The organism is Faecalibacterium sp. Marseille-Q4896, assembly GCF_017377615.1.
Taxonomy (GTDB): domain Bacteria; phylum Bacillota; class Clostridia; order Oscillospirales; family Ruminococcaceae; genus Faecalibacterium; species Faecalibacterium taiwanense.
This window is the reverse complement of the sequence record NZ_JAFREG010000011.1, coordinates 1-57,031: the sequence shown is the minus strand read 5'-3', so window position 1 is coordinate 57,031 and position 57,031 is coordinate 1. Positions and strand designations below refer to the sequence as shown.

General features: G+C 57.6%; 52 protein-coding genes, 1 tRNA gene and 2 other annotated features (1 of these 55 cut by a window edge). Of the genes, 24 read left to right on the top strand and 29 right to left on the bottom strand.

From position 1 onward, the window contains the following. From J3348_RS13110 to J3348_RS14420, 3 genes are all read right to left on the bottom strand, one after another. A protein-coding gene (locus J3348_RS13110; protein WP_242702998.1) for a twin-arginine translocation signal domain-containing protein crosses the window boundary here: on the bottom strand, positions 1 to 383 show its 5' portion. The gene continues 199 nt to the left of window position 1, outside the view; the window shows 383 of its 582 coding nt (coding positions 1-383); its start codon is at positions 381 to 383; the stop codon falls past the left edge of the window. A gap of 198 nt (positions 384 to 581) precedes the next feature. Further along, entirely contained in the window at positions 582 to 1,163 is a 582-nt protein-coding gene (locus tag J3348_RS13105) for a twin-arginine translocation signal domain-containing protein (RefSeq protein WP_207699134.1), read from the bottom strand. 242 nt (positions 1,164 to 1,405) lie between these two features. Continuing rightward, positions 1,406 to 1,531 carry a hypothetical protein gene (locus J3348_RS14420; protein WP_263287027.1) on the bottom strand — a complete coding sequence of 42 codons (126 nt, stop codon included), beginning with the start codon at positions 1,529 to 1,531 and terminating at the stop codon, positions 1,406 to 1,408. Between the two features lie 179 nt (positions 1,532 to 1,710). On the opposite strand from J3348_RS14420, the gene J3348_RS13100 reads away from it, so the two are divergent. The 5 genes from J3348_RS13100 to J3348_RS13080 all read left to right on the top strand — a co-directional run bounded on the left by J3348_RS13100 (position 1,711) and on the right by J3348_RS13080 (position 5,325). Further along, entirely contained in the window at positions 1,711 to 2,286 is a 576-nt protein-coding gene (locus J3348_RS13100) for a nitroreductase family protein (protein WP_207699133.1), read from the top strand. Between the two features lie 196 nt (positions 2,287 to 2,482). Next, a complete protein-coding gene (locus J3348_RS13095) occupies positions 2,483 to 3,322 on the top strand; it encodes an amino acid ABC transporter substrate-binding protein (protein WP_207699132.1) in 840 nt (279 codons plus the stop codon). A 112-nt stretch (positions 3,323 to 3,434) separates the two neighbouring features. Next, the gene (locus J3348_RS13090; protein ID WP_207699131.1) at positions 3,435 to 4,199 is read left to right on the top strand and encodes an amino acid ABC transporter permease; all 765 of its coding nucleotides are present in this window, start codon (positions 3,435 to 3,437) and stop codon (positions 4,197 to 4,199) included. After that, entirely contained in the window at positions 4,189 to 4,953 is a 765-nt protein-coding gene (locus J3348_RS13085; RefSeq protein ID WP_097773991.1) for an amino acid ABC transporter ATP-binding protein, read from the top strand. Before J3348_RS13090 ends, J3348_RS13085 begins: the two co-directional genes overlap by 11 nt. A 234-nt stretch (positions 4,954 to 5,187) precedes the next feature. Next, the gene (locus tag J3348_RS13080; protein ID WP_005946525.1) at positions 5,188 to 5,325 is read left to right on the top strand and encodes a hypothetical protein; all 138 of its coding nucleotides are present in this window, start codon (positions 5,188 to 5,190) and stop codon (positions 5,323 to 5,325) included. Positions 5,326 to 5,460: 135 nt separating this feature from the next. On the opposite strand, the gene dnaK is transcribed toward J3348_RS13080, so the two are convergent. The 3 genes from dnaK to J3348_RS13065 all read right to left on the bottom strand — a co-directional run bounded on the left by dnaK (position 5,461) and on the right by J3348_RS13065 (position 9,586). Further along, positions 5,461 to 7,278 (bottom strand): molecular chaperone DnaK, encoded by a 1,818-nt coding sequence (dnaK, locus tag J3348_RS13075; protein WP_207699130.1) that lies wholly within the window; start codon positions 7,276 to 7,278, stop codon positions 5,461 to 5,463. Positions 7,279 to 7,369: 91 nt separating this feature from the next. Then, entirely contained in the window at positions 7,370 to 8,470 is a 1,101-nt protein-coding gene (locus tag J3348_RS13070) for an SseB family protein (protein ID WP_207699129.1), read from the bottom strand. Positions 8,471 to 8,635: 165 nt separating this feature from the next. Beyond that, entirely contained in the window at positions 8,636 to 9,586 is a 951-nt protein-coding gene (locus J3348_RS13065) for a glycosyltransferase family 2 protein (protein ID WP_154261095.1), read from the bottom strand. Between the two features lie 207 nt (positions 9,587 to 9,793). Between J3348_RS13065 and J3348_RS13060 the strand changes: the two genes are divergently transcribed. Both J3348_RS13060 and J3348_RS13055 read left to right on the top strand, forming a co-directional pair. Then, positions 9,794 to 11,533, top strand: coding sequence for an ABC transporter ATP-binding protein (locus J3348_RS13060; RefSeq protein ID WP_347565389.1), 1,740 nt, complete (start codon positions 9,794 to 9,796; stop codon positions 11,531 to 11,533). Further along, a complete protein-coding gene (locus J3348_RS13055) occupies positions 11,530 to 13,305 on the top strand; it encodes an ABC transporter ATP-binding protein (protein WP_120081395.1) in 1,776 nt (591 codons plus the stop codon). Before J3348_RS13060 ends, J3348_RS13055 begins: the two co-directional genes overlap by 4 nt. Positions 13,306 to 13,362: 57 nt before the next feature. On the opposite strand, the gene J3348_RS13050 is transcribed toward J3348_RS13055, so the two are convergent. Together J3348_RS13050 and J3348_RS13045 are read right to left on the bottom strand one after the other, a co-directional pair. Then, positions 13,363 to 14,316 (bottom strand): hypothetical protein, encoded by a 954-nt coding sequence (locus J3348_RS13050; protein WP_005946538.1) that lies wholly within the window; start codon positions 14,314 to 14,316, stop codon positions 13,363 to 13,365. Between the two features lie 14 nt (positions 14,317 to 14,330). Beyond that, the gene (locus J3348_RS13045; protein ID WP_207699128.1) at positions 14,331 to 14,705 is read right to left on the bottom strand and encodes a DUF3592 domain-containing protein; all 375 of its coding nucleotides are present in this window, start codon (positions 14,703 to 14,705) and stop codon (positions 14,331 to 14,333) included. A gap of 230 nt (positions 14,706 to 14,935) precedes the next feature. Between J3348_RS13045 and J3348_RS13040 the strand changes: the two genes are divergently transcribed. From J3348_RS13040 to J3348_RS13025, 4 genes are all read left to right on the top strand, one after another. Further along, positions 14,936 to 15,022, top strand: a tRNA-Leu gene (locus J3348_RS13040). Positions 15,023 to 15,506: 484 nt separating this feature from the next. Next, positions 15,507 to 15,725: a DUF6061 family protein gene (locus tag J3348_RS13035; protein ID WP_097774013.1), complete on the top strand. Its 219-nt coding sequence runs from the start codon at positions 15,507 to 15,509 to the stop codon at positions 15,723 to 15,725. A 19-nt stretch (positions 15,726 to 15,744) separates the two neighbouring features. Then, complete coding sequence (locus J3348_RS13030; RefSeq protein WP_097774014.1) at positions 15,745 to 15,966, top strand: family 1 glycosylhydrolase; 222 nt, start codon at positions 15,745 to 15,747, stop codon at positions 15,964 to 15,966. Between the two features lie 55 nt (positions 15,967 to 16,021). Continuing rightward, positions 16,022 to 17,170 (top strand): M20/M25/M40 family metallo-hydrolase, encoded by a 1,149-nt coding sequence (locus J3348_RS13025; RefSeq protein WP_207699127.1) that lies wholly within the window; start codon positions 16,022 to 16,024, stop codon positions 17,168 to 17,170. Positions 17,171 to 17,443: 273 nt separating this feature from the next. On the opposite strand, the gene J3348_RS13020 is transcribed toward J3348_RS13025, so the two are convergent. Together J3348_RS13020 and J3348_RS13015 are read right to left on the bottom strand one after the other, a co-directional pair. Then, positions 17,444 to 19,879 (bottom strand): glycosyl transferase, encoded by a 2,436-nt coding sequence (locus J3348_RS13020; protein ID WP_207699126.1) that lies wholly within the window; start codon positions 19,877 to 19,879, stop codon positions 17,444 to 17,446. Positions 19,880 to 19,895: 16 nt separating this feature from the next. Continuing rightward, complete coding sequence (locus J3348_RS13015) at positions 19,896 to 20,084, bottom strand: hypothetical protein (RefSeq protein ID WP_097780934.1); 189 nt, start codon at positions 20,082 to 20,084, stop codon at positions 19,896 to 19,898. Positions 20,085 to 20,398: 314 nt separating this feature from the next. Here J3348_RS13015 and J3348_RS13010 point away from each other — a divergent pair, with 314 nt between their 5' ends. The 4 genes from J3348_RS13010 to J3348_RS12995 all read left to right on the top strand — a co-directional run bounded on the left by J3348_RS13010 (position 20,399) and on the right by J3348_RS12995 (position 24,871). After that, positions 20,399 to 21,406, top strand: coding sequence for a LacI family DNA-binding transcriptional regulator (locus J3348_RS13010; RefSeq protein ID WP_207699125.1), 1,008 nt, complete (start codon positions 20,399 to 20,401; stop codon positions 21,404 to 21,406). Positions 21,407 to 21,491: 85 nt separating this feature from the next. Next, entirely contained in the window at positions 21,492 to 22,928 is a 1,437-nt protein-coding gene (locus J3348_RS13005) for a twin-arginine translocation signal domain-containing protein (RefSeq protein WP_005942293.1), read from the top strand. 102 nt (positions 22,929 to 23,030) lie between these two features. After that, positions 23,031 to 24,002 carry a sugar ABC transporter permease gene (locus J3348_RS13000; protein ID WP_005942291.1) on the top strand — a complete coding sequence of 324 codons (972 nt, stop codon included), beginning with the start codon at positions 23,031 to 23,033 and terminating at the stop codon, positions 24,000 to 24,002. A gap of 2 nt (positions 24,003 to 24,004) precedes the next feature. Beyond that, the gene (locus J3348_RS12995) at positions 24,005 to 24,871 is read left to right on the top strand and encodes a carbohydrate ABC transporter permease (RefSeq protein WP_044953743.1); all 867 of its coding nucleotides are present in this window, start codon (positions 24,005 to 24,007) and stop codon (positions 24,869 to 24,871) included. Between the two features lie 145 nt (positions 24,872 to 25,016). Here J3348_RS12995 and J3348_RS12990 read toward each other — a convergent pair whose 3' ends face one another. Next, complete coding sequence (locus J3348_RS12990; RefSeq protein WP_120081370.1) at positions 25,017 to 26,306, bottom strand: O-acetylhomoserine aminocarboxypropyltransferase/cysteine synthase family protein; 1,290 nt, start codon at positions 26,304 to 26,306, stop codon at positions 25,017 to 25,019. Positions 26,307 to 26,417: 111 nt separating this feature from the next. Beyond that, positions 26,418 to 26,549 (bottom strand): hypothetical protein, encoded by a 132-nt coding sequence (locus J3348_RS14415; protein ID WP_005942280.1) that lies wholly within the window; start codon positions 26,547 to 26,549, stop codon positions 26,418 to 26,420. Positions 26,550 to 26,941: 392 nt separating this feature from the next. Between J3348_RS14415 and J3348_RS12985 the strand changes: the two genes are divergently transcribed. After that, positions 26,942 to 27,673, top strand: a complete 732-nt coding sequence (locus J3348_RS12985) for a biosynthetic peptidoglycan transglycosylase (protein WP_242702997.1) — start codon at positions 26,942 to 26,944, stop codon at positions 27,671 to 27,673. 184 nt (positions 27,674 to 27,857) lie between these two features. Here the strand turns inward: J3348_RS12985 and J3348_RS12980 are convergent, their stop codons facing one another. The 4 genes from J3348_RS12980 to ftsH form a co-directional block, all read right to left on the bottom strand. Continuing rightward, a complete protein-coding gene (locus tag J3348_RS12980; protein ID WP_347565387.1) occupies positions 27,858 to 31,130 on the bottom strand; it encodes an FtsX-like permease family protein in 3,273 nt (1,090 codons plus the stop codon). Next, a complete protein-coding gene (locus tag J3348_RS12975) occupies positions 31,127 to 31,831 on the bottom strand; it encodes an ABC transporter ATP-binding protein (RefSeq protein ID WP_005942271.1) in 705 nt (234 codons plus the stop codon). Before J3348_RS12975 ends, J3348_RS12980 begins: the two co-directional genes overlap by 4 nt. Positions 31,832 to 32,004: 173 nt before the next feature. Continuing rightward, a complete protein-coding gene (locus J3348_RS12970; RefSeq protein WP_044953740.1) occupies positions 32,005 to 32,640 on the bottom strand; it encodes a hypothetical protein in 636 nt (211 codons plus the stop codon). Positions 32,641 to 32,811: 171 nt separating this feature from the next. Then, on the bottom strand, positions 32,812 to 34,650 hold the full coding sequence (gene ftsH / locus J3348_RS12965; protein WP_207699123.1) for an ATP-dependent zinc metalloprotease FtsH: 1,839 nt from the start codon (positions 34,648 to 34,650) through the stop codon (positions 32,812 to 32,814). A gap of 287 nt (positions 34,651 to 34,937) precedes the next feature. Beyond that, positions 34,938 to 35,205: a binding site (T-box leader), on the top strand. A 250-nt stretch (positions 35,206 to 35,455) separates the two neighbouring features. Here ftsH and J3348_RS12960 point away from each other — a divergent pair. The 4 genes from J3348_RS12960 to leuB all read left to right on the top strand — a co-directional run bounded on the left by J3348_RS12960 (position 35,456) and on the right by leuB (position 40,274). Further along, a complete protein-coding gene (locus J3348_RS12960; RefSeq protein WP_207699122.1) occupies positions 35,456 to 37,108 on the top strand; it encodes a 2-isopropylmalate synthase in 1,653 nt (550 codons plus the stop codon). Positions 37,109 to 37,271: 163 nt separating this feature from the next. After that, positions 37,272 to 38,531: a 3-isopropylmalate dehydratase large subunit gene (gene leuC, locus J3348_RS12955; protein WP_207699121.1), complete on the top strand. Its 1,260-nt coding sequence runs from the start codon at positions 37,272 to 37,274 to the stop codon at positions 38,529 to 38,531. A gap of 18 nt (positions 38,532 to 38,549) precedes the next feature. After that, entirely contained in the window at positions 38,550 to 39,038 is a 489-nt protein-coding gene (gene leuD, locus J3348_RS12950) for a 3-isopropylmalate dehydratase small subunit (protein WP_097774026.1), read from the top strand. A 162-nt stretch (positions 39,039 to 39,200) separates the two neighbouring features. Further along, the gene (leuB, locus tag J3348_RS12945; RefSeq protein WP_120081366.1) at positions 39,201 to 40,274 is read left to right on the top strand and encodes a 3-isopropylmalate dehydrogenase; all 1,074 of its coding nucleotides are present in this window, start codon (positions 39,201 to 39,203) and stop codon (positions 40,272 to 40,274) included. A gap of 103 nt (positions 40,275 to 40,377) precedes the next feature. On the opposite strand, the gene upp is transcribed toward leuB, so the two are convergent. From upp to J3348_RS12915, 6 genes are all read right to left on the bottom strand, one after another. Then, a complete protein-coding gene (upp, locus tag J3348_RS12940) occupies positions 40,378 to 41,004 on the bottom strand; it encodes a uracil phosphoribosyltransferase (protein ID WP_097774028.1) in 627 nt (208 codons plus the stop codon). 118 nt (positions 41,005 to 41,122) lie between these two features. Then, a complete protein-coding gene (locus J3348_RS12935; protein ID WP_207699120.1) occupies positions 41,123 to 41,350 on the bottom strand; it encodes a hypothetical protein in 228 nt (75 codons plus the stop codon). Between the two features lie 19 nt (positions 41,351 to 41,369). Beyond that, complete coding sequence (gene rpiB / locus J3348_RS12930) at positions 41,370 to 41,816, bottom strand: ribose 5-phosphate isomerase B (RefSeq protein WP_005942243.1); 447 nt, start codon at positions 41,814 to 41,816, stop codon at positions 41,370 to 41,372. A 33-nt stretch (positions 41,817 to 41,849) separates the two neighbouring features. Beyond that, complete coding sequence (tsaB, locus tag J3348_RS12925) at positions 41,850 to 42,578, bottom strand: tRNA (adenosine(37)-N6)-threonylcarbamoyltransferase complex dimerization subunit type 1 TsaB (RefSeq protein ID WP_097776711.1); 729 nt, start codon at positions 42,576 to 42,578, stop codon at positions 41,850 to 41,852. Then, entirely contained in the window at positions 42,575 to 43,000 is a 426-nt protein-coding gene (tsaE, locus tag J3348_RS12920) for a tRNA (adenosine(37)-N6)-threonylcarbamoyltransferase complex ATPase subunit type 1 TsaE (protein WP_005942237.1), read from the bottom strand. Before tsaE ends, tsaB begins: the two co-directional genes overlap by 4 nt. A 98-nt stretch (positions 43,001 to 43,098) precedes the next feature. Continuing rightward, positions 43,099 to 44,274, bottom strand: a complete 1,176-nt coding sequence (locus tag J3348_RS12915; protein ID WP_242702996.1) for a hypothetical protein — start codon at positions 44,272 to 44,274, stop codon at positions 43,099 to 43,101. A gap of 296 nt (positions 44,275 to 44,570) precedes the next feature. On the opposite strand from J3348_RS12915, the gene J3348_RS12910 reads away from it, so the two are divergent. Continuing rightward, positions 44,571 to 45,788: an FtsW/RodA/SpoVE family cell cycle protein gene (locus tag J3348_RS12910; RefSeq protein WP_242702995.1), complete on the top strand. Its 1,218-nt coding sequence runs from the start codon at positions 44,571 to 44,573 to the stop codon at positions 45,786 to 45,788. A 280-nt stretch (positions 45,789 to 46,068) separates the two neighbouring features. Next, on the top strand, positions 46,069 to 46,749 hold the full coding sequence (locus J3348_RS12905; protein WP_207699143.1) for a sugar transferase: 681 nt from the start codon (positions 46,069 to 46,071) through the stop codon (positions 46,747 to 46,749). A gap of 121 nt (positions 46,750 to 46,870) precedes the next feature. On the opposite strand, the gene ilvD is transcribed toward J3348_RS12905, so the two are convergent. The 4 genes from ilvD to ilvB all read right to left on the bottom strand — a co-directional run bounded on the left by ilvD (position 46,871) and on the right by ilvB (position 52,241). Further along, complete coding sequence (ilvD, locus tag J3348_RS12900; protein ID WP_154260842.1) at positions 46,871 to 48,529, bottom strand: dihydroxy-acid dehydratase; 1,659 nt, start codon at positions 48,527 to 48,529, stop codon at positions 46,871 to 46,873. Positions 48,530 to 48,732: 203 nt separating this feature from the next. Then, positions 48,733 to 49,752, bottom strand: coding sequence for a ketol-acid reductoisomerase (gene ilvC, locus J3348_RS12895; RefSeq protein ID WP_005942218.1), 1,020 nt, complete (start codon positions 49,750 to 49,752; stop codon positions 48,733 to 48,735). Positions 49,753 to 49,988: 236 nt separating this feature from the next. Beyond that, a complete protein-coding gene (gene ilvN / locus J3348_RS12890; protein ID WP_005942213.1) occupies positions 49,989 to 50,561 on the bottom strand; it encodes an acetolactate synthase small subunit in 573 nt (190 codons plus the stop codon). A 15-nt stretch (positions 50,562 to 50,576) separates the two neighbouring features. Further along, entirely contained in the window at positions 50,577 to 52,241 is a 1,665-nt protein-coding gene (gene ilvB, locus J3348_RS12885; protein ID WP_207699118.1) for a biosynthetic-type acetolactate synthase large subunit, read from the bottom strand. A gap of 93 nt (positions 52,242 to 52,334) precedes the next feature. After that, positions 52,335 to 52,593, bottom strand: a binding site (T-box leader). A gap of 169 nt (positions 52,594 to 52,762) precedes the next feature. Here ilvB and J3348_RS12880 point away from each other — a divergent pair. Next, positions 52,763 to 53,980, top strand: a complete 1,218-nt coding sequence (locus tag J3348_RS12880; protein ID WP_207699117.1) for an ATP-binding protein — start codon at positions 52,763 to 52,765, stop codon at positions 53,978 to 53,980. Positions 53,981 to 54,172: 192 nt separating this feature from the next. Further along, positions 54,173 to 54,973 carry an SDR family oxidoreductase gene (locus J3348_RS12875; protein ID WP_207699116.1) on the top strand — a complete coding sequence of 267 codons (801 nt, stop codon included), beginning with the start codon at positions 54,173 to 54,175 and terminating at the stop codon, positions 54,971 to 54,973. A 76-nt stretch (positions 54,974 to 55,049) separates the two neighbouring features. Here J3348_RS12875 and J3348_RS12870 read toward each other — a convergent pair whose 3' ends face one another. The 3 genes from J3348_RS12870 to J3348_RS12860 all read right to left on the bottom strand — a co-directional run. Then, positions 55,050 to 55,424 carry a RidA family protein gene (locus tag J3348_RS12870; RefSeq protein ID WP_097774035.1) on the bottom strand — a complete coding sequence of 125 codons (375 nt, stop codon included), beginning with the start codon at positions 55,422 to 55,424 and terminating at the stop codon, positions 55,050 to 55,052. Between the two features lie 29 nt (positions 55,425 to 55,453). Beyond that, positions 55,454 to 56,659: a threonine ammonia-lyase gene (gene ilvA / locus J3348_RS12865; protein WP_005942203.1), complete on the bottom strand. Its 1,206-nt coding sequence runs from the start codon at positions 56,657 to 56,659 to the stop codon at positions 55,454 to 55,456. 73 nt (positions 56,660 to 56,732) lie between these two features. Beyond that, the coding region (locus J3348_RS12860) for a hypothetical protein (protein WP_207699115.1) at positions 56,733 to 57,031 on the bottom strand (299 nt) is incomplete at its 5' end.

Sequence of the window (57,031 nt, the reverse complement as noted above, 5' to 3'; positions counted from 1 at the left end):
GTGCCTTCGTAATACCTGATCATAACCTGCTTCGTAGGCTTTGCAGATGCCTTTTTCTGCAGATTGACAGTAACTGTGCCATCCTTTTCAATATCGTAGTTCTTCTTTGCGCAATCGTAGTCAGCAGCTACATTGGCAGGAATGTTTGCCTTGATGGTTTCGTAGGTGACATAGGTAGCCAGACCATTGACAGAGATCTCGACAGGCTCACCATTGACCGGCTGAACCCCGATCATGTAGTAGATATGCACAGTCTTATCCGGCACACCCGGGGTCGGCTTGTCAGGCACGTTGGAGCAGCCAGCCAGAACACCGGCAGCAGCAACAGCCAGAGTAGCGACACCTGCGCCCTTCAGGAACTGACGACGAGAGATATTAGACATAATAATCAACCTCACAATCTTTTTGCATGCCCCGATCACTTTTTTGTGGAGCCTGCCTTTCCTATATAGTACCCCCCCTGTAATATTTTGTCAAGTAAAATTTCAACAAAAAAACAACACCAATAGGGCGGAGGCCTTGTTGGCCGCCACCCTGTTGGTGTTATTTGAGTTTTTTCAAAAAACTTCTGTGCCAGGAAATCAGAGCTTGGTCACAATGAAGACAGTCCCGAAGGGACGAACCTTCAACAGCTCTTCCTCCGTGCCGTAGTCGGTGCTCAGCTTGTAGCCGTCCGGCAGCTGAATATCAGCAGCGCTGACGCCAGTTGCATCGACTGCAACCTCAGCCTTAGCCTCAATGAAGTTGTTCGGCAGCTCCAGCAGTTTGACATCGATGGTCTTCTTGGTCGGAGTCACAGTCACATCAGTCACGAAGACGATGATGTACTCACCCTTGCTGTCGTCCTTGCGGACTTCAACAACAGCGTTCTCGTTCTCCAGATGGTAATCTTCGGGAAGCAGCTTCTTATCGATGTCAGCAACCTTCACAGAGTTCTCGGTCTTCAGAACATCAATCTTGGCAGTCTCACCCACAACGTTGGTCTTACCATCGCCTTCATCCTTCATAAAGATAACCAGCACAGGACGAGTGGTCACACCGGGGACATCGGGGACATCGGGGACATCATTGCCAGAGCAGCCAGCCAGCACACCGGCAGCAGCAACAGCCAGAGCAGCCACACCTGCGCCCTTGAGGAACTTACGACGAGAAATGTTAGACATAAGAATCAACCTCACAATCTTTTTGCATGCCCCCATCACTTTTTTGTGGAGCCTGCTTTTCCTATATAATACCCCCCCCCGTAACAGTTTGTCAAGTGGTTTTTGGCATCTTTTTCCGCCGGATGCAGAAAAACAGGAGCGACCAAGAGAAAATCGTAAGTTCCGTCAAGCCCGGCAAAAAGGGCCGCTGTACAGCATCCCGTACAGCGGCCCTTTTTGTTCTCCGTTATTTTCATTCATTCTCAACATGTCTTGTTTTCATCTTCTGTCTGCTCATGTTCCCCTCTTGCCGCCCGCATCAGCCCGGCAAACAAAAAACCCAAATTGACCCCCAGAATAAAACCCACGATGCCTGCCGCCAATACCATTGCGCCGTCTCCTTTCTTCTACCATATTTTACCATATATCATTTGTCGGATGCAATTGCAGCCCGTCGCAAAAGGCAAGATCACTGCCCAACGTGCAAGCTTTTTTGCGCCGGAGCGTTGCAAGACTCTGCCGCATCTGCTATACTTTTGACAACACTTATATAAAGGAGGTGCTCTTTATGTCTGTTATGGATACTCTTGTCAGCCGCCGCACCTACCGCCGCTTTGCACAGAAAGCTGTTCCGCAGGATGTGGTGGATGATATCGTCGAGGCCGTCCGCCTGTCCTCCTGCGGAGCCAACCGTCAGGCTGTGCGTCTGGTGGTGGTGAACAAGCCCGAGGCGGTGGCAAAGGTGCAGCCGCTGGTCAAGTGGGCTGCCTATCTGCCGCCGGAGCAGGGCACGCCCAAAGCCGACGAGCTGCCCACCCTGTATGTGGCCGTGGTGCAGGACACTTCCATCCCCGGCGACCTTGCCACCGATACCGGCATCGCCCTTGCCAACATGACCCTTGCCGCATGGGACAAAGGCGTGGGCAGCTGCATCATGGGCGCGATCAACAAGCCTGCCCTCACCGAACTGCTGGGCATTGAAGAACCGCAGAAGCTGGCATTCATGGTGGCGTTCGGCTACCCGACCCACAAGGCTCACATTGTGCCGCTGACGGCTGAGACCGGCGTAAAATATTATCTGGACGAGAACCGGGATTACTGCGTGCCAAAGCGGAGCAAAGAAGAGATCGCAAAATATCTATAATTCGTATATATACATTTCTTCAACGCATTTTTTGTATAATTGTTTTCAATTCGGTTTCAATTGATGAGATTTTTTGCACAAGTATTGACTTTTCAATTTGTACAATCTATACTAAATTCGTTCGCCAGATGTTCGATGAATCGCATCGTTCCGGCGTACCGCAAAAACATACAGTACATTTGAGGAGTGTTTGAATATGAAAAAGATTTCTCGTCGCAGCTTTCTGGCAGCTGCCGGTCTGTCCGTTGCCGCTCTGGCTCTGACCGCCTGCGGTGGTTCTTCCGCAAGCACCGCTTCCTCCGTGGCAAGCTCTGCTGCTTCTTCTGAAGCTGCTTCCACCAGCGCTGCCGCTGGCGAGCTGGCCACCGTTGAGGCTGGCAAGCTGACCATGGCCACCAACGCCACCTTCCCTCCCTACGAGATGACCACCGACGCCGGTGACATCGAGGGCATCGACGTGGAGACCGCTCAGGCCATTGCCGACAAGCTGGGTCTGGAGCTGCAGATCGACGACATGGACTTTGACGCTGCGCTGCTGAGCGTGCAGCAGGGCAAGGCCGACATCGTTATGGCCGGTGTGACCGTGACCGACGAGCGCAAGGCTGTGATGGACTTCTCCGACAGCTACGCTACCGGCATCCAGTCCATCATCGTGCCCGAAGGCTCCGACATTGCTTCCCCGGATGATCTGGCAGGCAAGAAGATCGGCACCCAGCGCGGCACCACCGGCTACATCTACTGCTCCGATGATTTCGGTGATGAAAACGTCGTGGCTTACGACAGCGGTCTGACCGCTGTGCAGGCCCTGAACAATGGTCAGGTGGACGCCGTGGTCATCGACAACGCTCCCGCCAAGGAGTATGTGGCTGCCAACCCCGGCCTGAAGGTGCTGGAGACCAGCTACGCCGAGGAGGATTACGCCATCGGTATGGCAAAGGGTTCTTCTCTGGAAGATGCCATCAACGCCGCTCTGGAAGAGCTGAAGGCTGACGGCACCCTGCAGGCCATCGTGGACAAGTACATCACCGCCGAATAATCAGCTGGCTGATAACGGAACCACGGGGAGGCAGCCCCCAACTGGGGCACCTCCCCTTTTTTGGAAAAATAAGGTTACAAAATTCTAACAAAACAGGAAAGTGAGGATGCGAATGGCTGCTCAATACGAACTGCTCAAAGAGCTGCTCAACAGCGGCACCAAGCTCAGCTTCGGGCAGGAGTTCTTCTTCAAATTTTATCAGGCCTTCATCCTGAAAGACCGCTGGACGCAGTACATCAACGGCGTGGGCACCACCCTGCTGGTCACTGCCATTGCGCTGGCACTGGGCATCGTGCTGGGCAGCGTGGTGGCACTGGTGCGTGTGGCACACGACCAGCAACGCCCCGGCCACAAGAACCCGGTGTTGGGCTTCTTCAACATCATCTGCGAAATTTACACCACCATCATCCGCGGCACGCCCATGATGGTGCAGCTGCTCATCATGAGCATGGTCATCTTTGCCAACAGCCGCAACTTTACCATGGTGGGTGCGCTGGCACTGGGCATCAACTCCGGTGCCTATGTTTCGGAGATCATCCGCGGCGGCCTGATGGCCGTTGACCCCGGCCAGATGGAGGCCGGACGTAGCCTTGGCCTGAACTACATGACCACCATGGTGGTCATCATCATCCCGCAGGCCATCCGTGCGGTGCTGCCCGCACTGGGCAACGAGTTCATCGTCCTGCTGAAGGATACCTCCCTGATCACGGTCATCGGCGGCAAGGAGCTGCTGTACGCCGCGCAGGGCATCATGAACCGCACCTACGAACCCATGTTCCCGCTGCTGGGTGATGCACTGATCTACCTTGTGCTGGTCATGCTGTTCACCCGTCTGCTGGCAAAGTTTGAGAGGAGGCTTGCTCAAAGTGACCGATAAGATTCTGGAAGTCCGCGGCCTGACAAAGACCTACGGCGGCGAAAAGAAGCCGGGCGCAAAGCAGCCCACCCCCACTCTGGACGTGCTGAAGGGCATCGATATTGATATTTACCGCGGCGACGTGGTCTGCCTGATTGGCCCCTCCGGCTGCGGCAAATCTACCTTTCTGCGCTGCCTGAACCGGCTGGAGATTCCCTCCTCCGGCAGCATCAAATTTGAGGGCACCGAGGTGGATGAAGCCCACATCGACGCTGTGCGCCAGAAGATGGGCATGGTGTTCCAGCACTTCAACCTGTTCCCGCACCTGACTGTGAAGAAAAATCTGGAGCTGGCCCCCACCCTGCTGAAGCTGAAGGATAAGGAAGCCATCTCCGCCAAGGCAGATGAACTGCTGGCCCGCGTGGGCCTGGCCGACAAGGCCGATGCCTACCCCAAGAGCCTTTCCGGCGGCCAGCAGCAGCGCATTGCCATTGCCCGTGCCCTTGCCATGGATCCGGACGTGATCCTGTTCGACGAGCCCACCAGCGCCCTCGACCCCGAAATGGTGGGCGAGGTTCTGGAACTGATGAAGGAGCTGGCCCACACCGGCATCACCATGCTGGTGGTCACCCACGAAATGGGCTTTGCCCGCGAGGTGTCCAACCGCGTCATCTTCATCGACGACGGCAAGATCCAGGAGGACGAGCCGCCGCAGGAACTGTTCACGAACCCGAAGCATCCCAGACTGAAAGCATTCCTTTCTAAGATGCTGTAATACTTTTCCACATAGAAAACGCTCCGCTGTGCAAAACACAGCGGAGCGTTTTGTTGTACTTCGTCAAAAATTATGGTATAATGCAAATAAGGCGCTGATTGCAAAATTGGTGGTCATGCTTTCTATCCCGTATCGCTGCTTCTTTTCACATAGAACGAAGCAGAGGTTCCGGGAGGAAACTTTTTTGGGGAAGTACCCTGCCCGGAGCCTTGAAGGCGAAGGGAGGGATATCGGATGACTCTGTTGGAAACTCTCGCACTGCTTACGTTCATTCTCACGCTGCTGGGTCTGATCGTGGATGTGATCCGCCTGACCGTCGAGGTTATGGCAAAGTTTTCCCAGACGAAAAGCGATGATAACAAAAAAGATTGACCGCCTACAGTTACCAGCCGAGCGGTCAATCTTTTTGACTAACGGGATGGAAAGCTGACCTTTGCAGTCAGCGCCCCTTCTGTTTGTAGTATAACTTTTTTCTGTCGCTCTGTCAAGGGCGACCTTTTTTACGTGTTACAGATTATTTTCTCCGTTATCGCTGCTATCCTGCTCACTGGTATACAGCACCATCAGATGGTTTGCGCTCTCTTCCAGCTGGGTCTTGGCCTGACGGAGATTGGCTTCCTCGTTTTCATTCATCTTTTCGGGCTTATCCTTGCGCAGGCAGCGGCGGAGGTTGGCGAGGTCGGTTTTGATGCGGTTCTTCTCGTCCTTGTCCAGCTCCTTTTTGCATTTGGAAAGAGCCTCGTCCACCTTGTAGGCCAGCACCTCGGCCTGATTGTGCAGGTCCAGCCGCTCCTTGCGGCGGCTGTCCTCGGCCTCGTAGGCGGCAGCGTCTGCCATGGCGCGTTGGATCTCATTTTCCGAAAGGTTGGTGCTGCCGGTGATGGTGATATTCTGCTCCCGGCCGGTGCCAAGGTCTTTGGCAGACACCTTCACCACGCCGTTCACGTCGATATCGAAGGTAACTTCGATCTGCGGTTTGGAGGAGAAGCTTGCACGAATGCCGGTGAGCTTGAATTTGCCCAGACTCTTGTTGTCGCGGGCAAAGTGGCGCTCGCCCTGCAGCACGTTGATCTCCACGCTGGTCTGCATGGGCCGTGCGGTGGTGAAGATCTGGCTCTTGCGGGTGGGGATCATGCTGTTGCGGGTGATCAGCGGGGTGGCCACGCCGCCCAGCGTCTCAATGGAGAGGGTCAGCGGGGTCACATCCATCAGCACAAGGCCCTGCGCCGCTGCGCCGGTGGCACCGGCCAGCTTGCCGCCGCCCTGCAGCAGACCGCCCTGCACAGCCGCACCCATGGCAACACACTCGTCCGGGTTCAGGCTGTGGCTGGGTTCGCAGCCCAGCAGCTCCTTCACCTGACGCTCCACCGCAGGCATCCGGGTGCTGCCGCCCACCAGCAGCACCTTGCCCAGCTGGCTGGCAGAAATGCCTGCATCCCGCAGCGCATTCTGCACGGGAGCCACTGTGCGGGCCAGCAGGTCGCTGGTCATCATTTCGAACTGCGGGCGGGAAAGCGAGATATCCAAGTGGTGAGGGCCGTCCTTGCCCACTGCGATAAAGGGCAGGTTCAGCTGTGCCGACGGCGCGGCAGAAAGCTCCTTCTTTGCCTTTTCGGCTTCCTCTTTCAGCCGGCCCATAGCTGCCGGGTCGCGGGAGAGGTCGATGCGATCCGACTTTTTGAACTCGGCCACGGCATATTCCACGATGCGCTGATCGAAGTCGTCACCGCCCAGATGGGTGTCGCCGCCGGTGGCAAGCACCGTAAAGGTCCCGTCCTCGATCTCGATGATGGACACATCAAAGGTGCCGCCGCCGAGGTCGTAGACGAGGATCTTCTGCGCCGCTTCGTTATCCAAACCATAGGCCACAGCGGCAGCAGTAGGCTCGTTGATGATGCGCAGCACGTTCAGGCCTGCAATGCGGCCTGCATCCTGCGTAGCCTTGCGCTGGCTGTCGTCGAAGTAGGCGGGCACCGTGATGACCGCTTCGGTCACCGGCTCGCCCAGATAGCTCTCGGCATCGCGGCGGATCTTGGCCAAGATCATGGCGCTGATCTCCTGCGGGGTCAGGTCTTTGCCGTCGATGTGCACCCGGTAGTCACTGCCCATATGGCGCTTGATGCTGGAGATGGTGCGCCCGGAATTTGTGGCGATCTGTCGCTTGGCCGCGCCGCCCACCAGACGTTCACCGTCCTTCGTGAAGGCCACAACGCTGGGGGTAGTGCGCTCACCCTCCGCATTGGTGATGACCACGGGCTTGCCGCCCTCTACCACTGCCACACAGGAATTGGTCGTGCCGAGATCGATGCCGATTACTTTGCTCATACTGTCTGTTTCCTCTCCGGTGCTGTGCATCTTGGGCGCAGCTCTTCAAATCATTTCCGAGTATATCTTACCGTCCCGATATGACGATTTTTTAGTCCAATTGTAAAGATTCCATGTCGTAAGCTGTGGCTCGGGCAGGCAGTTCACTGGTCAGTTCCCGGATGAGCTGGTCGGCTTCGGCCAGCCACTGCTCTGCGTCCGGCTCGTGCTCACGGGCCTTGATGGAAAAGCCCTGCCTTGCTTCTGCGGCCAGTGCCAGCGCCTTTTTGCGGCTGGTGTAGCGCGTTTCGGTCTGGGCCACACGCAGGCACACCTGCGGAGTGTACTCGATATCCGGCATATGGGCTGCGTTGGCGCGGGCACGGCGGTAATACAAAAGTGCCCGGCCATTGTCGCCCCGGGCAGCGCAGTCATCGCCCAGTGCAATGTTGGATAAGATCTCGCCGCTGTCCGCTGCTTCCTTCCACATGCGGCGGGCCTCGGCACGGTTCGTGCGGGGGCCGCGGCCCTTATAAATACAGTCTGCCAGCAGGGCAAGTCCCATGGTGCTGCCAAGCTCGGCTGCTTTTTCAAAGCATTCCACAGCCTGCGCCCAGTTGCCCTTGCGGGCGGCTTCCTTTCCGGCATCCGCTTTCTCATCACCGGGGTCTTCCGGCGTATGGCCCGCGTGCAGCAAACCGTTGAGCAGAGCGCCGTCCAGCGTAGCCGAGTGGCTCCACGGGTCCAGCACCACGCCGTCGATCCCCTCAGTGGAAAGGGCCAGCTCCATGGCATCCTGCAGGGTGTAATCCGCCATTGGCCGGGCAGAAGTGCTGCGGTCGGCGCAGGCCGCAGCTGCAGAGGTGAACATAGGCAGCCATGTGCGGCCCTTCTCGTTGCGCAGGGTCCACAGCTGCAGGTCCTTAGCCTTTGCCGTGGGCACCGGATGCTCCGTCCACGGTGCAGGCGTGTTGTGCACCGTCAGTGCCGTGCGCAGCGGCACCAGAACATGGGTCTCCATTTCCAGTGCATAGTTCAAAGCGCCCATCAGCGTCCAGAAGCTTTCTTCGTTCTGGCCTTTATATAAATTTTCCACTGCCTGCTCAAAGGCCGGGCAGCCGGTGCCCGCCGGGCTGTAGGCCGGAGCGTTCTGCCGATGCTTGCGGGTGCCCACCGGGCGCAGCCGGATGCCGCCGTCTTGTCTTTTTGCCATCTGCTCACCATTCTTCCAGTTTCTAGTCAATTTTTAGTATAGCAGGAAATGGCTTTGGGTACAACGCCTATCTGTATGTATCCATTTTTCCCTGCTCAAAAAAAGCGGGGTGCCAGATCAGCTTCTTCTGGCACCCCGTTAAAAATACATTTTTTCTGAAACGCCTTATTCCGCGTCCAGATCTTCTTCGGTCTCAGCAGCAATATAGATTGGTCTGTGCTTTGTTTCAAGATATGTTTTGGCAAGGTACTCGCCCGCAATGCCCGTACACAGCAGCTGCACACCACTGCACAAAAGGATGATGCAGACAAGGCTCGGCCAGCCGGAAGTAGGGTCGCCGAACATCAGTGCACGCACCACCACGATTATGATGCCTACAAACGCCAATACGCAAAAGGCAAGGCCAAGGCCCGCCGCCATCAGCAGTGGAGCTGTGGAAAAGCCCACAATGCCTTCGATCGAATATTTGAGCAGACCCCAGAAGTTCCACTTTGTTGTGCCCGCCACACGCTCTACGTTTTTGTAGTCGATCCACTTTGTTTTAAAGCCGACCCAGCTGAAAATGCCCTTGCTGAAGCGGTTATATTCCGCCATGCTCAGCACGGCATCAGTCATTTTGCGGCTCATCAGGCGGAAGTCTCTTGCTCCATCCACGATCTCTGTATCCGAGAGCTTATTGATGATCTGATAAAACTTTTTGGCAAACCAGCTGCGAACGGGCGGTTCACCCTCGCGTGTGGTGCGGCGGGTGGCCGCACAGTCATATTCGCCGGAGAGCAGCAGCTCCAGCATTTCCGGCAGCAGCGAGGGCGGGTCCTGCAGATCCGCATCCATCGTTGCTACATAATCGCCCTTTGCCGCTTTTAATCCGGCATAAATGCCTGCTTCCTTGCCAAAGTTCCGGCTGAAGGAGATGTACCGCACACGGGCATCTTTCCGGTGCAATTCCCGCGCGATCTGCAGTGTGCGGTCTTTTGAGCCGTCATCCACAAAGATGAACTCAAAATCTGCTCCGTGGGATATTCCCATCTGCTGTGCGATCTTGCTGGCCTCTTTATAAAAAATGGGAAGTGATTCTTCCTCATTGTAGCACGGAACGACCAAACTTATCAGCATTCCTGTTTCCCCTTTTGTGCAATATTTAAAATCATTGTAGCATACCCCCACCCTGGTTTCAACCGTTTTCGGCATTTTGCCCGGCGGTTTTCAGCACACTTTTGCAATAAAAACATTTTCTATGGCTTTTTAAGTTTTTGTACGCTATAATAAGTAGGATTTCATAAACCTTATAATGCAAGAAAGCAAGAAAGAAGGAGTATCGCCTTGAACAAGATGCTAGGCTATCTGAAGGACTACAAGCGCGAGAGCGTGCTTGCGCCCCTTTTCAAGATGCTGGAAGCCACGTTCGACCTGTTCGTGCCGCTGGTCATGGCGGATATCGTGAACATCGGCATTGCCGCCCACGACTTCCACTATATTCTTGTGCGGTGCGGCATTTTGCTGCTGCTGGCCATGATCGGCCTTGCCTGCAGCCTGACGGCACAGTATTTTTCCGCAAAGGCGGCCGTGGGCTATTCCACAGCTCTGCGCCACGCCCTGTTTGAGCACATCCAGACCCTGAGCTTTACCGAGATGGACACCCTCGGCACCAGCACCCTGATCACCCGTATGACCAGCGACGTGAATCAGGTGCAGAGCGGCCTGAACCTGTTTTTACGCCTGTTCCTGCGCAGCCCGTTCGTGGTGATCGGTGCCATGGTCATGGCCTTTACGGTGAATTCCCGTGCAGCGCTGATCTTTGTAGTGACCATCCCGCTGCTGAGCGTGGTGGTGTTCGGCATCATGGCTGCTACCCGGCCCCTGTACAAGACGGTACAGAATCGCCTTGACCGGGTGCTGGACCTGACCCGCGAAAACCTGACCGGCGTGCGCGTGGTGCGCGCTTTTGATAAGGAAAAGAGCGAGGTAGAGCGCTTTGAGAATGCCAACGACCTGCTGACCAAGATGCAGCTCCATGTAGGCCATATCTCTGCCCTGATGAACCCGCTGACCTATGTGCTCATCAACATTGCCATTGTGGCACTGCTATATGTGGGCAGCATTGAGATCAATGTGGGTGGCATGGCTTCCGGCGACGTGATCGCGCTGGTGAACTACATGAACCAGATCCTTGTGGAGCTGGTCAAGCTGGCAAACCTGATCGTGCAGGTGAGCAAGGCGCTGGCCTGCGCAGGCCGCGTGCAGGCTGTGCTGGACACCACGCCCGGCATGGCCTTCCCGGAAAAGCTTCTGGGCGAGGTGCCCGCCGAAAAATCCGGCGATGCCGTGCGCTTTGAGCATGTAAGCCTGACCTATGCGGGTGCCGGTGCACCCAGCCTTTCCGACATCAGCTTCACTGCAAAGCGCGGCCAGACCATTGGTGTCATCGGCGGTACCGGCAGCGGCAAATCCAGCCTTGTCAACCTGATTCCCCGCTTCTACGATGCCACCGAGGGCACGGTGGAGATCATGGGCCGCGATGCCCGGAACTATCCCCGTGAAGAACTGCGCGGCAAGGCAGCCATGGTCATGCAGAAGGCCCAGCTCTTTGGCGGCACCATCCGCTCCAACCTGCTGTGGGGCAACAAGAATGCCACCGATGCGGACCTGTGGGCCGCACTGGAAACAGCACAGGCTGCAGAGTTCGTCAAAGCCAAGCCCCTTGGGCTGGACGAGCCTGTGGAGCAGGGCGGTCGCAACCTGTCCGGCGGACAGAAGCAGCGCCTGACCATCGCCCGCGCCCTTGTGGGCAAGCCGGAAATTCTGATCCTTGACGACAGCGCCAGCGCACTGGACTACGCCACCGATGCCGCCCTGCGCAAGGCACTGGCTGCTCTGCCCGGCAGCCTGACCGTGTTCATCGTGAGCCAGCGCGCCGCCAGCCTGCAGCACGCGGATCAAATTCTGGTGCTGGACGACGGCCATCTGGTGGGCATCGGCACCCACGACCAGCTGCGCCAGACCTGCTCCGTCTACGAGGAGATCTACGAGAGCCAGTTCAAGAAAGGGGATGCGCAGAAATGAGTGCAAAAGCAAAAACAAAGCTGACCCCGCAGCAGCGCAAGGCCACCTTGACCCGTGTTCTGGGCAAAATCAAACCTTATTCCCTGTTTGTGGTGTGCAGCCTTGTGGTGGCCGCTGTGAGCGTGGGCGCACAGCTGTATATCCCCATCCTCTGCGGCAGCGCCATTGATATGATGCTGGGCAAGGGTGCCGTAGATTTTGGCGGTGTGATGCGCATTATCATCGAGGTGCTGGTGGTTGCCGGTGTGGCCGCTCTTGCACAGTGGCTGCTGAGCGTGTGCAACAACCGCATCACCTTCCTTGTCAGCCGCGACCTGCGCAACGAAGCCCTGCGCAAAATTCAGACCCTGCCGCTTTCCTACCTCGACAGCCACCCCTCCGGCGATATCGTCAGCCGCATGGTGGCCGATGTGGATACCTTTGCGGACGGCCTGCTGATGGGCTTTACACAGCTGTTCAGCGGCGTTCTGACCATCCTCGGCACCCTGCTGTTCATGCTCAGCGAGAATGTGCCCATCACGCTGGTGGTGGTGTGCATCACCCCGCTGAGCCTCGTGGTGGCAAGCTTCCTTGCCAAGCGCAGCTATGGTTACTTCCAGAGCCAGAGCGCCGTGCGCGGCGAGCAGACCGCGCTGGTTAACGAGATGATCGAGGGCCAGAAGGTGGTGCAGGCCTTCGGCCACGAGGCCGAGAGCCTTACCGCCTTTGACGAGGTGAATGGCCGTCTGCAGGACGTGAGCCTGAAGGCCATCTTCTTTTCCAGCCTGACCAACCCCGCCACCCGCTTTGTGAATAACATCGTGTACGCAGGCGTGGGCCTTGTGGGTGCCGTGTACGCGGTGCGGGGCGGCATCACCATCGGCCAGCTGAGCGTGTTTTTGAGCTACGCTAACCAGTACACCAAGCCCTTCAACGAAATCTCCGGCGTGGTGACGGAGCTGCAGAATGCTCTGGCCTGCGCCGCCCGCGTGTTCGAGCTGCTGGATGCCGACGATCAGGTGCCGGAAGTCGAGAACGCCTCCGTGCTGCAGCCGGACGGCCATGTGCAGCTGGAGGATGTTTCCTTCCGCTACCTGCCCGACCGCCCGCTGATCGAGGGCCTTTCCCTCGACGTAAAGCCCGGCCAGCGCATTGCCATCGTCGGCCCTACCGGCTGCGGCAAGACCACCCTCATCAACCTGCTCATGCGCTTCTATGATGTGAACGGCGGTTCCATCAAGGTGTCCGGCACCGACATCCGGGATGTGACCCGCGCTTCCCTGCGCGGCAGCTACGGCATGGTGCTGCAGGATACATGGCTGCGGGCCGGTACCGTGCGGGAAAACATTGCCTACGGCAAGCCGGACGCAAGCCTTGAAGAGATCGTGGCAGCAGCCAAAGCCGCCCATGCAGACAGCTTTATCCGCCGCCTGCCCGAGGGCTACGACACCGTTATCGCCGAGGACGGCGGCAACATCAGTCAGGGCCAGAAACAGCTGCTGTGCATCGCCCGCGTGATGCTCTGCCTGCCGCCGATGCTGATTCTGGACGAGGCAACATCCTCCATTGATACCCGCACCGAGGTGCGTATCCAGAAAGCTTTTGCCCGCATGATGCAGGGCCGTACCAGCTTTATTGTGGCGCACCGCCTTTCCACCATCCGCGAGGCGGACGTCATCCTTGTGATGAAGGACGGCCACATTGTGGAGCAGGGCAGCCACGACGAGCTGCTTGCTGCAAACGGCTTCTACGCCAAGCTCTACAACAGCCAGTTCGAGGGCGTGGAGACCTGAGAGTTCCTGATAATAATAACAAAAAGGAGCGATGCGCTGCATCGCTCCTTTTTGTTATTATTTGCTTTCAACTTTCTGCACGATGGGTTCATCGGGCGGCGGCGTGAGGGTAGAGTGCTCCACAATGAACTGCTCCGCCCTCTCCCGGGCCAGACGCTGGCGCACCTTGCGTGCATCGTTGGCGGGGAAGGTGCGCTCGCCGTCCAGCTTGGCATCCCAGTGGGCAGCGGCTGCTTCCACCTCGGCGTCCGTGGGTGCAAGGCCCTCCTTTTCTGCCACCAGCAGAAGCCCCAGCCAGCTGCGCAGCTTGCGCTCTGCCTGCGCGTGGAGCCATGCACGGAACTCTTCCACCGTCTGGCCGCGCACTTTAAGGAACTGGTCAAAGTTGATGCCATTGGCCTGCAGGCTCAGGTTGAACTGGCGCTGCTCGGCAAAATAGTTACCGCCCACCAGCTGCTTTGGCAGCGGGCCTTTCACTGCATCGCCCAGCTGCCATACCAGCTCCTTGCGTGCCCGCTGCTCAGCCTGGGCACAGCGCTGTGCCCAGATCTCGCGGGCCACCTGCTGCCGCAGCGCCGCCTTGCCCGCTGCATCGGCTGCACGTTCTTCGTCGCCGTGGTGACGGTTAATCTCCAGTTCAATGGTCAGCTGCCGGATGGGGTGCGGCTCAATGGGCTGCACGAAACCGGTGTATGCTCCCACTTCCAGCGGCGGAAGCGCGTAGAACTGCGCCCCCGCCCGGAAGCCCTCGGCCCGGTTCACCGCCAGCAATTCAAAATCCGGGTCGGTCACCGGCACCACATGGTACTCCTGCACCAGCTGCTCATACAGCGCCGAAAAGCCGCCAAGAATGGTGCGATTCACCGCCTCAGTCAGCAGACCGTCCTCTTCCTGCGGCGCGTCCGGCTCCGCCTGCACCTGTGCAACGGCTGCCGCCAGTTCCTCGGCACCGGCTGTGAATACCAGACGGCAGTCGCCCGGCTCAGCCATGCCAAAATGTTCCAGTTTCATCCTCTTTTCCCCTTTCAGCGGGCAATGCCCACGGTCAGCACCAGCAGGGCCACACCTATCACGGTATACAACACCTCGGCTCCCAGCGTGGCCCGGTCGCCTTCCACGTACATCTTCTCCGGGTCGTCGGGGTCATAATATAAGGTGACGGTATCCCCCACCGCAAAGCTCTTGCCCCGCGCAGGCTTCGGGTAGTGCAGCCGATGGCTGCCGCCTGCGGTGGTAAAGGCCAGCACATAGGCACCGCCATCCCGGCTCCGCACGGTGCCCTCCACCGTGGCTGTGACCTTCTGCCCCTGCGTGCACAGCCTGCGCCGTGCCAGCACACTGCGCAGAGCCATAAAGAACATGATGCCTGCTCCCAGCAGGAAAATAATGATATTGAACATTCTGCATTTCCCTCGTTTTCTCAGTCTGCGCGCAGGACACCCTCCCAGCGCGTCCTGTTTATTGTATCACACTTTGGCAAAAATTTCGCCCTGCAGCCGCCATTCAGAATGCATCAATTTTCAAGCAAAATTTTGTCGAGAAAAATTAAAAATAATGCTTGACATTCTTCGTATATCTGGTATAATAACTATCGTTCCGAGCGGCACAGCTCACGAACACAACAGAATATGCGGATATGGCGGAATTGGCAGACGCGTTAGATTCAGGTTCTAATCGGGGCAACTCGGTGGAGGTTCAAGTCCTCTTATCCGCACCACAAGGAAGACAGCTTTTGATAGCTGTCTTTTTTGCTTTACACGGCAGTTTCCCTTTAGCAGTAACCGCGGATAAGAGGACTTGAACAGCACGGCCCCACCGCAGGCGGGGCAACAAAAGCCCCAGTGGGGCTTTTGTTAGTGCGCGGTTCCCAACCCGTAGGAATGTCTACCGGGAGGCAGACTGTCCACTGTCTTTTTTGTTTTACATGGCAGTTTCCCTTTAGCAGTAACTGCGGATAAGAGGACTTGAACAGCAACGACGACGACCGCAGCCAGCGGCTGAAACAGGGAGGAGTGGTTGGGGCCGCGTTCTGATTTTTCAAAGCCCTGCCAAGGGGCTGCAGAAAAATCAGCAAACGCAACCCGTAAGGCCCTGACCACCAGATTCCGCCGCGGTTCCCAACCCGTAGGAATGTCTATCGGGAGGCTGCCGCTTATTTTGCTTCACCCAACAATTCCCCTTTCGTAGTAACAGCGGGTAACATGGACACCGGCTGCGTGGAACTGCTGCTCCGGAATGGGAGAAAAATTTCCATTGACTGTACCGGGGTCGAGGATGCACTGGACGTGACCATGGCGCAGAGGTCAGAGTTGGATTATCTCATCTATAATGACCCGCTGGGCTATGCCGAATTGATTCTGAACGGTGACCCGGAGAAATACTTGAAAACCGTAACCGGGAGCCATGGGTTAGAAGATTAAAAATCACGAAAAGCTGGCGATGAAGGAGGCTGTCAAGGACGGCGTGGAGTTGATTGGCTATACTATGTGGGGCTTTATCGATCTGGTCTCCTGCGGCAGCATGGAAATGTCCAAGCGGTATGGCGTGATCTATGTGGATCAGGACGATGCCGGTCACGGCACACTGGCTCGCAGTAGAAAAGACAGTTTTTACTGGTATCAGAAGTGTATCGCCACCAATGGTGAAGACTTAGAAGGCTAAATGAAGGCAGGAAACTGTCTGCGGTTTTCGGCGTGTTCAGGGAGGGAAAGTTTTTATGAACGAACAGACAAAAGCGCAGGTGGAAGCTTATGCAGAAGAATGCCGCACCGAACAGCTGGAACTGCTGCGCACACTGGGAAAGATGCCTGCGCCGACCCGAAAGGAGGATTTTCGGGCAGCATTCTGCCGGGATTGGCTCCGGGCACAAGGGGCAGAAAATGTCCGCATCGACGGCGCTAAAAATGTAATCTGCAAACTGGGGCCAGACACCGAAGAACTGGTCGTTTTTGCCGCCCACACGGATATTGTGTTCCCAGATGTAGAAAATCTTCCCTTGCGGGAAGAGGGCGGCAAGCTATTTGCGCCGGGCATCGGCGATGATACTGCCAACCTCGTCAACTTGCTGATGGCTGCAAAATATCTGATCCAGAAACAAACCGCGCTGGAATATGGTGTGCTGGTGGTGGCGAATGCCTGCGAAGAAGGTCTGGGCAATCTGGACGGTACCAAGGCGTTGTTTGCCGAGTACGGCACCCGTATTCAGGGGTTCTATTCTTTTGATATCTATATGCCGCTTTGCTGCAGCAGTGCCGTGGGTTCTTATCGGTATAAGATCACCTGTAAAACGCCCGGTGGTCACTCCTATGCAAATTTTGGCGACCCCAGTGCCATTCAACTGCTGTGTGGACTCGTGAATGAACTGTACCAGATCCAACCGCCGGTACGCTCCCGCACCACCTATAATGTGGGACGCATCGAGGGCGGCACAACGGTCAACTCCATTGCACAGCAGGCATCCATGCTGTACGAGTTCCGTTCCACCGCACAGGATTGTCTGGAAGAGATGGAAGAAAAATTCCGTCGTGCTGTAGCGCACTGGAATGGCAGAGGCGGCGATTTTGAGGTGGAGCTGCTGGGCATCCGTCCCGGCAACGGCCCTGTTGACCAGAAAAAACTCGGTCAATTCACGGCAAAAAGTAAAGAGATCGTTCGCACCTTCACAGGCCGTGAGCCTGACGAAACGCCCAACTCCACGGACAGCAACATCCCGCTGTCGCTGGGTATCCCGGCCAATACCATTGGTACGATAGATGGCGGATCGGCGCATACCCGGCAGGAGTGGGTGGACATTGCCAGCTTGCCCACAGGATTGAAAATCGTTCTTGGGCTGATGCTGGAGTATCAGAAAAACGATTGCTTTTGAAATAAGCATGGGGTGTTCTGGCGGCAGTAGGGGGCTGTTGCAAAATAGCTCCAACAAAAAAATGAGATAGACTTCCCCGAAAGGGTTTACCTATCTCATTTTTTGTTGTAAGCTGAGGTTGTGAAAAAACAGGTACAACAGAAACAGTATTCCCGGCAAAATAAACTGCCAAACAAAAAGCCCCCGCATTATGATGCCAAGCAGGATCGTAATGCGGGGGCCGCTGTTCTTTCAGAATAGCACAAAGGAGAAATTATGAAAATGCAGTAAAGGTTATCCCATGGTCACCTGCACCTCTACCACAGCGCCTTCCGGTGCCAGCGGCAGCAGGCTGCCCTCAATGGGCTTGCCATCCACAGCGACGCTCTTCACACCGTACTGGACTGCAGCGGTATTATCCACTGCAATGTGATAGGTTGCGCCCCGGTAGCGGCGGGTAACGGTGAAGCCGCCCAGCGTGTGTGGGATACAGGGGTCTACCTTCAGGCCGTCCAGCGTGGGCTGGATGCCAAGGATATACTGGCTCACATTGAAGAAGGTCCATGCGGCAGTGCCGGTCAGCCAGCTGTTCTTTGCTTCGCCAAAGGTGGGGGCATCCTTACCGGCCACCATCTGGCTGTAGACATAGGGTTCGGTGCGGTGGATCTCGGAAATATCCTCGATGTAGGCCGGGCATGTCTTGCGGTACACCTCAAAGGCCCGGTCGCCATGCCCCAGAACGGCTTCGGCACAGCTGATCCACGGATTGTTGTGGCAGAAGATACCGGCGTTCTCCTTGTATCCCGGAGGATAGCTGGAAATTTCGCCCAGATTGAGTTGATAACTGGTGTATGCAGGTTGGTGCAGAACCACACCGTACTTGGTATCCAGCCGTTCCTCTACGCTCTTCAATGCCTGTGCGGCCTGACCGGTCTCCTTGCCAATGCCAGCCATGACGCACATGCCCTGCGGCTCAATGAAGATCTGGCCCTCGGTGCACTCCTTGCTGCCAACAGGCTTGCCAAAAGCATCGTAGGCGCGGCGGAACCATGCGCCGTCCCAGCCAGAGGTCAGGGCCGCCTGTTCCACGCCGTCCACGGCCTTGCGGGCCGCAGCGGCTTCATCGGCAAGGTTCAGGTGGTCGCACAGTTCGGCGTACTCGTGGCCGTACTTGACGAACATGCCCGCAATGAACACGCTTTCGGCCACAGGGCCTTCGCTGGGACCGGTGATCTGGAAGCTCTCGCCCGGGTGCTCCGAGAAACAGTTCAGGTTCAGGCAGTCGTTCCAGTCGGCGCGGCCAATAAGCGGCAGGCCGTGGGGGCCAAGGTGGGTGACGGTAAAGTTGAAGCTGCGGCGCAGATGCTCCATCAGGCTCTGTGCCTTGCTGGCATCATTATCAAAGGGCACCTGCTCGTCCAGAATAGACCAGTCGCCAGTCTCGCGCAGATAGGCGGCAGTGCCGGCAATGAGCCACAGCGGGTCATCGTTGAAGCCGGTGCCGATATCGCGGTTGCCTTTCTTGGTCAGGGGCTGGTACTGGTGGTAGGCGCTGCCATCCTCAAACTGGGTGGCGGCGATATCCAGAATGCGCTCCCGTGCGCGGGACGGAATGATGTGTACAAAGCCCAGCAGATCCTGACAGCTGTCGCGGAAGCCCATGCCGCGGCCGGTCCCGCTTTCAAAGTAGCTGGCCGAGCGGCTCATATTGAAGGTAACCATACACTGATACTGGTGCCAGATGTTCACCATACGGTCCAGCTTTTCCTCGCCGGATTCCAGATGGTAGGTGGAGAGCAGAGCTTCCCAGTGGTCGGCCAGCGCCTTGCGGGCCGCGTCCACCTGTGCATCGGTGGCATAGCGTGCGATCATGGCATGGGCACGCTCCTTGTTGATGACACCGGGAGCCGTGAACTTTTCGTCCTGCGGGTTCTCGATGTAGCCCAGACCGAAGAGGATCTTCTTTTCCTCACCCGGTGCAAGGGTGACATGGATGTGCAGCGCGCCCACCGGTGCCCAGCCGTGGGCGATGCTGCCGGAGCAGTGTCCGGCGCGGACGGCCTGCGGGTCTGCAGGACCGCCATACACACCGCAGAAGGCATCGCGGGTGGTATCAAAGCTGGTAACGGGCGTATTGCTCCAGAATACCGCATAGTGATTGCGGCGCTCACGGTATTCCGTCTTATGGTAGATGATGGCCGGCTCCACCTCCACCTCGCCGGTGGAGAAGTTGCGCTGGAAGTTGGAGCTGTCGTCAATGGCATCCCACAGGCAGAACTCCACATAGCTGAACACATCCAGCTCTTTTACGGCATCCGTCTTATTTTTCAAAGTCAGGCGGTCCAGCTCACAGGCATCGCCGGTGGGCACGAACAGTTCCTGCGCAGCGGAAACACCGTTCTTCTCACCCTCCAGAATGGTATAGCCCAGACCGTGGCGGCAGGCGTAGCTGTCCAGCTCTGTCTTGGTGGGCTGCCAGCCGGGGTTCCAGACGGTATCGCCATCCTTGATGTAAATGTGGTGGCCGTCCATATCCAGCGGGGAGCTGTTATAGCGGTAGCGGGTCAGGCGGCGCATCCGCGCATCGCGGTAAAAGCTGTAGCCGCCCGCCGTGTTTGAGACAAGACTGAAGAAATCCTCGCTGCCAAGGTAGTTGATCCAGGGCAGGGGCGTTTGCGGAGTGGTGATGACATATTCTTTGCGTGCGTCATCAAAATGGCCGAATTTCATAAATGCTTCCTCCTTATCAGCTGCCGGTAGCCCCGGCGGCATCGCTTTTGCGAAAACGATTAAGGCAGACGATCAAAGCATTCTCTTTGCTTCTAGCATAGCCCAAGCAGGCCAAAAAAGCAAGAGGATTTTCTAAAAAAATTCTGAAAGTATCTTTCATAAATACGTATGTTTCCATGATTTTCAGAAAATTTATTTCAAGCACGCTTTTTGTGCTTCCTGTAAGCGAAAACGCTGAAACACAATTTATAGGTAATATTATATACGGCGAAAATCGTAACGAAACCGCAACGAAAATCTTTTGATTTTAACCGAAATGTAACGAAATCCATCCAAGGTGCACAATTTCGGTTCTTCAGAAACGAACAAAACGCCAAAATTGAGCCAAAAGCAATGAAAGTTATTCTTTTGAGCTTGATTTTTCGTACAAAATACGCTATCATGAAATTGCGAAAACGATTAAGGACTTGACGGAGAACATCCCCCGTAAAACGTTCTTCGGAAGGAGGCAAACGAGCGATGCCGTCCCTGAAAGATCTGGCAAAGGAATGCGGCGTATCGGTGGCAACGGTCAGCAAGGCGCTGAACGACCAGCCGGATATCTCGCCTGCCACACGAGAACGGGTGCGGGCCGCAGCGCACCGTATGGGCTACCTGCCCAATGCTGCCGCCCGTTCCTTGAAAACAAACCGTACTTACAATCTGGGCGTTCTGTTCGTGGATGAACGGCAGAGCGGTCTGACCCACGAATACTTTTCCGCCGTACTGGACAGCTTCAAGGTGGAAGCCGAGAAACACGGCTACGACATCACCTTTATCAACCACAATATCAGCGGCAAAAGCATGAGCTACCTTGAGCACTGCCGCTATCGCAATGTGGACGGCGTGGTGATCGCCTGCGTGAACTTCTACGAGCCGCAGGTGGTGGAGCTGGTGAACAGCGAGGTGCCGGTGGTCACGATCGATCATGTGTTCAATAACCGCATGGCGATCCTCTCGGATAACGTTTTCGGCCTGAAGGCACTGGTGCGGCAGGCATGGGCCTGCGGCCACCGCCGCATCGCCTTTATCCACGGCGAAAAGACCGCCGTTACCGAGAACCGCGTTGCAGGTTTCTATCAGGCCTGCGAAGAGCTGGGCCTGAAGATCCCGGAAGCTTATGTGCGGGAGGGCATCTACCATGATGCTGACCGCTGTGCCGCCGAGACCAAAGCGCTGCTGGAGCTTCCGCAGCCGCCCACCTGCATCATCTTCCCGGACGATTTCTCCGCGCTGGGCGGCTACAACGCCATCAGCGAAAAGGGGCTTTCGATCCCGGAGGATGTTTCAGTGATGGGCTACGACGGCATCTACCTCTCGCGGGTGGTCAAGCCTCAGCTGGTGACTTACCAGCAGAACACCACCGCGCTGGGCCGCACGGCTGCCGACAAGCTCATTGAGCTGATCGAGCATCCAAGAGTGACCCTGCCCGAACAGATCCGCGTTTCCGGCAAATTGCTGGACGGCGGGTCGGTCAGCATTCTTTAATATGTCTCTAAAGGCTCTTGCTACGGAACCTTTTATGAAGAAAACTTTTGCAAATAATGGAAAACCATGAAGGAGGTTTACCCTTATGAAAAAGATCTCTCGCCGTAATTTCCTGCTCGCTTCCGGTGCCGTGACCATTGGTGCAGCTCTGGCTGCCTGCGGCGGTTCTTCTTCCACCAGCACCGCTTCTTCTGCTCCGGCTTCCTCTGCTGCTTCCGCTGCTCCCGCAGCACAGGGTAAGGTGCTGAACATCTGGTGCTGGAATGATGAGTTCCAGAGCCGCTTCAACGACTACTATCCGGAAGTTTCCGAGATCGCAGCCGACAAGTCCACCACCACCCTGAAGGATGGCACCGTTGTGAAGTGGACCATCAATGCCAACGAGAACAACAACTATCAGAACAAGCTGGACGAAGCCCTGCTGAGCCAGGACAGCGCTGCTGATGACGACAAGATCGACATCTTCCTGATCGAGGCTGACTATGCTCTGAAGTATGTGGATTCCGATTACGTTCTGGATGTCAAGGCAGACATCGGCCTGACCGACGACGATCTGGCTGGCCAGTACCAGTACACCAAGGACATCGTTAGTGTGGACGGCAGCCAGCGCGGCACCACCTGGCAGGCAACTCCCGGTCTGTTTGCATACCGCCGCAGCATTGCCAAGGATGTTCTGGGCACCGATGATCCCGCCGAAGTGCAGACCTACCTGTCCGACTGGGATAAGTTCAATGATGTAGCTGCACAGGCAGCCGCCAAGGGCTACAAGATGCTGTCCGGCTTTGATGATGCATACCGCACCTTCTCCAACAACGTGGCAGCTCCGTGGGTCACCGGCACTACTGTTACCGTTGATGAGAACATTATGAAGTGGGTCGATCAGACCAAGGAGTACACCGATAAGGGCTATAACAACAAGTCCAGCCTGTGGGACAGCCAGTGGGCAGCCGATCAGGGTCCCACCGGTAAGGTGTTCGGCTTCTTCTACTCCACCTGGGGCATCAACTTCACCCTGCTGGGCAACTCGCTGGAGACTCCTGTCGCTGAGGGCGGCAAGGAAGAAGTTGGCAACGGTATCTACGGCGATTACGCTGTGTGCGAAGGCCCTCAGCCCTACTACTGGGGCGGCACCTGGATCTGCGGCGCAGCCGGCAGCGACAACATCGAGACCATTAAGGATGTTATGCAGAAGCTGACCTGCGATGAAGCTATCATGAAGCAGATCACCATGGATACGCAGGACTACACCAACAACGAGAAGGCTATGAACGAGATCGCAAACAGCGATTACAGCTCCGCTTTCCTGGGCGGCCAGAACCACATCGCTCTGTTTGCAGAGGCTGCAGCCAAGATCGATATGTCCAACGCCGGTCCGTACGATCAGGGCCTGAATGAGAGCTTCCAGAATGCATTCAAGGATTACTTTACCGGCAACGTGGACGAAGATACCGCAAAGGCAAACTTCGAGACCGCTATCAAGGAGAAGTATCCTGAGCTGACCGACGTGGTGTGGCCCGCATAATAGCAGCCGACCCTAAAACGGAAAAGTAAATACGCAGGGGCGGGCCGGACGCTGTTCCCGCCCGCCCCTGTTCTTTCCGCAAATTTATCAGGAGGCGATCCTATGGGAGAAAAGAAAAAGAAAGGGTCGATCAGCTACGCGAAATGGGGCTACATCTTCATTGCGCCGTTCTTCATCATCTTCGCGGTATTCCAGCTGATCCCTCTGGCATCCACCATTTACTACAGCTTTTTTGAATATTACCGCAGCGGCCTGAAGATCATTGGCCCCAGCTTTGTGGGCCTGAAAAACTACATTACCCTGTTCGCAACCGATCTGCCCAAGTACTTTGGCAACACGCTGATCCTGTGGATCATCGGCTTTATCCCGCAGATCGCCATTTCCCTGTTGCTGGCAGCATGGTTCACCGATCTGCGCCTGAAGTTGAAGGGCCAGACCTTCTTCAAGACGGTCATCTACATGCCCAACCTGATCATGGCCTCCGCCTTTGCAATGCTGTTCTTCGCGCTGTTCTCGGACAACGGCCCGGTGAACGCCGTGCTGCTGAGCATGGGCTGGATCGATGCACCCATCAGCTTTTTGAACACCGTGTGGGGCAACCGCGGGCTGATCGGCCTGATGAACTTCCTGATGTGGTTCGGCAACACCACCATCATGCTGATGGCTGCGATCATGGGCGTGGATCCCACCCTGTACGAAGCGGCTGAACTGGACGGCTGCACCCCGAACCAGATGTTCTGGAAGATCACCATTCCGCTGATCCGTCCCATCCTTGTTTACGTCATGATCACCTCCATGATCGGCGGCCTGCAGATGTTCGATGTGCCGCAGATTTTAACCAACGGCAAGGGCGGTCCGGACCGCACCTCCACCACCATGATCATGTACTTGAACAACCACCTGTTCAGCAAGAACTACGGCATGGCCGGTGCAGTCTCGGTGGTGCTGTTCCTCGTGTGCGCAGTGCTGTGCGTTGTGGTCTACTTCTCCCTTACCAAGGAGGATGACGGCCTGACCCGCGCCCAGCGCAAAGAACTGAACGCCGCCAAAAAGGCAGCAAAAGGAGGGAAATGATTATGGCACACACTCCTAGAAATCAATCGGAAAAAGCAACACTGGCTGCACGCCGCGCATGGTGTTATCTGGTGCTGGTGCTCATCAGCTTTTTGTGCCTGTTCTTCTTCTATGTGCTGGTGATCAACTCCACCCGCACCCACTTCGAGATCCAGAAAGGCTTCTCGATGCTGCCGGGCAAATCGCTCATCACCAACTTCCAGAACGTGCTGGCCGATGCTAACATCCCTGTCATCACCGGCATCCGCAACAGCCTGATCGTCTCCGCCTGCTCGGCGGCGTTCAGCGTGTACTTCTCGGCCCTGACGGCCTACGGCATCTACGCCTATAACTTCAAATTCAAAAAGGCCGCGTTCGCCATTATCCTGCTGATCATGACCATGCCCACGCAGGTGTCCGCTCTGGGCTTTTTGCAGCTCATCACCAAGATGGGCCTGAAGAACAGCTTTATCCCGCTGATCCTGCCCAGCATTGCAGCGCCCACCGTGTTCTTCTTCATGAAGCAGTATCTGGACGCTTCCCTTCCCATGGAGATCGTAGAGGCTGCCCGCATCGACGGTGCAGGCGAGTTCTACACCTTCAACAAAATCGTGCTGCCCATTATGAAGCCCGCTTTGGCAGTGCAGGCCATTTTCTCCTTCGTGGCCAGCTGGAACAACTACTTCATTCCCGCTCTGGTGCTGGACAGCGCCGACAAAAAGACCCTGCCCATCCTGATTGCACAGCTGCGCAGTGCAGACTTCCTCAAGTTTGATATGGGCAAGGTTTACATGATGGTGGCTATCGCCATTCTGCCCGTCATCATCGTGTACCTGCTGCTTTCCAAGTTCATCGTCCGCGGTGTTGCTTTGGGCGGCGTGAAAGGCTGACGGCATTTTGCCGCAAACAACAAAAGGGTCCCGGAGAGAATTCCGGGACCCTTTTGCTGTGTCTAGGATATAAGGAATTTTTGGAAGAGATCAGGAGAAAAAACAAGGCATACACATTCTGTCGGAGGTTCTAAGGGGATAAGATTTACTCGCCGCGGACGGCTGCGAAACCTGCTTCCAGATCAGCAATGATATCGTCGATGTGCTCAGTGCCGATGGACAGGCGGATGGTGTTCTGATAGATCTGCTGCTCGGCCAGCTCTTCGTCGTTCAGCTGGCTGTGGGTGGTGGAAGCCGGGTGGATGACCAGACTCTTCACATCAGCAACGTTTGCCAGCAGGGAGAAGACCTTCAGGTTATCGATAAACTTGAATGCTTCCTCGCGGCCGCCTTTGATGTTGAAGGTGAAGATAGATGCACCGCCATTGGGGAAGTACTTCTCGTACAGGGCGTGATCCGGGTGATCCGGCAGGGAGGGGTGGTTGACCTTCTCCACCTGCGGGTGGTTTGCCAGAAACTCGACTACCTTCTTGGTGTTCTCCACATGGCGCTCGATACGCAGGCTCAGGGTCTCGGTACCCTGCAGCAGCAGGAAGGCGTTGAACGGAGAAATGGTGGCACCGGTATCACGCAGCAGGATCGCACGGATGTAGGTGACAAAAGCTGCGGGGCCTGCTGCATCGGCAAAGGAAACGCCGTGGTAGCTGGGGTTGGGGTCAGCAATGTTGCCGAACTTACCGCTTGCCTTCCAGTCGAACTTGCCGCTGTCCACGATGATGCCGCCCAGCGTGGTGCCGTGGCCGCCGATGAACTTGGTGGCGGAATGGACGACGATATCTGCGCCGTGCTCAATGGGACGGATCAGGTACGGGGTGCCGAAGGTGTTATCGATGACCAGCGGCAGGCCGTGCTTGTGCGCGATGGCTGCAATGGCATCGATATCGGGGATATCGCTGTTGGGGTTGCCCAGAGTTTCCAGATAGACGGCCTTGGTGTTGGGCTGGATGGCATTCTCCACCTCAGCCAGATCGTGTGCGTTCACAAAGGTGGTGGTGACGCCGAACTGGGTCAGGGTGTGCTCCAGCAGGTTGTAGCTGCCGCCGTAGATGGTCTTCTGAGCCACGATGTGGTCACCGGCCTGTGCCAGTGCTTCGATGGTGTAGGTGATGGCAGCGGCACCGGAGGCGGTTGCCAGAGCAGCCACGCCGCCCTCCAGCGCAGCGATGCGCTTCTCGAACACGTCCTGCGTGGAGTTGGTCAGGCGGCCGTAGATGTTGCCGGCATCTGCCAGACCAAAGCGGTCTGCTGCGTGCTGGCTGTTGCGGAACACATAGGAAGTGGTCTGGTAAATGGGCACTGCGCGGGAATCGGTTGCAGGATCGGCCTGCTCCTGGCCAACGTGAAGCTGCAGGGTCTCAAATTTATAGTTAGACATAGTATTTTACCTCTCTATTTGTACTTTTAGTATAATTTCCTGATACAAAAAACCCGATGCGTGATACATAAGCGCACCGGGCAAACACAATTCAAAGCTATTCTGTCAACGTCACATTCGGGTACACATTCGTGCACAGCAAGAGGGCATCGTACAGTTCACAGCCAGATGTTCTGCCCGGTCACCGCACATTCGCCCACAGCGGAAGTTTGCATGCAGCAGGTCGTTCCAAATCAGCTTCATATCCGTGCCCTCCTTTCCCGTAAAACTCTTTCCCACTCATCTACAAACCGGCACCTCTATCTGCTCTGTACCGGGAAGCAAAGCCTTTGCTTCCTTTTTCCCACTAGGTTTGTGGATTTGTTGTTTGCATTATATTCTCTCTTACCTAGTTTGTCAATAGGTTAATTCCAGTTTTTTTCAAATTGAGTTTTCTGCACGATGCGAAGCCCGCATTTGCAGCATCCCGTTGTGCAGTTCCAACAGGAGTAACACTTCTGCTTCTTCGAAAATTTTTATTTTTCCATTGATAAAACCTTAAAATTTTATTGTTATACTAAAGCTGTTCCTTGCAAACGCCCTGCAAATCGTTTATTATGGTAGCGTTCTTTTTTATCATCAAAGGAGTTTTTTCGATGCTGCATCGTTTCTTCCATTTTTTAAAGCAGAGCCTGCTCGTTGTTCTTTGCATCCTGCTGCTTGGCGGGCTGCTGGCAGGCGGCTGGTTCTTTTATCAGGGCAGGCAGCTGTACCGCAGTGCCGCCAGCAGTTACCCAGTGGCTTCCATGTACGACACCATCTGTGCCCGCGGGAGCTATACTTCCTACGATGCGCTGCCGCAGATCTATATTAACGCAGTCATCTGCACCGAGGATGAGCATTTTATGACCCACAAGGGCATCGACCCGGGGGCCATTGCCCGCGCCCTGCTGGCCGACCTGCGCACCCACTCGCTGGCCGAGGGTGGCAGCACCCTGACCCAGCAGCTTGCCAAGAACGAGCTGTTCACGCAGGACAAGCATCTGGCCCGCAAGGCTGCCGAGATGCTTGCTGCTTTTGATATTGAAAAGACCTACTCCAAGCAGCAGATCTTTGAGATGTACGCCAACACCATCTATTTTGGCAGCGGGTATTATGGCATTGCAGAAGCTGCCGAGGGCTACTTTGGCAAGGAACCGGCCCAGCTGACCGATGCCGAAGCGATTTATCTGGCGGGTATGCCCAACGCGCCTTCCACTTACGCCAGCAGCCCGGAGCTTGCCTTCAAGCGGATGCAAGTGGTGCTCAAGCGGATGGTCAAGTGCCGCGTGCTCACCCAGCAGCAGGCCGATGCCATTGCCGCAGATGCTGAAAACTTAACGGTTTAAACAAGACACCGCGCCCTGTCTGCTGCGGATCAGACAAGGCGCGGTGTTTTGTTTTGCGGTATTTGGTTTGGTAAAGGAGGAATCATGTTACCCGTTCAGGCGGTTGCGGCCCCGCCTGTCGGTAGCATTATTATACCAAAGAATTTCTGCGAAACCATGTTCTTTTTATGAAGATTTTGTAAACTCACTCCGGCGCTTTCATGCTTTCCACCATGCTGATATGCCGCACATGCCACCGCATGGCAAAGCACACCACAAAGGTGAACAACATCGTCAATGCCACTGCCAGCAGATAACTGCTGGGTGCAATGGTGCGAATAAACATCAGCTGATCCATTTCCACGGTCAGGACGATGAACCGGTGCAGCGGCACACCCAGCAGCAGGCCCACGCCGGAGCCGATGAGGGACAAAAGCTCGATCTCGCGGAAGATGTAGCGGTACACTTCTTTGTCATAGAAGCCCAGAACCTTGATGGTGGCAAGCTCCTTTTTGCGCTCGGCAAGGTTGACGCTGATCAGGTTGTACAGTACCACCGCCGCCAGCGCCGCCGCGCACACGATGATCAGCACCACCACGTAGTTCAGGCTGCCGATCAGGCTTCCGAACATGGAGGTGGTGTCCTCGGTGAAGCTGACGCTGCTCACATAGTTGCAGTCCAGCAGCTTTGTGCGCAGGGCGTTGTACTCCGCCTCGGTGGTACAGCCGGTCAGGCCGTAGACGGTGTTCCACTCCGGCGTGCTGCCCAGCAGGGCCTGCAACTGCGCATTGGAGAGATACAGCCGGGTGAACATGTAGTTCTCGGTAATGCCGGTCAGGGTCAGCGGCACGCGGCTTCCGTCTGCAGCCTCCACATAGAACGTATCGCCCACGCTCAGCTCCAGATTCAGGGCCGTTTTTTCGGTCAGGATCACGCTGTCCTCTTCAAAGGGAATGGGGTCGTGGCCCACCCGGGTGCGGAAGGTGAAGTATTCGGTCATCCGGGCATCGTCCTCCGCGCCTACGATGCTGACATCGGCGCTCCCGCCCTCTTCATTATAAAGGGTGGTGGACTTTGTGTAGAACGCGCCCCAGCTGTGGACCGCACTGCTGCTGTCCAGCGTGTCGGCAAGGCCCTGCTCCATGGTCAGCGCCTTTTCATCGCTGAGCGAGATGGTGAGATCGTTGTGGGTCAGCTGCCCGGACTGCTTGTCCACGATGGGCAGGATGGAATCCTGAATGCCAAAACCGATCAGCAGCAGCGCCGTGCAGCCTGCCACGCCCAGCACTGTCATGAAGAAGCGCTTTTTGTAGCGGAACAGGTTGCGGGCTGTGGTCTTTTGGGAGAAGCTCATGTGCTGCCACAGCGGGGTGATGTACTCCAAAAAGATGCGCTTGCCTGCCACCGGGGCCCGGGGCAGCAGCAAAGCTGCAGTCTTTTCCTTCAGGCTGGCACGGCAGGCGTTCCATGTAGCAAAACCGATGACGGCCGCGCTGATGGCTACGCTGGCTGCCGCCATGCCGGGGTAAAAGTGCAGCGTAAAGGTGGACATGCTGAAGATCATCTGGTAAGCATACCAGATGATGAGCGGGAACACCACAAAACCGATGACCATGCCCACGATGCTGCCCAGCACGCTGGCGCTGAGGGCATAGAACAGATACTTGCCTGCGATCTTTGCGTTGGAGTAACCCAGAGCTTTCAGAGTACCCAGCTGCAGGCGGTTCTCGTCCACCATGCGGGTCATAGTAGTAGTGGCCACCAGCGCCGCCACCAGGAAGAAGAACACCGGGAACACCCGTGCAATGGCATCCATGCGGTCGGCATACTGCTCAAAGGTGACAAAGCTCACGGTGGAGCTGCGGTCCAGCACATACCACTCGCCGCTCTTGATCTGGCTCACCTGCTCCTCGGCATCGTTCAGCTGGGCAAGGCCGTCGGCCAGCTGCTGTTCGGCATCGGCCTTCTGGCTCTCGTACTCTGCGCGGGAATCGGCCAGCTGCTGCACGCCGTCGTTGTACTGCCGCCAGCCTTCGTCCAGCCGGGTGCGAGCCGCATCAAACTGGGTGTAGGCTGTGGCCGTGCCGGTGGTGAGCTGCAGCTGCCCCTGCAGAAGCTTTACCTTCATCTGGCGCAGTGCTGCCTTTGCCTCAGTCACCAGCTGCTCGTTGGAAAGGCTGGGCGAAGAGATCAGCCCCTGTGCATACATCTGGCGCTTGCCCTCGTCCAGCTGGGCCTGATAGCCATTCAGCTGGCCGCTGATGTTGTCGTAAGCATCCTGCGCCTTCTGCAGGGCATCCCGCAGGTCGGTGTACTCTTCATCGGCAGGTTCCGCTTCGTCCAGCGCTTTCTGCGCGTTGTGCAGAGCCGTTTCGGCATAGCCCAGCAGCGGGTCGGCCACCTTTTTCAGGTTCACCAGCATCTCGATCTGCTGCAGCTGATCCTCAAATTCCAGCAGTTGTTCCTCGCCGCTCACCAGCTCGTCCGCACCGCCCTGCATGGTATCCGGCAGGGCCTTTTTGTTGGCGGCAAGCTCCGCTTCGCCCGCGTCCAGCTGGGCTTTGGCGCTGTCCAGCTGTGCCTGTGCATCGGCCAGCTGCTGCTCTGCCTCCGCAAACTGACGGTCTGCTTCGGCTTTTTTGTCGTTGTACTCGGCCCGGGCGTCGGCCAGCTCTGCACTGGCATCCTCGATCAGCTCCGCCCGCCGGGCCGTGCACTGTGCGCCGCTGATGGCCTTTACCCTTGCGGCTGTGTCATCCACTGCTGCCTGATACGCATCCGAGTAATTATCATACAGGCCGGCATTTTTTACTTTGAGATAGCACGCCGTATAATAATCCGTGGTCAGGCTGCCCTCCGGCAGGAACACAATATCATCCAGCTGGCCGTCACCGGCGGTGCTGCTCTCCTTGTCCGTGGAAAAATGCTGCGGGTCCTGCACGGTGCCCACTACCGTGAACTGCTTCCGGCTCACATATTCGGTGTCCTCCGGCAGGGTGAGCACCGTGCCCGGCTCCACCGGGTCGCCGTAGCCCATCACATGCACCACGCACTCGTCCGGGGCCTCAGGCATCCGGCCCGACAGCAGCACCAGACGGTCCATATTTTCTGCCGTGTCGGCCCCGGGGTCGGCGGGCAGCTGCTGCAGGCGCACCACCGCCGTCTCGCTCTGGCCCTGCCACTGGGCCTCCACGTCCTGATATTTCACCGGCTGCACAGCCTCCACGCCGTCCACGGCGGCAATGGCGGCAATGTCCTCCTCCGAAAGGCCCAGCGTGGACAGCACCCGCAGGTCGAACACGTTCTGCTGCACGTAGTATTTCTGCCCGGCGATGCGCATGCTGGGCGCAAAACTCATCAGGCCGGTCAGCATCATCACGCCCAGCGCTACGATGCCGAACAGCGAGACCATGCGGCTCAGGTTGTCCTTCATTTCCCGCAGGATGTTTTTACGATAACTTTTCAGCACAGCTCTCACCACTCAATCTCCTGCACCGGCACAGGGTGCTCGTTGACCTGATTGGAGACGATCTTGCCGCTGCGCACCTGAATGATGCGGTCTGCCATCGCCGTCAGGGCGGTGTTGTGGGTAATAACGATCACCGTGCGGCCGGTGCGGCGGCAGGTATCCTGCAAAAGGGCCAGCACCTGCTTACCGGTCTTGTAATCCAGTGCACCGGTGGGCTCGTCGCAGAGCAGCAACTTGGGGTTTTTGGCCAGTGCGCGGGCAATGGACACCCGCTGCTGCTCGCCGCCGGAAAGCTGAGCCGGGAAGTTGTTCAGCCGCTCTCCCAGACCCACGCTGCGCAGGGTCTCTTTGGGGTCCAGCGGGTCGCGGCAGATCTCGCTGGCCAGCTCCACGTTCTCCAGTGCGGTCAGGTTCTGCACAAGGTTGTAGAACTGGAACACAAAGCCCACGTCGTACCGGCGGTAGGTGGTGAGCTCTCTGGCGGTAAAGTGGCTCACGTTCTGGCCGTCCAGCCAGACATTGCCCTCGTCGCAGCTGTCCATGCCTCCAAGGATATTCAGCAGGGTGGTCTTGCCTGCGCCGGAAGGCCCCACGATGATGCAGAACTCCCCCTTATCCACATAGAAATTCAGGTGGTCTGCGGCGGCGATCTTCACACTGCCGGTCTGATAGTATTTGCAAACGTCCTCAAACTCCACAAAATGCTCCATGGCGTTTTTTCCTTTCTATCGGGAATGCATACTGTTTCAATTTAACTATAACATCTCCCGGCAGACTTTGCAAAGACATCTGCGCAAATTTTCAAAAACTTAACAGAAAAGCGCAAAAAGGGCCGCTGCACATCTCTGCGTGCAGCAGCCCTTTCATCATTTGATCTCGGCGGTCAGCGCCCCACGATCAAATCGCGGCGGCAGCGCAGGCCCACGGTGAGGAAGGTGTTTTCGCCCAGTCGGCGCAGCACCACGCGGTCGGTGCCCTTCTGGCCCTCCACCAGCAGAGACAGGTTCAGGGTGGTGGAGCCCTTCTCAGTCTGGACCACCAGCGTGCTCACACCCTCGTTCAGCAGGGTCTGCATGTCCTGCACGGTGGTGCGGAAGGTAGCAGAACCGGCGGGCACATCCAGCGTCAGCACACTGTCCTTCTGGCGGGCAGTGTACAGCACTTCTCTGCCGAACAGGCCCTTGACGGTGTAGCGGGCCTCGCTCTTTTTCGCCGCTGCATCTGCGGACGGGGCGGCCAGCTCATCGCCGGAGATCAGCATGATGTTGCCCTGAATGGGGTTTCCCTCCGGTGCGCCGTAGCCGCCGTAGGTGGGGTCCTTTTCGCCGATCGCCACATCGGCGCTGTGCAGGGCGATATCCCCCTGCACCATCTGCTCCTGCGGGGGCAGATAGCCTGCGGCAGCAGGGTCGTTGATGTCTGCCTCTGCGGCAAATGCGCCCACGCTCAGCATAGCGGCAGCACCCAGCACTGCAGCGGTGGTGGTGACGGTACGGACAAATTTATGGTTCAGTTTCATTTGGAATACCTCCGTTGACGGCGGTTTTGCACCGCACATTTTTGTTTTGTGGAAAACCATGGTCTGCCATGCGGTGTAATACAAAACCGCCGCATCTGTCTTATAAACGGATGCGGCTTCAGGATTATTGCAGCAGGCTAAAAAAATTTTTTGGCAGCTCTGCCGCCGGGATCACTGGGCCTGTGCCGGTTCCCGGTTCAGGATCTCCATGAACTCCTCGCCGGTGATGGTCTCCTTCTGGTACAGATACTGTGCCAGCTCGTCCAGCTTGGCGCGGTTGTCGGTCAGGATGCGGACAGCCTTTTCGTGCTGGGCCTTGACCAGCTCCACCACCTTCTGGTCGATCTCGCGCTGGGTCTGGGCCGAGCAGGCCAGCGAGGTGTCGCCGCCCAGATACTGGTTGTTCACGGTCTCCAGCGCCACCATGTCAAAGTCCTTGCTCATGCCGTAGCGGGTAAGCATGGCGCGGGCAAGCTTGGTTGCCTGCTCAATATCGTTGGAGGCACCGGTGGTGATGGATCGGAACACCACTTCCTCGGCGGCGCGTCCGCCGGTAAGGGTGGCGATCTTGTTTTCCAGCTCTTCCTTGCTCATCAGGTAGTGGTTGCCCTCGTCCACCTGCATGGTGTAACCCAGTGCGCCGGAGGTGCGGGGGATAATGGTGATCTTCTGCACAGGGGCAGAGTTGGATTGCTTGGCCGCCACCAGTGCATGGCCGATCTCGTGGTAGGCCACGATGCACTTTTCCTTGTCGGTGAGGATGGAGTTCTTCTTCTGGTAGCCTGCAATGACCACCTCGATGCTCTCCTCCAGATCGGCCTGCGTCACGCTCTTACGGCCTGCACGCACAGCGCGCAGAGCTGCTTCGTTGACAATGTTGGCAAGTTCCGCACCGGATGCACCGGAAGCCATGCGGGCCACAGTGTTGAAGTCGATGCCCGGGGCCAGCGCCACCTTTTTGGCGTGCACTTTCAAAATCTCTTCGCGGCCCTTAAGGTCGGGCAGCTCCACCGGCACACGGCGGTCAAAACGTCCGGGACGGGTCAGCGCCGGGTCCAGCGAATCCGGGCGGTTGGTAGCCGCCAGAATGATGACGCCGGTGTTGCTCTCAAAGCCGTCCATCTCGGTGAGCAGCTGGTTCAAAGTCTGCTCACGCTCGTCGTTGCCGCCGAGATTGCCGCTGTTGCGCTTCTGACCGATGGCATCGATCTCATCGATGAACACGATGCAGGGGGCCTTTTCCTTGGCCTGCCGGAACAGGTCGCGCACCTTGGATGCGCCCATGCCCACGAACATCTCCACGAATTCAGAGCCGGAAATGGAGAAGAACGGCACGTTGGATTCGCCTGCCACGGCCTTAGCCAGCATGGTCTTGCCGGTGCCCGGAGGGCCCACCAGCAGAATGCCCTTGGGCATGGATGCGCCAATGCTCTCGTACTTGCCGGGGTCGTGCAGGTAATCCACGATCTCCTGCAGGTTTTCCTTAGCTTCATCCTCACCGGCAACATCCGCAAAGCGGATGCCGTGGGTGGACTGCACATAGACCTTGGCATTGGATTTGCCCACGCCGCCGAACATCATGGACCCCGGGCCGCCGCCGGCCTTTTCCATCAGCTTTTTGTTCATCTGATTGCCGATGAAGCTGAACAACAGGATGGGCAGCAGGAACCAGATCAGGAAATTGAGCATCGGCGACCCCTGCTCCACGATCTCGCTGGAAAACTGTGCTCCGGCATCATACAGGCGCTGGGTAAGCTCCGGGTCGTTCATCAGGCCGGTCTTGTAGACCTGCTTTTCCTCTTTATCGGTAAAAATGATCTGATTGGATTCGATATCCACACGGCCGATGTTCTTTTCCTCGGTCATGGTCATAAAGGTACCGTAGTCCACTTCCTCCACCTGACGCTCGCTCATCCACGGCAGCAGCACAAGGTTGAGCAGCAGCAGGACCGCCAGCACGATGGCGTAGTAAATCGCCAGCGGCTTTTTGGAAGGTTTGACTTCTTTCATGGGGCGTTTCCTCCTTTGCAAACATCTGAATGGATCCAAAAGCAGGCTCCTGCCGGGCAGGCGGAGCCAGATTTTTTCTGGTTGTAGTATAACACAGCCGCCGGGCGTGCAACAGCGGTTTGAGCGCAACTTTCCAAAAACTTCGCAAATTGTTAACATTAACGCCTCGTGCATAATTTTGGAAAATTCCGCCCCTTCTTTTGTGAAATTGTTTCATTTTGAGAATGAGCCAAACTTCTTGACACTGCCCGTGAATCATGCTAAACTTAGTCCACTTTGAAAAAAGCACAAATGCGTTGACGGGGAAAAAACGATTTTCTTCTGCGTACAGAGAGCCGCCGGGTGGTGCAAGGCGGGTGCAGAGGGTTTCGGTTACTGGCCCCTGAGCGGCAGGGCTGAACACACAAGTAGGCTCTGACGGATGTCCACCGTTACAAGGACAGCGATTCGCCGCAAAAAGCCGATCGTGCAAAGCGGCTGTGCCCAAAGGCGCAGCAAAGAGAGTGGTACCACGGGTGCCCTGTAGTTTGAACTTTACAGGCTCTCGTCTCTCAAGGTTTTCGCCTTGAAAGACGAGAGCCTTTTCGTATATCTGCCTTTTGGAAGCAGGCTTGCCCTCTCCGTCACGGCTTACGCCGTGCCACCTCTCCCAAAGTGAGAGGCCTTGGCAGTACGGCAAAGTTTTCGGTTTTGCCAAGGGCTCCCCCTTTGGGGGAGCTGTCGAACGAATGTGAGACTGAGAGGGCGAGGACGCTCACAAAGAGCATGGAGCAAGAAGTGTAAATCGTTTGGGAGGACGCACATTATGATGGACGCAACCAAGTACGCTCCGGGTTACTACCCGGTACCCGCAGGCTATGACAGCTGGGTAAAGAAGGATCACATTGAAAAAGCCCCCGCATGGTGCAGCGTGGACCTGCGCGACGGCAATCAGGCCCTGATCGTGCCCATGAGCCTTGAGGAAAAGCTGGAGTTCTTCCAGATGCTGGTCAAGATCGGCTTCAAGGAGATCGAGGTGGGCTTCCCTGCCGCCAGCGACACCGAGTACGAGTTCCTGCGCACCCTGATCGAGAAGAACATGATCCCCGAGGATGTCACCGTGCAGGTGCTGACCCAGTGCCGCGACCACATCATCCGCAAGACCTTCGAGGCCGTCAAGGGCGCACCCCGCGCGGTGATCCACTTCTACAATTCCACCTCTGTGGCCCAACGCGAGCAGGTGTTCCACAAGAGCAAGGAGGAGATCAAGCAGATCGCCACCGACGGCGCAAAGCTGGTCAAGCAGCTCAGTCAGGAGTACGAGGGCAACTTCCTCTTCGAGTACAGCCCCGAGAGCTTCACTGGCACCGAGGTGGACTACGCCGTGGATGTGTGCAATGCCGTGTTGGACATCATGCAGCCCACCCCGGACCGCCCCATGATCATCAACCTGCCCGTTACCGTGGAAATGAGCATGCCGCATGTCTACGCCAACCAGATCGAATACTGCGACAAACACCTGAAGTACCGCGACAGCGTGATCATCTCCACCCATCCCCACAACGACCGCGGCACCGGCGTGGCCTGCGCAGAGCTGGCCGTGCTGGCGGGTGCACAGCGAGTGGAGTGCTGCCTGTTCGGCAACGGCGAGCGCACCGGCAACGTGGACGCCGTGACACTGGCCATGAACATGTACAGCCACGGCGTGGACCCCAAGCTGGACTTCTCCGATATGCCGGACATCTGCGCCACCTACGAGCGTGTGACCCGGATGCACATTTACGAGCGCACCCCCTACGCCGGTCAGCTGGTGTTTGCCGCCTTCTCCGGCAGCCATCAGGATGCCATTGCAAAGGGCATGGCCTACCGCAAGGAGCATGGCGAACACCGCTGGACCTGCCCCTACATCCCGGTGGACCCCCACGACATCGGCCGCACCTACGATGCCGATGTTATCCGCATCAACAGCCAGAGCGGCAAGGGCGGCATCGGCTTTGTGCTGGAGCAGAACTTCGGCTACAACCTGCCGCCCAAGATGCGTGAGGCGCTGGGCTACAAGGTCAAGAGCGTTTCCGACCACAGCCACAAGGAGCTGAGCGCAAACGAGGTGCTGCGCATCTTCGAGGATGCCTTCCTCAACCGCTGCAAGCCGCTCAACGTTCTGGAAGCCCACTTTGCACAGGTGGGCGGCATCACCGCCACCGTCACGCTGGAGCTGAACGGTCAGCGCAAGGTGGTCACCTCGGTGGGCAATGGCCGTCTGGACGCTGTGGCAAACGCCATCCAGAGTGCCACCGGCATGGAGTTCCACCTCGAGACCTACTCCGAGCACAGTCTGGACGAAGGCTCCACCTCCCGCGCTGCCTCTTACGTCGGCCTTGTCTGGGGCGATAACACCGTCACCTGGGGTGCCGGTACGGATACCGATATCATCGTGGCCGGCATCAAGGCACTGGTGAGCGCCATCAATAATAAATAAAGAACTCCCCCAGTCTGCTTCGCAGACAGCCCCCTCGGAGATGGGGCCCCTGGCAGTGCGGAAAAGCTTCCCGTTTCGCCAGAGGCTCCCTCCTTGAGGGAGCTGGAACGGCGCAAGCCGTGCCTGAAGGAGTTCTACCAACAGATAAAAGGAGAGTACCATCATGGGAATGACCCTGACGCAGAAAATTCTTGCCGCACATGCCGGTCTTGCCGAGGTCAAGGCAGGCCAGCTCATCAATGCAAAGCTGGACATCGTGCTGGGCAACGATATCACCACCCCCGTTGCCATCAACGAGTTTGAAAAGGCCGGTTTTGACGGTGTGTTCGACAAAGAGCACATTGCCATCGTGCTGGATCACTTTGTGCCCAACAAGGACATCAAGAGTGCCACCCAGTCCAAGCAGTGCCGCGAGTTCGCCAACAAGTACGACATCCTTAACTTCTACGATGTGGGCCAGATGGGCATTGAGCACGCTCTGCTGCCGGAAAAAGGCATCGTGACCGCAGGCGACTGCGTGATCGGTGCGGACAGCCACACCTGCACCTATGGTGCACTGGGTGCCTTCTCCACCGGCGTCGGCTCCACCGACATGGCCGCCGGTATGGCCACCGGCATGGCATGGTTCAAGGTACCCTCTGCCATCAAGTTCGTGCTCAAGGGCAAGTTCGGCCCCCGCGTCTCCGGCAAGGACCTGATCCTGCACATCATCGGCATGATCGGTGTGGACGGTGCGCTGTACAAATCCATGGAGTTCACCGGCCCGGGCGTTGCCAGTCTGACGATGGACGACCGCCTGTGCATCTGCAACATGGCCATCGAAGCCGGTGCCAAGAACGGCATCTTCCCTGTGGACGATGTGACCCGCAGCTACCTCGAGGGCCGCAGCCAGCGTGAGCCGGTGTTCTTTGAGGCCGACCCGGATGCCGAGTACGAAAAGACCATTGAGATCGATCTGGACAAGCTGGAACCCACCGTCAGCTACCCCCACCTGCCCGAGAACACCCACCTTGCCAGCGAGGGCAAGGACATCAAGATCGATCAGGTTGTGATCGGCAGCTGCACCAACGGCCGTCTGGAGGACATGGAAGCCGCCTACAACGTGCTCAAGGGCAAGCACATTGCCAAGGGCGTGCGCGGCATCATCATCCCCGCCACCATGGCCGTTTACAAGGAATGCATCCTGCGCGGCTGGACCACTGCCTTTATTGATGCAGGCTGCATCGTGTCCACCCCCACCTGCGGCCCCTGTCTGGGCGGCTACATGGGCATTCTGGCCGAGGGCGAGCGCTGCGTTTCCACCACAAACCGCAACTTTGTGGGCCGCATGGGCCATGTGAAGAGCGAGGTCTACCTTGCTTCTCCCGCCACCGCCGCCGCCAGCGCACTGACCGGCTGCATCACCGACCCCCGCACGGTCTGATCGGAAAGGAGCACAACAATGAACGCAAAAGGTTCTGTTTTCAAATACCCGGACAACGTGGATACCGATGTCATCATCCCGGCCCGCCACCTGAACACGCAGGATGCCAAAGAGCTGGCCAGCCACTGCATGGAGGACATCGACAAGGACTTCGTCAAGAAGGTGAAGGACGGCGACATCATGGTGGGCGGCTGGAACTTCGGCTGCGGCTCCTCCCGTGAGCACGCACCGCTGTGCATCAAGACCGCCGGCATCTCGGTGGTCATTGCCAAGAGCTTTGCCCGCATCTTCTACCGCAACAGCATCAACATCGGTCTGCCCATCATGGAGTGCCCGGAGGCTGTGGATGCCATCAATGCGGGCGACACCGTGAGCGTAGACTTTGACACCGGTGTCATTACCGACGAGACCAACGGCAAGGTGTTTCACGCCGAGCCCTTCCCGCCGTTCATCCAGGAGATCATCTCCGCCGGTGGACTGATGAAGTCCATCAAGGCAAAGCAGTAAGGCAAACTCCTTCCGTCTCGCATTCGCTCGACAGCTCCCTCACAGAGGGAGCCTCTGGCGAAGAGGGAAAGTTTCCGATTTTGCCAAAGCCTCCCTCTCAGAGGGAGGTGGCATCGCTCAGCGGTGACGGAAGGAGTTTCATTCATAAAAGGAGTACCACCAATGGAAAAAAACATTGCTGTCATCTGGGGCGACTGCTCCAGCCCGGAGATCGTCAAGCAGACCATCCGCGTGCTTGACAAGGTGGCCGAAAAGTACGGCCACACCTTCCACTACACCGACGCTGCCATGGGCGGCGAAGCCATTGACAAATACGGTGACCCGCTGCCCCAGCACGAGCTGGACAAGTGCCTTGCTGCGGACAGCGTCCTGCTGGGTGCCGTGGGCGGCCCCAAGTGGGAGGGCCTGCCCGGTGAGCAGCGCCCGGAGAAGGGCCTGCTGCGCCTGCGTGCAGGCATGGGCCTGTACTCCAACAACCGTCCGGCCAAGATCTGGCCGCAGCTGGCTCCTGCCAGTCCCCTGAAGCCCGAGATCGTGGCACAGGGCATCGATTTCATCATCGTGCGTGAGCTGATCGGCGGCGTATACTTTGGCAATCACGAGACCCACACCCTCGCCAGCGGTGAGAAGCAGGCCATCGACTCCATGCCCTACTCGGAGCACGAGATCGAGCGCATCGGCCGCATCGGCTTCGAGACCGCACGCAAGCGCCGCAAAAAGCTGTGCTGCGTGGACAAGGCAAACGTTTTGGACACCAGCCGCCTGTGGAGAAGCGTGATGCACCGCCTGCAGGCCGAATACCCGGATGTGGAATACAGCGAGATGTTCGTGGACAACTGCGCCATGCAGATCGTCAAGAACCCCGCCCAGTTCGACGTGATCGTTACCGAGAACATGTTCGGCGACATCCTGTCGGACGAGGCTTCCATGATCACCGGCTCCATCGGCATGATCCCGTCCTCCTCTCTGGGCGACGGCACCCGCGGCCTGTATGAGCCCATCCACGGCTCGGCCCCAGATATTGCGGGCAAAGACATCGTGAACCCCACCGCCTGCATTCTGTCTGCCGCCATGATGCTGCGCTACTCCTTCGGTATGGCCGAGGAGGCCGATGCCATTGAGACCGCCGTGAACAAGGTGCTGGACAAGGGCCTGCGCACCGCCGACAACATGAGCGAGGGCTGCATCTGCCTTGGCTGCACCGCCATGGGCGATGCCATTCTGGCCGAGATCTGAGTTTTTTCCATAACGCACAAAGGGGAACGACAGCCGTCGTTCCCCTTTTCGTCTGCACAAAAAAGAGCAGCTGTTCCCAGCTGCCCTTCCGTGATACAGTTTCTTACTTGGTGCCGTAGATGCGGTCGCCTGCGTCGCCCAGACCGGGAACGATATAGCCGTTCTCGTTCAGGTGGTCATCCTCTGCGCCGAGGTAGATATCCACATCAGGGTGTGCCTCGTGCAGGGCCTTGATGCCTTCGGGAGCGGCGATCAGGCCGATGAACTTGATGCGCTTTGCGCCATGCTTCTTGATCTGGGTGATGGCATCGATGGCGCTGCCGCCGGTGGCCAGCATCGGGTCCAGAACCAGAACGTCACGCTCTGCGATATCCTGCGGCAGCTTGCAGAAGTACTCCACAGGCTGCAGGGTCTCCTCGTCGCGGTACAGGCCGATGAAGCCCACCTTTGCAGCGGGCAGCAGGGTCAGCATACCGTCCAGCATACCCATGCCTGCGCGCAGGATGGGCACCAGAGCCAGCTTGCGGCCAGCCAGCACCTTGGTCTTTGCCATGGTGATGGGTGTTTCGATCTCCACCTCTTCCAGAGGCAGGTCACGGGTCGCTTCGTAGCACAGCAGGGTCGCGATCTCGCCAACAAGGTCACGGAACTCCTTGGTACCGGTCTGCTTGTTGCGCAGAATGCTCAGCTTGTGCTGCAGCAGCGGATGCTCAACGATCATCGGGGTCATAAAAACACGCTCCTTATTTTAAATAGATAACTCTATCGGGTCCAAGATTACGATTTAAAACAGCTCCGCATACGCTTCGCCATTGTCAGTGGAAATTTTATTTTTATATTTTGAGCATTCAAAAAATCTGCGGATTTTTTGAATGCTCTTTTTCACAGGAAGGGTCGTAACGAAAAGATTTATCTTCCCTTATGGCCTTTTTCGTGAAAATGCGTTTGGAACGGCCCTGCGGTTGCGCAGCAATGAAAGCCCCAGTGGGTCTTTCAAGCAGGCGAGCGATCTGCGATAGCAGATGGAAGGGCTTTGCCCTGACAAGCGTCGGGGCCGCGACAAACGCGAAATCCAAAAAATATTTTTCCTTAGAATCAGCGGTTCTCCAATGCGGTCAGCTTGTCGATGCGGCGCTGATGGCGGCCGCCTTCAAACTCGGTGTTCAGGAAGAGATCCACCAGCTGGCAGGCAAGGCCGGGGCCGACCACGCGGCCGCCCATACACAGGGCGTTGGCGTCGTTGTGGCGGCGGGTATACTCGCAGCTGAAGCTGTCAGAGCAGCAGCAGGCACGAATGCCCTTGATCTTGTTTGCTGCCATGCTGATGCCCACGCCGGTGCCGCAGAACAGCAGTGCCTTGCTGCACTCGCCGCTCACAACTGCATCGCAGGCGGGCACGGCCATATCGGGGTAATCCACGCTGTCGGTGCTATGGGTGCCAAAATCGATGTATTCCAGCCCCAGCTCCTTCAGATGCGCCTTGACAGCTTCTTTCAATTCAAATCCGCCGTGGTCAGCGGCCAGTGCAATGGGTTTTGCCATGGAAATGTTCCTTTCTCTCAGTCACGCAGGGTTTTATGCCTGCTCCTTGTTTTGGGCGGCATTGGCTGCAGCTTCTGCTGCAAGGCGCTCTGCGCGCTCCCGCTCGGCCTGACTCAGGCGGTGGTAGTCCGGCAGCAGAGCCTCCGGCAGCACAGCCTTTCCGGCTTCGGCCATCTGCTTTGCCACAAGGGCCACTGCAGCAGCACGCCCGCCGCGCAGGGCCGCAGGTGCCTGCAGCACGCCCGGCACACTGCCGTATTTATTATAGCACAGAGATGCGCCATCACCAACAAAAAACAGGGGCTTTTTGCAATTTTCTACAAAATCGGCCAGATCTGCCACCGCCCGGGCATCGTCTTCCAGCAGGCGGCTGTGGGTGGCAAGGTCGAACGCGGCACTGTATACCTGCGCACGGCGGGCATCCAGTGCGCACAGCACGGTGCCCTCGCCCGTGTGGGCTGCGGCCAGTGCTTCCAGCGTGGAGACCGGTGCGCACAGCGTTTCCCGCGGGAAGGCCAGACCCTTGACCGCCGCCAGACCGATGCGCAGCCCGGTAAAACTGCCGGGGCCTGCGTTGACACCGTACAAGTCAATCTCTGCACAGGTCATGCCGCACATCTTCAGGCAGGTGTCGATCATGGGCATCAGCGTTTCGCTGTGGGTCATGCCTGCGTCCAGATACACCTCGTACAGCAGGCGGTCATCCTGCAAAAGAGCCACACCAGCCGTTTTGCCCGCTGTATCCACAGCTAAGATGTTCATAGCGTTACCCCCTCAATGGTGATCCTTCGGGTATTTTCGTCCACGCGCTGGATATCCACCCGGATGGGGTTTTCCAGTGCCAGCAGGTCTGCAAAGTTCTCGCTCCACTCTGCTGCCACAATGGCCCCCTGATCCAAATAATCGTAAAAGCCTGCAGCACACAGGTCGTTCTCAGTGGAAATACGGTACAGGTCAAAGTGCGCCAGCGGCTTTGGGCCGCGGTAGTAGTTCACAATGGCAAAGGTTGGACTGGACACCGGGTCGGTGCAGCCAAGGCCCTCGGCAAGGCCCTCGGTAAAAGCGGTCTTGCCCGCGCCCAGCCCGCCGGTGAACGCAACCAGCGAACCCGGTGCCAGCACTGCGGCCATACGGGCACCCAGCGCCACCGTCTCGGCGCGGGAGTGGGTGATATATTCTGACATGAAGTTTACCTCATTTTATAAAGCAAAAGGGACGGCAGAATGCTCTGCCGTCCTTTAGTATAATATACTTTGTGCAAAAGTGCAATGCCGTGTGTTGCTTACGCCGCCGCATCCACATCCGCTGCCGTGTAGGGGTTGGGCAGTGCAGCGCTTCGGTCTCCGCTGAGCATCGCATAGGATGCCGCCGCATGGGACCGTCTGCCGCCCTGCTCGTTGTACCAGATGATATCATCGGTGCCGTAGATGCTCTTGGCATAGTCCACGGCCTGTTCCAGCGTTTCGCCCTCGATCATCCGGTTTACAGCGGCCCACAGCATACTGCGGGAATACACCGAGTAGACATTGTTCACATAGCCCATCACCGCCTTGGCACCGCCTGCCAGCAGGCCGTCTGCCATAGAGGTGTCCACATGGCCGTTCTTGCCGTAGAACTCGCAGGTCTCGCTGAGCACGATGCCATTACCGCGGTAGGCACTGCGGAAGAAATCGCCGTTGACGGCATACATACCGTTCACCTTGACCACGCGGTGGGCCAGCAGGTCAAAGCCATAGCGCAAATCGCTCCAGAAATCCGATCTCTCGGTCAGCAGGATCAGCGGTTCCGTGGTGGTCTTTTTGAACAGCCAGCCGTATTCATAGGTGTAGTACGCGCCGTGGGTGCTCAGGATGCACAGGTCGTAACGGCCCATCCTGCGCAGGTCGGATACAGTAACGGTGGTATCCAGATCCGTCTGCAGGCCCACCGAATCCCAATAGGTCTGCATGTAGGCATAATACGGATAGCGGGTGCTGTTGATCGTGTTGTCAAACGCATAATAGATCGCCGCCGTGCCCACCCGCTTGTTCTCTGCCAGCTCCTGCAGCTGGCTCTCGTCCAGCTCCGGCAGGGCTGCGGTGTTCTCCTCCTCCGGGTCGGTAAGCAAGATGCCGCCCAGCGCGCCGCAGCTGTAGGTAAAGCTGATCATGCCGTTCTCGGCATCGGTGTAGACAGACCCCTGCTTCACAAGGCCCTGTGCGGTCAGCGCATCCAGCTGCTGCAAAGCAGCATCTGTGCGCTCGTCCTCGGTCATCTGTGCATAGTCGCTGCCTCCGGTCAGTGCGGTCACAGCAGCATCTGCCTGCTGCATCTCGCGCACATCTGTGGCCGAAAGGCTCTGCTGCACAGCCGCCTGTTCTTCCGGCTGCTGTGCAAAAGCCGCTGTGGGCAGCGCTGTGAGCGCGAAAGCCAGAGCGCACAGTGCACACCCAAAACGGCGGAGCATATCGTGTTCCATTCCCATTTCCTCCGGGCATATCTGCCGCCCAATGCGGCACGCCGCCCTTTTCCAGCAGGCATCTTCCTGCCATTTTCTTTGCGCGGCAGGCGCTCTGCAAAGGAGCTTTCTGCTGCACCTTCATTGTAGATGGTGCGGTCTGCTTTGTCAAGCATTCGTGCGGATTTTGCAAAGCTGTCACACCCGGTGGATTGCAAACGGTGTGCAAGCTGTGTATAATAGGATAAATTGGGTTGGTATTGCCCGCTGCAGCGGCAAAACCCGGTGTGCATCTGGGAACGAAAGGTGGTGCTTTCTTGGAAAGCATTCGACAATATTTTAAACGAACGGATAAGATCTATCTGCTGCTGTGCATCTTCAGCAGCACCATGGCGGTGGTGGCTCTTGCCTCCTGGGCCGCAAAGCAGGGCAACGGCTTTGCCACGGACGAGATCACTGGTGCCATTACCGGCATCGGCGATTACCGCCGCGCGCTGGTGCAGGCGGCAGCAGCCGGGCTTGGCATCGTGATTGCGCTGTTGCTCTCCTGCATCGACTACCGCAGCCTTGTCAAGGTGTGGCCGGTGCATGTAGCCCTGACATGGGGTCTGGTGCTGCCCACACTGTTCATCCGCAATGTGGCCATCGGCCCGCTGACCATCGGCTTCAACGCCGGTGACACCGACAACTACTCCTGGTACAAGCTGGGCGGCTTTACCTTCCAGCCCACGGAGCTGGCAAAGATCAGCTTTATCCTTACCTTTGCCATGCACCTGAACAATGTGCGCAGCCGCATCAACGAGCCAAAGGAGCTGGTAAAGCTTCTGCTGCATCTGGCCGTGCCCATCCTTATCATCCACATTCAGGGCGACGATGGCACCGCCATCATCTACGCCATCATCGGCTGCTGCATGATGTTTGCAGCGGGCCTGAGCTGGAAGTATATCATCGGTGCCATTTCGGCAGCAGCTGTGGCCGTGGCGGCGGCGTTTGCCTTTTTCAGCGATAAGATCGGCAAGGGCTACCAGTGGTACCGCATTCTGGCCGTTATCGACCCGGAGAATTCCACCGGCTGGGCACCCAACGAAGCCACTTGGAAAAACATCATCTACCAGCAGCAGCGCGGCGAGATCGCCATCGGCTCCGGCGGCATCTTCGGCAACGGCCTGTTCAGCGGCCGGTACTACAGCGTGCCCAATGCCCACAACGACTTTATTCTCAGCTGGCTGGGCAATGCCATTGGCTTTGTGGGCCTGTGCATCGTGCTGGGGGCACTGCTGGCACTGGTGATCAAGACCTTTGCCACCGGTGCGCGCAGCGAGGACCTGCTGGGCAGCTATATCTGCACCGGCATCGGCGGTGCTCTGATGGCGCAGATCGCAGTGAATGTGGGCATGAACCTGCGGGTGCTGCCGGTCATCGGCGTCACCCTGCCCTTCTATTCTGCGGGCGGCAGCTCGGTGCTGATGCTGTATATCTGCGTGGGGCTTGTGCTGTCGGTCTATATGCACAACACAAAGAGCCTGTTCGGGTAAGGCTCTGGCGCACCGGTCTGTCTGTTCATCGTTTTCCACCTCTGTGATCCGGTTTTTTCTGATATACCAGACAAAAAATGGTTCAACTCTCTTGCAATCCGCCTGTACACATGGTAAAATTGTACAGAAGTTTGTAGTTTTATTGTGCAATAGGTGCAATAACTGTGTGGGAGAGTTTGGGGCTCTCCTGTTTTCATGTTATAGGATCAATGGAGTGAATCTAAGTATGACAACTGTAACCACTGCGCCAGAAGCGGAATACTGGCTGCAGACCGGTTGGATGGAGGAGCCCGGCGCAGAGCTTGGCATCCACAAGCCGATTACGATCGATCGTAAGACGAATCTTCACGAGCACCGCGCCTACTGGTGTGTGCGCCGCGCACAGGATATCTTCTTTTCTCTGCTGGCGCTGATCGCGCTTTCCCCGCTGATGCTCCTTACCTGCATTGCAGTCTGGATCGACAGCCCGGGTGCAAGCCCGGTGTTCAGCCAGCTGCGGGTGGGCCGCAACGGCAAGCTGTTCCGGCTGTACAAGTTCCGTTCCATGTGCCCGAACGCCGAGAGCAAGCTCAACGATCTGCTGCAGGACAACGAGATGGACGGCCCGGTGTTCAAGATGAAGGACGACCCCCGCATCACCCGGGTGGGCCATTTCATCCGCAAAACCAGCATCGACGAGCTGCCTCAGCTGGTGAACATCCTCAAGGGCGATATGAGCATTGTGGGCCCGCGCCCGGCGCTGCCCCGCGAGGTAGCCCAGTACACGCCCTATGAATGGCAGCGGCTGTACGTGACACCCGGCCTTTCCTGCTACTGGCAGATTGCACCGCACCGCAACCAGCTGAGCTTTGACGAATGGATGGCACTGGATGTGAAGTATGTCAAGGAACGCAGCTTCCTGGTGGACTGGAAGATCATCTTTGCAACCTTCCGTGCGGTGCTGTTCGGCCACGGAGAATAATTCGGATCACAGATCGGCAGAGCCTGCGGGCTTTGCCGATTTTTTTACAGATAGCCTTCAGGAAACAAAAAACAGAGGAACGACGCGGGGTCGTCCCTCTGTTTTTGCTTAGATCATCAAATCACTTCAGCACAGCGCCCAGATTTGCACTGGTGACCATGCGTGCGTAGCGGCTCAGCCAGCCGGTTTTGATGTTGGGTTCGGGTGCAACATACTTTGCCTTGCGCTGGGCCAGGACTTCGTCGCTGACCTCCAGCGTGATGGAGGCATTGGGGATATCAATGTTGATGGTATCTCCCTCCTCGATCAGGCCGATGGGGCCGCCGGAAGCAGCCTCCGGGCTGACATGGCCGATGGCTGCGCCGCGGCTTGCGCCGGAGAAGCGGCCGTCGGTGATGAGGGCCACTGTCTTGTCCAGCTTCATGCCGGCCAGTGCGGAGGTGGGGTTCAGCATCTCACGCATACCGGGGCCGCCCTTGGGGCCTTCGTAGCGGATGACCACCACATCGCCCGGGACGATCTTACCCGCGTAGATGGAAGCAATGGCCTCGTCCTCGCTGTTGAACACGCGGGCCGGGCCGGAATGCTGCTGCATCTCGGGGGCCACGGCGCTGCGCTTGACCACACAGCCGTCCGGTGCAATGTTGCCCCACAGGATCTGCAGACCGCCGGTCTGGGAGTAGGGGTTGTCGATGGGACGGATGGCCTTGTCGTTCAGGATGTGTGCGCCCTTGATGTTCTCGCCCAGCGTCTTGCCGGTAACGGTGGGCACATCCAGATCCAGCAGGCCCTTCTTGGCCAGCTCTGCCTGCACGGCGGGGATGCCGCCTGCGGCGTACAGGTCCGGCATGTGGGTGGGGCCGGCCGGTGCCAGATGGCACAGGTTCGGGGTCTTGGCGCTGATCTCATTGAACAGCTTCAGGTCGATGGGCACACCAGCCTCATAAGCGATGGCCAGCAGGTGCAGCACGGTGTTGGTGGAGCAGCCCAGAGCCATATCGCAGGTCAGAGCGTTGCGGATGGAGCGCTCGTTGATGATCTGGCGTGCGGTGATGCCCTTCTTGACCATATCCATAATGGCCATACCGGCGTGCTTTGCCAGCTGCAGACGCTTGGAGTAGACGGCAGGAATGGTGCCGTTGCCGGGCAGTGCGATGCCGATGGCCTCGCACAGGCAGTTCATGCTGTTGGCGGTGTACATGCCGGAGCAGCTGCCGCAGCTGGGGCAGCAGTTGCAGGTGCAGTCTTCCAGCTGATCCTCGGTGATCATACCGGCCTTGTAGGCACCCACAGCCTCGAACATCTTGGAAAGGCTGACCTCTTCGCCGCCGTAGGTACCGGCCAGCATGGGGCCGCCGGAGCAGACCACAGCGGGCACATCCATGCGCACCGCTGCCATCACCATGCCGGGCACGATCTTATCGCAGTTGGGCACCAGCACCAGACCGTCCAGCTGGTGGGCCATGAGCATGGTCTCCACGCTGTCGCAGATCAGCTCACGGGATGCAAGGCTGTACTTCATGCCCACATGGCCCATGGCGATGCCGTCGCACACGCCAATGGAGGGGATCAGGATGGGCGTGCCGCCTGCCATCTCAACGCCGGCCTTGACGGCATCGGCGATCTTGTCCAGATTCATATGGCCGGGCACGATCTCGCTGTAGGCGCTCACCACGCCGATCAGCGGGCGCTCCAACTCTTCCTTGGTGTAGCCCAGTGCGTAGAACAGGCTTCGGTTCGGGGCGCGCTCCGAACCCTTGGTCACGTTGTCACTTCTCATTGTTTATTCCTCTTTTTCTTATAGCAAAAGACTCCCTCCCAAAGGAGGGAATCTTTCCTGATTTTATCACAAGTTTTGGCTGAACTCCTTCCGTCATCGCTTGCGCGATGCCACCTCCCTCACGGAGGGAGGCTTCACGCTGCGATCAGGCAAAAGGCTCCCTCTTTGAGGGGGCTGTCGCCGCAGGCGACTGGGGGAGTTGATTACTTCTTCAGCCAGCTCATCATGCTGCGCAGCTCTGCGCCGACCTTCTCGATGGGCAGCTCTGCTTCCATGCGGCGCTTTGCCAGGAAGTGCACCTTGCGGCCGCCGTTGGGGCTCATCTCGGTCAGGAACTCGGAAGCGAAGGTGCCGTCCTGGATCTCGGTCAGAACCTTCTTCATCTCCTTGCGGGTCTCGGCAGTGATCAGGCGCTTGCCGGTGCGGTAGTCGCCGTACTCAGCGGTGTTGGAGATGGAGTAACGCATCTTGGAGAAGCCGCCCTCGTTGATCAGGTCAACGATCAGCTTCATCTCATGGCAGGTCTCAAAGTATGCCATCTCGGGCTCGTAGCCAGCTTCCACCAGCGTATCGAAACCGGCGTGGATCAGCTCGGAAACGCCGCCGCACAGCACTGCCTGCTCGCCGAACAGGTCGGTCTCGGTCTCCTCCTTGAAGGTGGTCTGCAGGATGCCTGCACGGCCAGCGCCGATGCCGGAAGCGTATGCCAGAGCAATATCCTTAGCCTTGCCGGTGTAGTCCTGCTCCACGCAGATCAGAGAGGGGCAGCCCTCACCCTCGGTGTACAGGCGGCGGACGATGTGGCCGGGGCCCTTGGGAGCGATCATGATAACGTCCACATTCTTGGGAGCGGTGATGGTCTTGAAGTGGATGTTGAAGCCGTGTGCAAAGGCCAGTGCCTTGCCCTCGGTCATGTAGGGAGCCACCTGCTTGTTGTAGATGTCAGCGCACAGCTCGTCGGGCACCAGCATCATGACAACGTCGCCGGCCTTGGCAGCTTCTTCCACTTCCATGACCTTGAAGTTCTCGTGAGTTGCTGCGAACTCAGAAGCCTTCTCCCAGTGAGCAGAGCCCTTGCGCAGGCCGACGACGACATTCACGCCGCTCTCGGCCAGGTTCTCGGAATGGGCGTGGCCCTGGCTGCCGAAGCCGATGACAGCGACGGTCTTGCCGTCCAGCACGCCGAGGTTGCAGTCGGAATCGTAGTATTTCTTGATAGCCATGGTAGTTGTTCTCCTTTTTTGTTTTGTGTTTATTCAGTGGCTGATTGTAAACATTTTATTTTTTCGCTCCTTGAGAGCGGAAAAGCAAAGTTTTAACCCTCTCAGTCATCTCGCTTTGCTCGATGCCAGCTCCCCCGAGGGGGGAGCTTTTATCATACCTTCTCTTTTGATGATGCATAAAACCTCGCCCTTCGGGAGAGGTGGCACGGCGCAGCCGTGACGGAGAGGGTTCGTTCTTACTTTCTCTCCGGGCAGTGGGTCCCCGGCAGAGGCAGCTGTGCTTCGCGCACCTCCTGCGGAGGCTTCTGCATATGCTGATGCATCCCGCCGCGCTCCAGTGCGGTAACGCCGGTGCGGCACTGCTCCAAAATTTTGTAATCTGTAAACATTTTCAGGAAGGCATCGATCTTATCCGGCTTGCCGATCAGCTCGAACACCATGCTGTCCGGCGAAAGGTCGATGATCTTGGCCTTGTAAATACTGGCGATCTCCCGCAGCTCGCTGCGGTTGTGCACATCGGATGCTACCTTCAGCAGCAGCAGTTCCCGTTCCAGAGATTTTTCGCCGTCCAGCACGAACACCTGACGGGTAACTTCCAGCCGTTCGGTCTGCAGGATCAGCTGCTTGAGGGCCTTGTCATCGCTGGTAATGGTCACGGTGATGCGGCTGACTGCCGGGTCGTTGGTGGCCGAGACCGTCAGGCTGTCGATGTTGAAGCCGCGGCGGCAGAACAGGTTGGACACACGGGCCAGAACACCGCTCTGGTTGTCCACCAGCAGGCTGATGACCCTGCGCTTGTTGGATTCCATATTGCTGTGCCCTCCTTATTCCATGATGATATCGTTGATGTCGCCGCCGCCGGGGATCATGGGCAGCACCTTTTCGTCCTTATCGATGATGCACTCGATCCAAGTAGGGCCTTTCTGCTTCATTGCATCGGCAAAAGCAGCCTGAAACTCCGGCAGGTTTCTGCAGCGGTAGCCCTTCAGGCCAAAGCCCTCGGCCAGCTTGACGAAGTCCGTCTTGCGGTGGGGATCGGTCTGGCTGTAGCGCTTTTCGTAGAAGATGGTCTGCCACTGGCGCACCATGCCCAGCACCGAATTGTTGAAGATCACGGTGATGATGGGCAGCTCATAGCTCACGGCGGTGCAGGCCTCGTTCAGGTTCATGTGGAAGGAGCCGTCGCCGGTAAACATGACCACCCGCTGGTCGCGGCCCAGAGCCATCTGTGCGCCAATGGCGGCACCGTAGCCAAAGCCCATGGTACCCAGACCGCCGCTGGTGATAAAGCCGCGGCTCTTGGCGTGGCGCAGGTACTGTGCCGCCCACATCTGGTGCTGGCCCACATCGGTCACATACACGGCCTCCGGGCCGCACTGGTTGCACACCTCGCCGATCACCTGATGGGGCATCAGGCGGGTGGGGTCGGACACCGGGTGGTAATCCTGTGCCTGCCACTCATGGATCATCTTCATCCAATCGGGATGCTTCTTTTCCTCGATCTGCGGCAGCATGGCGTTCAGCACGTAAGCGGCATCGCCCACGATGGAAAGGTCGACCTCCACATTCTTGCCCAGCTCACTGGGGTCGATGTCGATCTGGATGATGGTGGCATTCTTTGCAAAGGTCTTGGGGTTCAGGGCCACACGGTCCGAGAAGCGGGTACCCACTGCAATCAGCACGTCGCAGTCGGCCACGGCACGATTGGAGGTGTAACAGCCGTGCATACCCACCATGCCAATGTTCATCGGGTCGCCGTAGGGCACAACGCCTGCGGCCATCAGGGTGTAGGTGGCCGGGATCTCTGCCTTGTGCAGCAGATCACGCAGCGGCTGGCAGGAGGCTGCGCTGCGCACGCCGCCGCCAAAGTAGACCAGCGGTCGCTGGGCCGCATTGATAAGATCCGCTGCCCACTTGACCTGCTCCGCGTTGAAGGTGGTCACGGTGCGGATCGGCTCCGGCTTTTTGGGGGTGAACTCGCATACCGCTGCCGTCACGTCCTTGGGGATATCCACCAGCACCGGGCCTTTGCGCCCGCTCTGTGCAATACGGAAGGCAGAGCGCATGGTATCGGCCAGCTCTTCCACCCGGCGCACCGTGAAATTGTGCTTGGTGATGGGCATTGTGATGCCCTCAATGTAGGCTTCCTGAAAGCTGTCCCTCCCGATCCCGTCCGTGGTCACGTTGCCGGTAAAGGCTACCATGGGCACCGAGTCCATATAGGCCGTGGCAATGCCGGTGACCAGATTGGTGGCACCCGGGCCGCTGGTAGCCAGCACCACGCCGGTGCGGCCGGTCGCGCGGGCATAGCCGTCTGCCGCGTGGGCCGCGCCCTGTTCATGTGCCGTCAGCACATGGGTGATGCGGTCCGAATTCTTGTACAGCTCATCGTAAAGGTTCAGCACTGCGCCGCCGGGATAACCAAAAAGGGTGTCCACGCCCTGCTCGCAGAGGACCTCCACAAAAATCTGAGAACCATTCAACTGCATGGTGAGTTTCTCCTGTTTTCCTAACCTTTTTCCACTTTTTACACGTTCCCGGGGAGCTTCTTTTTTAAAAGAAAAGGCCTTTGTCCCCTGTTATCAAGAGACAAAGACCTTGTGATCATCAAGCTCTCTGCGGTACCACTCTCGTTGGCGTGCTGTGCACACCCTCTCACGGGCTTCCAACAAAGCCCTGCACGGTAACGGCTGCAACCGGCGCTGCTTACAAGGGTTTTGCACCCGTTGGGCAGGCTGCTCCGGGACGACTTCCCCTCCAAAGCTCTCTCTGCCTTGCACCAACCGGCAGTTCTCTGAACAGTGGGCTTTGGATGGTACTTTTTCCCATCCGCGCATTTGTTGATGTAAATTATACTATAAATCGGCCTTTTGTCAATCGACAATTTGTAACCTGAATCACCCCAAACATGAAGTTAATTGAACACCTCTTGCGCCATGGCACAATGCGCTGTATACTTCTGATATGCGCGCCTGCGCGTTTAATTTAAGACCAACTAGAGGACAGGAATATGAAATTGAGAGAATGGAATGCCCGGCTGCACGGGCTTGTTGTTTTCCGCAGCCTGCTGGACGACCCCGTTGTGGCAAAGCTTGTGGACCTGACCGACCGCATGGAAGCCGGTGCGCCCGGCTATGGCCCGGTGTGCGACGCTGTGGCCCAATTTGAAGCCGCACTGTTCGAGCACACCACCAACTGGGGCAGCTACCTCAGCGCCGCTGTGCTGGAAGCCGAGACCGTCTGCGTACGTCAGGCTGCATCGGGCACCCTTGCCCCTGCACTGCAGACCGCGCTGGACAGTGAACTGGCTTTTCTGCAGGCTCTGTGCGGCCTGACGCTGGACGAGCTGCTGGCCGCTGCCGGTTCTGCCACAGGGCAGGCGCAGGAGCTGGCTTTCCTGCCCCGGTGGGAGACCTCCGGCATCGACCTGCCTGCCGCCTACGCCCAGCGCATGAGCGAAGTGGGAAAAAAGGGCTATGGCATGTTTGCCAAGCACCATGTGTTCACGGTGGAGAACGGCCATCTGGTGCCGGTGAAATACCCGGACCCCCAGCGCCTTTCCGAGCTGCCCGGCTACGAGAAGGAGCGCGAAAAGGTCATTGCCAACACAAAGGCCCTGCTGGCCGGGATGCCCGCCAACAATGTGCTGCTGTACGGCGATGCAGGCACCGGCAAGTCCAGTGCGGTGAAAGCCATTGCCAATGAGTTTGCACCTGAAGGCCTGCGGCTGGTGGAAGTGAAGAAGAACCAGCTCTACCAGATCCCGGATCTGATGGACAAGCTGGCCGCGAACCCGCTCAAATTCATCCTGTTCATCGACGACCTGAGCTTTACCGCCAACGACGACAACTTTGCCGCGCTCAAGGCCATTCTGGAGGGCAGCGTAGGCGGCCGGGCCAAGAACATTGCGGTATACGCCACCTCCAACCGCCGCCACCTTATTAAAGAAACACTGACCGACCGCACCGGCGACGACATCCACGAAGCCGATACCCGGCAGGAGCTGATGAGCCTTTCGGCCCGATTCGGCCTGACGGTCACTTTCCAGCGGCCGGAGAAGGCCCGGTTTGAGACCATTCTGGCCGAACTGGCAAAGCAGCACGGCATCGACATGCCGATGGATCAGCTGCTGGTCAAAGCCGAAGCCTTTGCCATCCGCGCCGGCGGCCGCAGCCCCCGCGTGGCAAAGCAGTTTATTGAGCAGTGCGAGGCGGGCGTGCAGAAGTAATTAGTTTGTCTTTATTTTAACATCAAAGTCTCTGACAAATCTTTCACAAAATGCCGAGAAGTCGTGAATTTTTTCACCTTCTCGGCATTCTTTGTCTATTTTTTATTTATCGGTAAAAAGCCTTGCATTCTATTGAAATTCAGGCTATAATATGGCCAACATCAGCCAATTGAGCACTTCTGGAGGGCAACTATGGGCTTTTTAACGGGTAAGACCGCTATCATCACCGGCGCAGGCCGCGCCGTACTTTCCGATGGCAGCTGCGGCTCCATCGGCTATGGCATTGCCACCGCCTTTGCAAAAGAGGACGCAAATCTGGTCATCACTGGCCGTAATGTAAAAAAACTGGAAGAGGCAAAAAACGAGCTGGAAGCCAAGTATGGCATCCGCGTTCTGCCGGTGCAGGCAGATGTGTGTGCAGGCACCGACAACGAAGCCACCGTGCAAAATGTCGTCAATCAGGCTGTGGATACCTTTGGTGGCATTCAAGTGCTGGTGAACAACGCACAGGCATCCGCTTCCGGCGTGCCGCTGGCAGAGCACACCACCGAGCAGTTTGATCTGGCCCTTTATTCCGGCCTGTACGCTGCATTTTACTATATGAAGGCCTGCTATCCCTATCTGGCCAAGTCCAAGGGCAGCGTGATCAACTTTGCATCCGGTGCAGGCTTGTTTGGCAACTTTGGCCAGTGCTCCTACGCTGCCGCCAAGGAGGGCATCCGCGGCCTGTCCCGCGTGGCCGCTACTGAGTGGGGCAAGGATGGCATCAATGTCAACGTGATCTGCCCGCTGGCCTGGACCGCCAAGCTGGAGCAGTTCCAGCAAGCATACCCGGATGCGTTCAAAGCCAACGTCAAGATGCCGCCCATGGGCCACTACGCCAACCCCGAGACCGAGATCGGCCGGGTATGCGTGCAGCTGGCCATGCCGGACTTCAAGTATCTGTCCGGCGAGACCCTCACGCTGGAGGGCGGCATGGGTCTGCGCCCGTAATTGCTCTTCTCATTCTTCCTCATACATGCAAAAGGGGCTGTGCCAGCGGCACAGCCCCTTTTGTGTTTAGGCCTGATCATTCGCGCACGGCGATGCACTCGATCTCCAGCTTTGCGCCCTTGGGGATGGCGGCCACCTGCACGCAGCTGCGGGCAGGGAACGGCTCAGCAAAGGCCTTGGCATACACGGCATTCACAGCGGCAAAATCGTTGATATCGGCCAGAAAAATGACAGTCTTGACCACATTTGCCATGGAAAGGCCAGCCTCGGCCAGAATGGCCTTGAGGTTTGCAAGGCTCTGTGCAGCCTGCTCTTCAACCGTATCGGCCATCTTGCCGGTAGCAGGGTCTACCGGGATCTGGCCGGAAACAAACACCATATTGCCCAGATCGATTGCCTGGCTGTAAGGGCCGATGGCTGCGGGTGCGTTGGAAGTGGAAACGACTTTCATGATAAAACGTTCCTTTCTTTTTTCTTCTATTATACTCTTTCGCTCACAAGCTGGAAACCCTCTTTTGCAAGCTCTGCGCGGATCTGCTCGATCTGCTCGGCATCGCGGGTCTCAAGGGTGAGCTTGAGGAAGCAGCTGGAAATGGGCATATTGGGATCGGAGCCATCGTGCTGCACCGACACCACATTGCTGCCGCAGCGGGACACGATCTCGGCCACCTTCTTGAGCTGGCCGGGCTTGTCCTCCAGCGCAATGGTCATGTTCGCCTTGCGGCCGCTCATCACCAGACCGCGGGTGATCACGCGGTTGAGGATGTTCACATCGATGTTGCCGCCGGAGACGACGCAGGCCACCTTTTTGCCCTCGACCGGCAGCTTGTGGAACAGCACTGCAGCCACCGGCACGGCTCCGGCACCCTCGGCAACCAGTTTCTGGTTCTCCATCAGCGAGAGGATGGCGGCAGCGGTCTCATCCTCGCTCACGGTCACGATGTCGTCCACATATTGCTCACAGATCTGGTAGGTCAGCTCACCGGGAGTCTTGACCTGAATGCCGTCTGCAAAGGTAGAAACGGCTTTCAGGGTCTGGTACTTATGCTCGTGCAGGCTGCGGTACATGCTGGGTGCACCCTCGGCCTGTACGCCATAGACCTTCACCTCCGGGCGCAGACTCTTGATGGCAAAGGCCACGCCGGAGATCAGGCCGCCGCCGCCCACCGGCACAACGACCGCATCCACATCCGGCAGCTGATCCAGAATTTCCAGACCAATGGTTCCCTGCCCCGCGATGACCTGCTCATCGTCATAGGGGTGGATAAAGGTCATGCCGGTCTCTTCCTGCAGCTCCACAGCCTTGTCGTGGGCATCATCATAGGTGCCGGGCACCAGACACACCTCTGCGCCCAGATTCTTGGTATTCTCCACCTTCATGATGGGGGCACCGTCCGGCATACAGACGATGCTCTTGATGCCGCGGCGGGTAGCAGCCAGCGCCACGCCCTGTGCGTGGTTGCCGGCAGAGCAGGCGATCACGCCCTTGGCGCTCTCCTCCTCAGAAAGCTGGCTGATCTTATAGTAAGCACCGCGCACCTTAAAGCTGCCGGTGGCCTGCAGGTTTTCGGTTTTCAGGTACAGCTGGCAGTCCTTGGAGAGCTTGGGTGCCTCGATGAGGTCGGTCTTGCGGGCAACATCCTTGAGCACAAAGGCTGCATGGTAGATCTTATCCAGAGTCAGCATGGTTTTCTCCCTCTATTTTTATCGTTCCCTGCTCTGCGGCTTTTCCGCCCTCAGAGCCTTTATTTCTGGCTTATTATGCATGTTTCTCAGTATAGGTTAACAAAGTTGATTTGTCAAATGAATTCCCTTCACGCCTGAAACCTAAAAAGAGAACTGCCGCAGGCATACCGCCCACAGCAGTTCTCCGTGTTTTTGTGTTTTTAACGGCCGCGGCCACCGCCGCCGCCGTGGCTGCCGCCGCCGCCCATTCCACCGAACGAGCCACCGCCGAACGAGCCGCCCCCAAAGGAGCCACCTCCGCGGGAGCCACCGAAGGACCCGCCGCCAAAGCCGCCGCCCATGGGAGGACGGGGCGGACGCCGGTTGTTGTTC

Excerpts from the sequence above, each read along its gene's own strand:
- J3348_RS13100 (WP_207699133.1), top strand. The coding sequence starts at position 1,711 with ATGTCTGTTATGGATACTCTTGTCAGCCGCCGCACCTACCGCCGCTTT.
- J3348_RS13010 (WP_207699125.1), top strand. The coding sequence starts at position 20,399 with ATGCCGTCCCTGAAAGATCTGGCAAAGGAATGCGGCGTATCGGTGGCA.
- J3348_RS13055 (WP_120081395.1), top strand. The coding sequence starts at position 11,530 with ATGAGTGCAAAAGCAAAAACAAAGCTGACCCCGCAGCAGCGCAAGGCC.
- J3348_RS13070 (WP_207699129.1), bottom strand. The coding sequence starts at position 8,470 with ATGGCAAAAAGACAAGACGGCGGCATCCGGCTGCGCCCGGTGGGCACC.
- ilvC (WP_005942218.1), bottom strand. The coding sequence starts at position 49,752 with ATGGCTATCAAGAAATACTACGATTCCGACTGCAACCTCGGCGTGCTG.
- J3348_RS12875 (WP_207699116.1), top strand. The coding sequence starts at position 54,173 with ATGGGCTTTTTAACGGGTAAGACCGCTATCATCACCGGCGCAGGCCGC.
- J3348_RS14415 (WP_005942280.1), bottom strand. The coding sequence starts at position 26,549 with ATGAAGCTGATTTGGAACGACCTGCTGCATGCAAACTTCCGCTGTGGG.
- J3348_RS13065 (WP_154261095.1), bottom strand. The coding sequence starts at position 9,586 with ATGCTGATAAGTTTGGTCGTTCCGTGCTACAATGAGGAAGAATCACTT.
- ilvB (WP_207699118.1), bottom strand. The coding sequence starts at position 52,241 with ATGCAGTTGAATGGTTCTCAGATTTTTGTGGAGGTCCTCTGCGAGCAG.
- J3348_RS13095 (WP_207699132.1), top strand. The coding sequence starts at position 2,483 with ATGAAAAAGATTTCTCGTCGCAGCTTTCTGGCAGCTGCCGGTCTGTCC.
- J3348_RS13000 (WP_005942291.1), top strand. The coding sequence starts at position 23,031 with ATGGGAGAAAAGAAAAAGAAAGGGTCGATCAGCTACGCGAAATGGGGC.
- J3348_RS13050 (WP_005946538.1), bottom strand. The coding sequence starts at position 14,316 with ATGAAACTGGAACATTTTGGCATGGCTGAGCCGGGCGACTGCCGTCTG.
- J3348_RS12975 (WP_005942271.1), bottom strand. The coding sequence starts at position 31,831 with ATGGAGCATTTTGTGGAGTTTGAGGACGTTTGCAAATACTATCAGACC.
- rpiB (WP_005942243.1), bottom strand. The coding sequence starts at position 41,816 with ATGGCAAAACCCATTGCACTGGCCGCTGACCACGGCGGATTTGAATTG.
- ilvA (WP_005942203.1), bottom strand. The coding sequence starts at position 56,659 with ATGCTGACTCTGGATAAGATCTACCATGCAGCCTTTGTGCTCAAGGAT.
- ftsH (WP_207699123.1), bottom strand. The coding sequence starts at position 34,650 with ATGAAAGAAGTCAAACCTTCCAAAAAGCCGCTGGCGATTTACTACGCC.
- J3348_RS12905 (WP_207699143.1), top strand. The coding sequence starts at position 46,069 with ATGGAGGAGCCCGGCGCAGAGCTTGGCATCCACAAGCCGATTACGATC.
- leuB (WP_120081366.1), top strand. The coding sequence starts at position 39,201 with ATGGAAAAAAACATTGCTGTCATCTGGGGCGACTGCTCCAGCCCGGAG.
- J3348_RS13105 (WP_207699134.1), bottom strand. The coding sequence starts at position 1,163 with ATGTCTAACATTTCTCGTCGTAAGTTCCTCAAGGGCGCAGGTGTGGCT.
- J3348_RS13005 (WP_005942293.1), top strand. The coding sequence starts at position 21,492 with ATGAAAAAGATCTCTCGCCGTAATTTCCTGCTCGCTTCCGGTGCCGTG.
- J3348_RS12870 (WP_097774035.1), bottom strand. The coding sequence starts at position 55,424 with ATGAAAGTCGTTTCCACTTCCAACGCACCCGCAGCCATCGGCCCTTAC.
- J3348_RS12960 (WP_207699122.1), top strand. The coding sequence starts at position 35,456 with ATGATGGACGCAACCAAGTACGCTCCGGGTTACTACCCGGTACCCGCA.
- J3348_RS13030 (WP_097774014.1), top strand. The coding sequence starts at position 15,745 with ATGAAGGAGGCTGTCAAGGACGGCGTGGAGTTGATTGGCTATACTATG.
- J3348_RS12880 (WP_207699117.1), top strand. The coding sequence starts at position 52,763 with ATGAAATTGAGAGAATGGAATGCCCGGCTGCACGGGCTTGTTGTTTTC.
- tsaE (WP_005942237.1), bottom strand. The coding sequence starts at position 43,000 with ATGTCAGAATATATCACCCACTCCCGCGCCGAGACGGTGGCGCTGGGT.
- J3348_RS13020 (WP_207699126.1), bottom strand. The coding sequence starts at position 19,879 with ATGAAATTCGGCCATTTTGATGACGCACGCAAAGAATATGTCATCACC.
- leuD (WP_097774026.1), top strand. The coding sequence starts at position 38,550 with ATGAACGCAAAAGGTTCTGTTTTCAAATACCCGGACAACGTGGATACC.
- J3348_RS14420 (WP_263287027.1), bottom strand. The coding sequence starts at position 1,531 with ATGGTATTGGCGGCAGGCATCGTGGGTTTTATTCTGGGGGTCAATTTG.
- dnaK (WP_207699130.1), bottom strand. The coding sequence starts at position 7,278 with ATGAGCAAAGTAATCGGCATCGATCTCGGCACGACCAATTCCTGTGTG.
- ilvN (WP_005942213.1), bottom strand. The coding sequence starts at position 50,561 with ATGGAATCCAACAAGCGCAGGGTCATCAGCCTGCTGGTGGACAACCAG.
- J3348_RS12995 (WP_044953743.1), top strand. The coding sequence starts at position 24,005 with ATGGCACACACTCCTAGAAATCAATCGGAAAAAGCAACACTGGCTGCA.
- leuC (WP_207699121.1), top strand. The coding sequence starts at position 37,272 with ATGGGAATGACCCTGACGCAGAAAATTCTTGCCGCACATGCCGGTCTT.
- J3348_RS12990 (WP_120081370.1), bottom strand. The coding sequence starts at position 26,306 with ATGTCTAACTATAAATTTGAGACCCTGCAGCTTCACGTTGGCCAGGAG.
- upp (WP_097774028.1), bottom strand. The coding sequence starts at position 41,004 with ATGACCCCGATGATCGTTGAGCATCCGCTGCTGCAGCACAAGCTGAGC.
- J3348_RS13090 (WP_207699131.1), top strand. The coding sequence starts at position 3,435 with ATGGCTGCTCAATACGAACTGCTCAAAGAGCTGCTCAACAGCGGCACC.
- J3348_RS12915 (WP_242702996.1), bottom strand. The coding sequence starts at position 44,274 with ATGGAACACGATATGCTCCGCCGTTTTGGGTGTGCACTGTGCGCTCTG.
- ilvD (WP_154260842.1), bottom strand. The coding sequence starts at position 48,529 with ATGAGAAGTGACAACGTGACCAAGGGTTCGGAGCGCGCCCCGAACCGA.
- J3348_RS12985 (WP_242702997.1), top strand. The coding sequence starts at position 26,942 with ATGCTGCATCGTTTCTTCCATTTTTTAAAGCAGAGCCTGCTCGTTGTT.
- J3348_RS13025 (WP_207699127.1), top strand. The coding sequence starts at position 16,022 with ATGAACGAACAGACAAAAGCGCAGGTGGAAGCTTATGCAGAAGAATGC.
- J3348_RS13080 (WP_005946525.1), top strand. The coding sequence starts at position 5,188 with ATGACTCTGTTGGAAACTCTCGCACTGCTTACGTTCATTCTCACGCTG.
- J3348_RS12970 (WP_044953740.1), bottom strand. The coding sequence starts at position 32,640 with ATGAAACTGAACCATAAATTTGTCCGTACCGTCACCACCACCGCTGCA.
- J3348_RS13045 (WP_207699128.1), bottom strand. The coding sequence starts at position 14,705 with ATGTTCAATATCATTATTTTCCTGCTGGGAGCAGGCATCATGTTCTTT.
- tsaB (WP_097776711.1), bottom strand. The coding sequence starts at position 42,578 with ATGAACATCTTAGCTGTGGATACAGCGGGCAAAACGGCTGGTGTGGCT.
- J3348_RS13035 (WP_097774013.1), top strand. The coding sequence starts at position 15,507 with ATGGACACCGGCTGCGTGGAACTGCTGCTCCGGAATGGGAGAAAAATT.